This window comes from Nioella sp. MMSF_3534 (genome assembly GCF_030732985.1).
In the GTDB taxonomy this organism is placed as follows: domain Bacteria; phylum Pseudomonadota; class Alphaproteobacteria; order Rhodobacterales; family Rhodobacteraceae; genus Nioella.
Map to the genome: position 1 here is coordinate 1 of NZ_JASHJX010000003.1, position 55,176 is coordinate 55,176.

Genomic DNA, 55,176 nt, shown 5'->3' on the forward strand with positions numbered 1-55,176 from the left:
ACGCCTGAGGGCGCATCGCATGAAAAACCCCGCCGGATGAGGGCGGGGTTTCTTGTGTCTGCTCGATTGTTTGGGGATCAGCGAGAGGCGATCTGGATCGCGGGCCGTCCGATCGGGCCATCGGAATTCAGCAGGCCCGCATAGGTGCCGTCCATCAGCAGATCCTGCAAGTCGACGGCGCGGCCATTCACGAAAGCGGTGCGGCTGACCAGTCGGATGCCGTGACTGTAATCGGCATATTCGGCGCCATGCACGGTAGACAGCGGCTGGATCGGGTTGCCGCCGGGGCGGTGCCAGCCATAGATCGCCACGCGGCCCGGCGCGCTGGACAGGCGGTTGGTCAGCACGAGGTCCTTCTTGTGACCCGACACCAGCATCCCAAGCCGACCGCCCGCATTCTGGCGCTGGCCTTCCACGGTGGCGTTGTGGCGCATGAAATAGGTGGTCGAGGACATCTGCGAGCCCGGCGTCATCGGCGAGGGCGACAGGCGCAGGTCGGCCTGCGCATAGATCGCGTCCACCATGCGGGTGGTGGGCAGCATCATGTTGAACTCTTCCGCGATGCGCGCGGCGGCGGTCAGGCCAAGCGGCACGCGAACAAAGTCGCTGTCGCTGCCGACAGCCAGATAGTCAGGCGTCACGCAGATGGTGACCTGGGCGCTGCGGCCATTGGGCAGGACACCGGTGAAGGTGACGGGGGCCAGATCGCGCAGGAAGGCGGGGACATTGCCGCGCAGCACTTCGCGGGCAATCGCCGCGTCGCGGGTGGTGCCAGAGACGTTTTCAAGCGAGGCGATGAAGGCCTGTCCGCCGGCAGCACTGCCCGCCCGGCGCGGAATCTCGCGCGACAGGCGGCGGGTGCAGGCATTGGCGCTGCGGTCGAAGGCGGGGCCAAGCGCGGTGGGTTCGTCCGGGGTCAGCGCGGCGAGGGTCACGGTCTCGGTCGGATCGGTCGCGCGGGCCACAAAGGTCGGGCTTGGCGTTACATCCAGATCGGCGGGGCGCGCCGCAGGGCGCGGGCTGATGCTGGTGGCAAGCGGGGAGGCAACGGCCAGTTCGATGACGGGTTCCTCAGGAGCCGGATCGAAGGGGCGTTGTTCCGGGCGCAGCGAGGCCACGTTGGCGGGGTCGGTGAAACTGCGGGCAGCGGCGGCCAGCGCCACGATATGGGCGGGGCGCGGCACGGCCTCGACCGGCGGGCGGCCCGCGATGATGGTGGGGACGGGGTCCTGCGGGCGCGGCTCGATCACCGGATCGGCCAACACGTAGTCGCGGCCGGGTGCCATCGGCGGCAGCGCGGTCGGCATCAACCGTTCCGGTCCCTGATCGGCCCCGGCGATGGAGGCCCCCATGGTGTCGGTCACAGGCAGAGCGCCGAGGCTTGCCTGCGGGATCTCCACGCGCGCCGGTTCCACGCCCAAAGTGGCGAGCCGGACCGCAGGTGCGATCTTGGTGACCGTGAGTGTCAGGATCGTCGCGCAGACAAGCGCAGAGGCCGCAAGCGTCGCAATGACGGCTGCGGGCGATTCCATGAACTCGGGTTTTCTGTCAACGGCCCGCTGTCCCAGCAGGTCAAAATATCTGTCCCTCATGGCAAAAGGGATACACTCACCCCCTTAACGAAACAAGAATGCCAGAGTGAATAAGGCAGGCCCGCCACATTTGCGGCGGAAATCTGCCGTTTTGCTGCGGGTGCGAGCGAATTTCTGCGCGTGCGAAATGGGCCGGTGATTGCCGTTCAGATGCTGGTCTTCTTGAAAACCATCTCGGGCACTGCGCAGATGATCGACATCACGAGCCACCAGATCGGCCGTACATATATGATATTACGTTGTTTTTTTACGGCCTTTACAATGGCGCCGGCGACTTCGTCGGGCTCTGCCGTCAGCTTTGCGGGAAGGTCCAGATGGGCGGTCATGGCGGTGTTCACGAAGCCCGGTTTCACCGTCACCACATGCACGTTTTTCTGGGCCAGCCGGTTGCGAAGCCCCGACAGGAAGGCGGTGAAGCCCGCCTTGGCCGATCCGTAGACATAGTTCGATGCGCGCCCACGGTCACCCGCGACGGAACTGATTCCCACCAATGTGCCCGAACCCCGGTTAACAAACCGTTCCGCCAGCACCCCGAAGAGGATCGCGGGGCCTTCGAAATTCGACCGCAGAACCGCAACTGCCCTGGCCGGGTCCTTCTCGTTCTCTTCCTGCTCACCCATTGTGCCCACAGCGCAAATGGCGATGCCGGGCAGGGCGGGCAGACCGTCGATGAACGCCGCGTGCCCCGCCACATCCAGCGCGTTGAATTCATGCAAGGTGACCTCGACCGAATAGCGGGTTTCGAGATCGGCCTTGTCCGGGCCAAGGCTGTCGGCATCGCGGGCGGCCAACTGAATGGGGTGACCAAGCGCGGCAAAAGCGCGGGCGGTGGCGCGGGCCATATCGGACCGGGCGCCGAGGATCAGGACGGGCAAATTCACAGGTGAAGCCTTTCGGATTGGGCCGAGGCAAAGGCATCGGCAAGGCCGTTTTCCCTGCGCCATTGTGCAAATGCTGCGGCGCGGGGGTCGGCGGTGGTAAAGGTGTCAGCAGGAACGCGGCTGTCCTTGGCGAGGTAGAAGCGCCCGCCGTGATCCAGCGTGATCGCGTCCAGTTCCGGCATCAGGGCGATGGCGCGGGCATGGCGCGGGAAGTCGAGCGCCAGCGTGTAGCCCTCCATCGGGAAGGAAAAGGGGCTGTCCTGCGGGCCGAAGCGTTTCAGGACCGACAGGAAGGACGCTTGCCCGGACTCGGAAATCGCCGACATGAGCCGGTGCAGCCCCTCGCGGGCGCTGTCCTGCGGCAGCACGCACTGGAACTGCATGAACCCCTTGCGGCCATAAAGCCGGTTCCACTTCAGGATCGCGTCGAGCGGGTAGAAATACCCGTCCCAATCGACGATCTGCTGGCCCTCCTGCCGCGATCCGTTCCAGAAATAGAGCGCGTTGAAGGCCCGCACAGAAAGCGGATTGAGCGCAAAGCCCGGCGCGTTCATCGGGAAGGTCTTCTTGCGGCGTCGGGGGGCTTTGAACGGCGTGGCGCGGTAGCGCGGGGGCACCTCGCCCGGTTCCGCATGTTCCCCCAGCATCACCAGCGACCGGCCAAGCGCCGCGCCCTTGGCGGCGCAGTCGATCCAGGCGACGGAATAGGTGGCGGCCATGCTGTCTTCAAATGCTGTGATCGCCTCATCAAGATTTGCCGCCGGGATCATCGTCTGACGGATCCAGCCGGATTTCACCGATCTTAGACGGATCGCACAGCGCAGGATAATGCCGGTCAGGCCCATGCCGCCGATGGTCCAGCCAAAAAGCTCGGCGTTTTCATCGTGCGAGCAGCGGGTCACCGCCCCGTCCGGCCCCATCAGGTCGATCCAGTCCACACAGGCGCGAAAGCTGCCCTCGACATGGTGGTTCTTGCCATGAACATCCGCCGCAATGGCGCCGCCCAGGGTGATCAGCTTGGTGCCCGGCGTGACCATGGGAAACCAGCCGCGCGGAAGGAAGCTGTCGATCACGTCAGAGAGCATCACACCCGCCTCTGCCACCAATTGCCCGGTGGCGGCGTTGAAAGACAGCATCCGGTCAAAGCCGCGCATGTCGAGCGTCCGGGCCGCGCCGATGGCGCTGTCGCCATAGGACCGCCCGTTGCCCCGCGCGACGGCGCGGCCCTCGGCGATCTGCGCGGCCACCTCTGCCTCCGTTCGCGGGGCGGTCAGTTGTGTCGTGCGTTTCGGAAAGTTGCCCCAACCGGAAAGCTGCATTACACCCCCTAAGCCTGCAACCGGTCGTCGGTGAAGACGAAGCGCCGGTCGAGCATGTATTTGGTCACGTAGCCCACCATAAGCCCCAGGATGGCCCCCAGTTCGCGCATCAGGTCGGTGCCCCAGATCAGCCAGAAGGCGGTTTCGGACCCCCAGAAGATACAGGTCGTGACCAGCCCCATGGCGGTATAGAGCGCGAATTTGCGGCTATGGGCTTTTACTCCGGTGGACTGGTCGAAGAAGATCCAGCGCTTGTCGAGCACGTATTTCACCACCAGCCCGACCAGCGTTCCCGCGGCGACGGCCATGGCGAACACGGGCCCGCTGTCACCGAAGGACAGAACGATCCGCTGCGTGCCCAGATTGGTCACGGTTGCGATCACGGCAAAAAGGCCGTAGCGCAGGGCCAGGGTGGTCGGGCTCATAGGAACAGCGCCCCCGCCGCCAGCGCCAGCATGGCCAGGAATGTCGCCTGGCTGGTGCGGTCCGTTACCGCGAAGACCATGGGGTCATCATCCATCTTGCCCCTGTGGGTGACGAACACCATTCGCGTGACCCAGAAGAGCAGCAGCCCGCACACCCCCCACAAATAGGTGGGCGACATGTAGTTTTCCCGGATATCGGGCGTGTTGATATAAAGTGCCAGAACCAGCACCGACAAAAGGCCCGAGCTGGTGGCGATCTGGGTGATGATCGGCAGATCCTCCAGCCCATAGCCCCGGCCCGCGGCCTTTTCCTGCCCGGTCGATTTCAGATGCACCAGTTCCGCCTGCCGTTTGACGGCAGCGAGCGAGAAGAAGAAGAACATCGAAAAGGCCAGCAGCCACAGGGAAAGCGGAATGCCGGTGGCGACGCCGCCTGCCACGATGCGCAACGTATAAAGGCCCGCCAGTACGCAGATATCGACGATCACCTTGCGTTTGAGCCAGAGCGAATAGCTCATCGTCATCAGGAAGTAGAAGGCAATCACACCCAGGAAGGTCGCACTCAATGTCGCGGCGGTGCCAAGACCCAACAGCAGTAAGACGGGGAACAGCACAGTCCCGTGTGGCACCTGCAACCGGCCAGAGGCCATCGGGCGGCGACGCTTCCGGGCATGCGCCCGGTCCGGGCCAAGGTCCAGCAGGTCGTTCAGCACATAGCCGGAAGAGGCCACAAACCCGAAAGCGACGAAGGCCAGCAGGCATTGCAGAAAGCTTGCCAGCCCAAGCGACTGGCTGGCCATGACCGGAATGAAGACAAGAACGTTCTTCAGCCACTGATGCAGGCGCATGGCCTTGAGGATCGGGATGATAAAGGGCTCGGGCGGGCTCAGATGGGTGACATCGGCGTTCACCTCGGCCACCTTGGCGCGGAAACCGCCCGTCGCGCCCACTGTCACGGCGGCCTTGGCGCGCGACCAGACTTTCAAATCCGCATGACTGTCGCCGACATAGATATATCCGCCGGGGCCATAGTGGTTGTCCAGGAACTCGGCCTTGCGCTCGGCCTTCAGGTTGTTGCCCGGCTCGGTCCCGAAGACCTCGTCAAAAAGGCCCAGATGCGCGGCGATCTTGTCAGCGAGGATCTGGTCGGAGGCCGTCACCAGCGCAGTCTTTCCCCCCTCGGCCCGCCACGCTTCGATATGGGCGATGACCTCGGCATTATAGGGCAGGCGGGCGATGTCAGGGCTTGCGGTTTCGGCCAGCGCGCGTTTCAGCTCGGGGATGCCTTGCGACAGGGCGCTGGCGGCGATCAGCGGAGTACGCCAGTTGCGCGCGGCACTGGCCCAGAAACATTCGAACAGCATGTCGGACCGCAAAAGGGTCCCGTCCAGGTCGACGACCAGAACGCTGTCTTTGGTGCCGGAATCGCGCATCTTCCCGTTCATCTTCCCGGCTTGGGGCCTGCCTTTAAGTCCCCGTGCCGTGCTGCTCTGCGTTTCGTTGAATTTTATAAGGCTTGCAAAAGCTTGCATAGGGTTAAGGCATTGGCCAGCCGTTTCTGTGGTTTTCTTTGGAAAGCTTGGGGCAAGACGGTCGACAGCCGGGGGGCGAATTGGCTAGGGTTTGACCTGTATTTCAATCATAAACCGGTCTGCTGCCATGAAAATTCCGTTTTTGTCTTCGCTGCCCGGGGTTGCCATGACCCTGGCACTGTCTGTCAGCCCGCTGGCGCTTGCCGCTCAAACTGCGCCGGAAAATGCCGCCGCGCTGTGCGCCGAGACGGCTGGAGTGCCAAATGCCGGGGTGCCGGTCAGCCCTGAAGCACAGGACGTGCTGGAGGCCGCCCTGGCCGAAGCCACGCCTCATTGCGAGCAGGCACTGTCCGAAGGCAGCGAGGATCCGGTCGTTTTGTTCCATATCGGCGCGATCCGGCAGGCCGATGGCGATCATGAAGAGGCGGTTGCAGCCTTTGAAGCCGCCGCCGCCGCCGGTCTGGCCGCCGCGAATACCAAGCTTGGCGACTATCATCTCTTCGGGATCGGCCCGTTGCGGCGCGATGCCGATACGGCGGCGGAATATTTCGCTGCTGCCGCCGAAGGGGGCGATCCGGCGGGACAAATGACACTTGGCCTCTTGCACCGGATCGGGGCAGGTGTGCCCCGCGATACGGGCCGTATGGTGGAACTGATGCGCACCGCGGCGGATGGGGGCTATCACTTCGCCCAGTACCGGCTTGGCCAGACCTATCTGACCGGCGACGGCATTCCGGGCGGCGAGGATGCCTCGCTTGGCATCCCCGACAGGGACGAGGCAGCGCGTTACCTGTCCATGGCCGCCGAGCAGGGCAATATCGAGGCGGTGCTGGATCTGGCGCGGATCTATTCCGAGCTTGACGGTCCCGGCACCGGCGACGCAGACCAGCAATTCCGCTGGACTGAACGCGCGGTCGAAGCCGGTCTGCCCGATGCCATCGCGGCGCTTGGCTTCCTCTATGAACGCGGGCGCGGGGTCGAGGCCGACCCGGAACAGGCGGCGGCGCTATACGTACAGGCGCTGGAAACCGGCGATGTGGACATGGACGATCTGCGCGGGCGGATCGGCGGCTATGAACCGCCCTGGGACCGGGCCACTGCCATTGCCTTCCAGGTGATCCTGCAGGAACGCGGTCTGTATCGGGGCGCGCTGGATGGCATCATCGGCCCGATGTCGCGGGCCGCTGCGGCTGCATTGGACGACTAGCGGCTGATCTCGACGCTTTGACGCAATTCACCGCTCTCCCGGTCGAAAATCAGGATGCGGTCGTCATCTGTCACGACGGCAAACCAGCCCTCGCCCATGGTGATGGCACTGGCTCTGACACCCTCGGGCAACGTCACCTGATCGGGCAGGGTCACACCATCGCCGCCCGGGAAACGGGTGACAAAGGTGATCACGACCGCTATCAGCCCGACAATCATCACCACCGTCAGGACCGTCACGAGGATGCGCAGCACCCTCAGGTTCAGCGGGTCCTTGTCGTCTTCTGTCATCGGAGCGTCCTGCATGTCCGGCCTTTCGTCCAAGATCGTCTCGGTCCGTATCGGCCCGGACCCTGCGCCGCGCCTTGATAAGGCACTGGCCCGCGATGTGCCAGAGGACGCGTCGCTCAGCCGGTCGCGGCTGGCGAAACTGATTGCGGACGGCATGGTGCGGGTGAATGGCACGGTGGTGACGGATGCGAAGGCGAAGCTGGTCGAGGATGATCTGGTCGAGATCACGGTCGAAGAGGCCGCCGATGTGGCGACTATGCCAGAGGATATCCCGCTGGAGATACTCTATGAGGACGACGATCTGATCGTGGTGAACAAGCCTGTTGGCATGGTGGTCCATCCCGCCCCCGGTACGCCATCGGGCACGCTGGTTAATGCTCTGTTGCATCATTTCGGCGGCAACCTCTCTGGCGTGGGCGGCGAAAAGCGGCCCGGTATCGTGCACCGGATCGACAAGGACACGTCGGGCCTGCTGGTCGTGGCGAAATCCGACCGCGCCCATCACGGGCTGGCGGCGCAATTCGAGAAACACACGGTCGACCGGCATTATCTGGCGATCTGCCACGGGGAACCTGACGCGTCCGACCCCCGACTGCGCGGCGTGCGGGGCACCAGTTTCGAGCCGGGTGGTATCCTGAAGATCACCACGCAACTCGCCCGCCACAAGACCGACAGGCAACGGCAGGCGGTGCTGTTTTCCGGTGGCCGCCACGCGGTGACGCGGGCGCGGGTCGAGGAAGGGTTCGGCGCTGTGGCTCTGATCAACTGCTGGCTGGAAACCGGCCGCACCCACCAGATTCGCGTGCATCTTGCCCATGCCGGCCACGCCCTGATCGGGGACCAGACCTATGGCGGGCGGCGCAAGGTGGCCCCGAAGGTGATGGGCGAGGCGCTGGCAGCAGAGCTGAACAGCTTTCCCCGACAGGCCCTGCACGCCGCAACGCTTGGCTTTGTGCATCCGGTCAGCGGGGAATACCTCAGCTTCGAGGCACCACTGCCAGAGGATATGGCGACAATCCTCGAGAAATGCCGCGAAACTGCCGGTTAAACTGTGCGCAATTGCACGTGAGATCACTGTAACATGCATTGCGGTGCGTGATCGTGGTGCGATATGGTCTTCAAGAAATCAATGGCGGGCCTCTTGAAACGGTCCGTTAACGCTCCCATCTCTAGCTAAGTTAATCAGATTTACATCTGAGGATGTCGAACAGGGGATCCGAAAACGTGAGCAGCTATGCAAATCTCCCGGCGCCGTCGCCGGAACAGGGCCTGAACCGCTACCTGCAGGAAATCCGCAAGTTTCCGATGCTGGAGCCGGAGCAGGAATACATGCTGGCAAAACGGTGGGTGGACCACGAAGACACCGAGGCCGCCCATCAGATGGTGACGTCGCATCTGCGGCTCGCCGCCAAGATCGCCATGGGCTATCGCGGCTATGGTCTGCCGCAGGCCGAGGTGATTTCCGAGGCGAATGTGGGCCTTATGCAGGCCGTAAAGCGGTTTGACCCCGAAAAGGGCTTCCGCCTGGCGACCTATGCCATGTGGTGGATTCGCGCCTCGATCCAGGAATATATCCTGCGGTCCTGGTCGCTGGTGAAGCTTGGTACGACGAGCGCCCAGAAGAAGCTGTTCTTCAACCTGCGCAAGGCCAAGGCCCGCATCGGCGCGCTGGAAGATGGCGACCTGCGGCCCGAAAACGTGGCGCAGATCGCCCATGACCTTGGCGTGACCGAAGACGAAGTGGTGTCGATGAACCGGCGCCTGTCGGGGGGCGATGCCTCGCTCAATGCCATGATCGGCACCGAGGGCGACAGCGCGACCCAGTGGCAGGACTGGCTGGAGGACGAAGACGCCGACCAGGCCGGTGACTATGCCGAACGTGATGAGATGCAGCATCGCCTTGCCCTGATGGAAGAGGCGATGGAGGTCCTGAACGAACGCGAGCGGGATATCCTGACGCAACGCCGCCTGCAGGACCAGCCGGTGACGCTGGAGGATCTGTCGGGTGTCTACGATGTCAGCCGCGAGCGCATTCGTCAGATCGAAGTGCGCGCGTTCGAGAAACTGCAAAAGCGCATGCGTGAACTGGCGCGCGAACAGGGTGTCTTGCCCGCCGCGTAAGCGACATTCCAGGTGACTCATGACGGCCCGCCTTTTCGGCGGGCCTTTTTTGTGGTCTTGTTCGCGCTAACAAGGAGACAACCGATATGACCGATCCGATCCGTTGGGGCGTGCTTGGCGCCGCGAATTTCGCCCGGACCACCATGGCGCCTGCCATCCACGATGCCGAAAACGCGGTTCTGGCCGCGCTGGCGACGTCGAGCCCGGACAAGGCTGCGAGTTTTGCAGCACTGGCACCGGGGTTGCGGGTGCATGACAGCTATGAGGCATTGCTGGCCGACCCCGAGATTGACGCGGTTTATGTCCCGCTGCCCAATGCCCTGCATGTGGACTGGACCGAAAAGGCCGCCCGCGCGGGAAAGCATGTGCTGACGGAAAAGCCCATTGCGATGAAGCTGGATGAAATCGACCGCCTGATCGCGCTGCGCGAGCAAACCGGTCTGCTGATCGCCGAGGCCTATATGATCCCCCACCACCCGCAATGGCAGATGGTGCGCGATATGGTGCAGGGCGGCGAGATCGGGGACCTTCTGCATATCGACGGGTATTTCACCTTCCGCCTGACCGATACCGGCAATATCCGCATGCGCCCTGAAACCGGCGGCGGCGTGACCCGCGATATCGGGGTCTATACGCTCGGATCGGCCCGGCTGGTCACGGGGGCGGAGCCGGAAAACGTGCAATCCCGCTTCGGCTGGCAGAACGGTGTCGATGTGTCGGCCCGGATCTGGGCCTATTTCGGCGGTGCGACCTGTTCGATCTACATGAGCATGGAGGCCCCCAATCGGCAGGTGGTCACCTATCACGGCACCGGTGGGTTTATTGAGCTTGTGGCTCCGTTCAATCCTGTCGTGCATCGGGAAGCCTCGGTCCGCGTCGTGCGTGCGGACGGAGAGGAGCGCCTGCATCGTTTCCCAACGGCACGTCAGTATGTGAACCAGGTGGAAGCCTTCGGGCGCACGATCCTAGAGGGCGCAGCCTACCCGGTTCCGCTGGAGTTTTCGCGGGGCACACAAGCCGCACTAGAGGCTGCTTTTGCTGGTGAGATGGCGTAGGATCTCGACCTCCGCGATGGTTGTTTTGGACTCAAACGAAATTTCCCCCTAGTCTTTTGGCGAATTCAGACCACTTTGGGGGAGTTCGTTTTGTCTGAACCGATTCAATCCATAACCATTGTCGGCGGCGGTACAGCGGGTTGGATGGCCGCGCTGATCCTGCAAAGCAATTTCGGCGACCTGACCCGGCCCGACGCGAAGATGAGGATCACCCTGATCGAGTCGCCCAATGTCCCGACCGTGGGCGTGGGCGAAGCGACCGTCCCCAACATGCTGCGTACCCTGCGCATGGCGGGCATTTCAGAACAGGATTTCTTCAAGACCTGCAATGCGTCCTTCAAGCTCGGGGTGCTGTTCGCGAACTGGAATGTCGACCGGAACGGCAAGCAGATCGACTACGTCAATCCCTTTGCCCATCCGCAGGCGATCGCGGGGGTCGATCTTGCCGATTACTATCTGACATATGGCGCGGGCAATCGGGATTTCATTCAGTGCTTCTCGCCCTCCGTCGCGCTTGGCCAGGCATTCAAAGGCCCGCGCCCCCTGGGCGAGAAGCCCTATGCAATGCCGGTCGGGCACGCCTATCACCTTGATGCCGGGCGCTTCGCCAATATGATCCGCGACCTCTGCAAGTCCCGCGGTGTGCAGCATATCGAGGAGGATGTGGTGCATGTGGAACAGGATGAAAACGGCTATGTCAGCGCGCTGCAACTGGCCGAGACCGGGCGGCACGAGACCGAGCTTGTGATCGACTGCACCGGCTTCAAGGGGCTGATCATCAACGAGGTGATGAAAGAGCCCTTCATCTCCTATTCGAACTTCCTCGCCAATGACCGGGCGATGGCGGTACAGATCCCGCATCCAGACCCGACCAAGATCCCGTCGCTGACGCGCAGCTATGCGCTTGGCGCCGGGTGGGTCTGGCGGGTGCCGCTCTATAACCGGATCGGGACGGGTTATGTCTATTCCTCGGCGCATCGCACCGATGAAGAGGCGCGGGACGAGTTCATCGCGCATCTGGGCGACACCTGGAACGGGGTGGAGCCGCGCGTGATCCCGATGCGGGTCGGGCGCAACCGCAATGCCTGGGTCAAGAACGTGGTGGCCGTGGGCCTGTCGGGCGGCTTTATCGAACCGCTGGAATCAACCGCCATTCACATGATCGACATGTCGATCCGCTGGCTGGCGAGCTACTTCCCCGACAAAAGCTACCCGGACCCCCTGCGGGATCGCTACAACAAGCTGACCAGCAAGCTCTATGATGAGGTGCGCGACTTCATCTGCCTGCACTACGCGCTCGGGAACCGGACCGACAGCCAGTACTGGATCGACGCGCGCGAAGAGTTGGAGGTGCCCGACCGGCTGGCCGAGAACCTGGAGCTTTGGCGCCATGCCGTGCCCGGGCCGCTCGACCTGGAAACCGAGGTTCTGTTCAGCTACGCGACCTATCAGGCGGTTCTGCTCGGCAAGCAGGTCTACAACACCGATTACCCGGCGCCGTCGTTCCGCAGGAATGGAAACTTGCCGGCCAATTTGTGGCAGGGCTATCTGCAAAAGGCCGAGGCGACCTTCGGGCAGGTCGTGACCAAGATGGCGGACCATCACACGCTGATCCGGGAATTGCGTGGCGAGCTGCCAAAGCCGAAACCGGCCCCGCAGTTTGTGCTGAACCAGCCGACCGTCGGCCTTCCCGGTGCGCCGCCGCCGCGCGTGCCGATTGGCAACCCAAAGCCGGCACCCGCCCCGGCCCGGGCCGCGAAAGAGGACGAGGATGGATCGGTCAGCCTGCTCTAGCGGCACATGGGCGGTCTCTGATATCCTCTGCCTGTCTCAGTCAGGAATGGACCAAGGTCATGGCCGGAGGATGGGCGCGCGACGGCGCGGTGTCGGAACAGATCGAAGCCTCGATCGAGGATGAACTGAAACGCATGCAGGCCCGCGCGCAACCGCAGGGCGAAAGCCTGATCTATTGTGCGGAATGCGAAGAAGAAATCCCGGAGAAGCGTCGCATGGCCATTCCGGGCGTCAAGCTCTGCATCGACTGTCAGCAGGAGCGGGACGGGGCCTATAGGGCGCGCGGCGGGATCAACCGGCGGGGATCGAAAGACAGCCAGTTGAAATAGGCGGTGGAAGGATCTTGGAAGATCCTTAAAAAAGTTCTTGCAAGAATTTTCCCGCCGCCCGGCCCACCCGTTTGCGATCGGTGTAGACGGGCGCGGCAGCTGCACGGACAGGGGCTGGCTCGGTCTCGAATGTGCAGGGCATCCCTACCGGCGGTGCGTCAGCGCCTGCCAGAGCGGCTTGATATCAAGTGCCGCCACCGCAATCCCAAGCGGGATCATCCAGAACCCGAGCACCGGCAGGAAGCCGAACACGCCCCCGACGATCAGCAGCAGACCAAGCACCAACCGCAACCCAGGCGGCACATTGGCGCGGATCCAGACCAGCCCCCGCTTCATCCGCATACGGATCGCAGCCCATTTGTCCTTTGCGGTCATGACAGATCTAGGCGCAGGATGTTCTGCGGTCCCGCGCGGCCCTTGAGGTAGAGCCCGCCCGAATCCGTCCAGCCGCCGGCAAGATAGGCGTCATAGGCACGTGCGTTCCGGCAATTCACGGTCAGGTAATAGAGCCGTTGCCCCGGATAGCGCGCGCTCAGATAGGCAGGCAGAGCCGCCAGCAGCGCGCGTCCCAATCCCCGGCCCTGATACTGCGCGCCGATCAGCAGCCCGCGCAGCCCCCAGCCATGGGGCTCGGCGAAGTCGTGACTTGGCGCATAGTCCCGGTCGATCTTGAAAAAGCCGACCACCTCTGCCCCTTCCCGCGCCACATGAAAATCACGACAGGGCAGGGCGTCAGTCACCATCTCGTCGATGGTCCCCACGAAATCCTCCTGTCCGGGACCGAGGGTAAGGTGAAGAACCTCTTCCACCCGGTCCCGCGGCAGGTCGGCGATGGTGATCACCCCTCCATCGCCTCCAGTTCGTCGATGAAGCCTTCGATCATGGACAGGCCCTTGTCCCAGAACGCCGGGTCGCTGGCATCGAGCCCGAAGGGCGCCAGCAGCTCCTTGTGATGCTTCGATCCGCCCGCCTTCAGCATGTCGAAATACTTTTCCTGGAAGTCGTCGCCGCCTTCCTCGTAAACCGCGTAAAGCGCGTTCACCAGGCCATCGCCGAAGGCATAGGCATAGACGTAGAAGGGCGAATGCACGAAATGGGGGATATAGGCCCAGAAGGTCTCATACCCCTCCATGAAGTTGAAGACCGGCCCGAGGCTTTCGGCCTGCACGCTCATCCACAACGCGTTGATGTCGTCGGGGGTCAACTCGCCCTCGGCGCGGGCGGCGTGCAGTTTGCACTCGAAATCGTAAAACGCGATCTGGCGCACGACCGTGTTGATCATGTCCTCGACCTTGCCCGCCAGCATCACCTTGCGCTCGGCATCCGATTTGGCCTGCCCCAGCATTTTGCGGAAGGTCAGCATCTCGCCAAAGACGGACGCGGTTTCCGCCAGCGTCAGCGGGGTGGAGGACAGCAGTTCCCCCTGACCGGCGGCCAACCGCTGATGCACGCCATGGCCAAGCTCGTGCGCAAGCGTCATCACATCGCGGGGTTTGCCGAGGTAGTTCAGCATCACGTAAGGGTGGGCGTCGGCCACGGTCGGGTGGGCGAAGGCGCCAGGCGCTTTGCCTTCTTTCACGGCGGCATCAATCCAGCCATCGGTGAAGAAAGGTTCGGCCAGCTCCGCCATGCGCGGATCGAAATCGGCATATGCCTCGGACACGACCTTGCGCGCGTCGTCCCAATGGACCAGCCGGTCATCTTCCATCGGCAGAGGCGCGTTGCGGTCCCAGACTTCCAGCGTGTCGAGGCCGAGCCACTTGGCCTTCAGCGCATAATAGCGATGCGACAGGCGCGGGTAGGCGGCAACCACGGCGTTTCGCAACGCCTCCACCACCTCGGGTTCCACATGGTTGGCCAGGTGTCGGCCCATCTGGGGCGAGGGCAGATTGCGCCAGCGGTCCTCGATTTCCTTTTCCTTGGCCAGCGTGTTGTGGACGCGGGCAAAGAGCCCGATCCGTTCACCAAAGGTTGCGGCCAGCGCCCGCGCGCCCGCCTCCCGCTTGTCGCGGTTCTGGTCGGTCAGCAGGTTCAGCGTGGCCTCGATGCCAAGCTCCTCGCCGTCGACCTCGAAACTCAGCCCTGCGATGGTCTCGTCAAACAGCTTGTTCCACGCGGCCGCCCCTACCATCGACTGATCGTGCAGGAATTTCTCCAGTTCGTCCGACAGCTGGTAAGGCTTCATCGCGCGCATCCGGTCGAAGATCGGGCGGTAGCGAGCCAGATCGGCATTGGCGGCCATCAGGCCCTCGAAATGCGCATCCTCCAGCCGGTTGAACTCCAGCCCCCAGAATACCAGCGAGGTGGTTGCGATCGTAATCGCCTCCTGCATGTTCGACATGAACTGCGCGCGTTCCGGATCGGTCGTATGCTGGTAATAGCGCAGCCCCGCGAAGGACATGAGCCGCCCGGCAATCAGGTCGATCTTTTCATAGCGTTGTACGGCCTCCAGCATCTGGTCAGCAGACAGATCGGCCAGCTTACCCTCGTAATCCGCAGCAAAAGCGGCGCATTCCCCGGCCAGCCAGTCCTTGTCTCGTGCAATTTCGGGTGCGTCGGTGGCGGGGTAGAGGTCGCTCAGGTCCCATTCCGGCAGATCGCCCAGATTCTCGGCTCCTCCGGCGGCATTGGCGTCGCGGACGGGCAGGGGCATCGGGATGGTGGAGAACTGCATTGGAAACCTCTCTTGCATTGCACGGGCTACAGATAGGCAGCCCCATGGGGAAAGTGCAATGGAGGCCGCGCATCGGGTGGGGAATTTGCCGCTTACAGGTCGACCGGGTCGTCCACCGGATCGAGCTCTTCGCCGGTTTCAGGGTCCAGTGGCACGCGGCGGCGGATGATGATGTCGCCATTGGGCAGCCGTTCGGGCAGCTCATACATGGCCACGTCGTCAATCAGCGCGCCAAGCTCTGCGATCATGGGCAGCAGGTGCTCGTCCACGAAGGGCCGCATCTCCTCGGCCAGCCCTTCGAGGATCAGGCGAGAGCCTTCCGATAACAGACCCCAGCCTTCGCGAAGGTTGCTGTCTTCATCGCTGTCCTGAGCGGCGGCGGGGCTCGCAAGCGATACGAGCAAAGCGAGGGTGATAGCGTGTTTCATGACCCACAAGATATGCGCGTTTTGGCCGGTTTTGAAGGGGTCAGCCACCGACCGGACCGGGGAATGGGCCGTTCAGTTCCATGGTAACCGGGAAATGGTCCGACGCAGTCAACAACGCCCGTTGCAGGGTTTCATCCCGCCAGCAGGCCGGGTCTTCGAAGGGATGCCAGATGCGCCAGCCATTGCAGAAGGGGCGCAGCACCGGGCTGACCATGATGTAATCCAGCAGCGCCGTCAGGTAGCGGTCCTCGTCGCGGATGTAAAAGCGCGCGGTGGTGGGCTGCGCCCCAAATCGCGATTGCAGCGCCTGTTCCGCGTGCGGATCGAACAGCTGGTCCTGCGGGTCCAGATCGGTGCCCAGGACAATCTCCAGCCCCGACCGGCCAAACAGACGCTCAAACTCATCCAGCCCGGGACCGTCGTTGAAATCGCCTGCGACGATCAGCGGATCGCCCATGTCGAGGTGATGGTCCACCCTTTCGCGCAGCCAGATGCATTGCGCCAGTTGCTTGCGCCTGTTGGCGATAGCCAGCCGCATCATCTCATCGCGGTTCCGCGCGCCGTGGGGCGCCTTGGACTTGGCGTGCACCCCGATCAGCCGGAACGTGCCTTCGTCGCTGTCGATCAGCGCCTCCAGCGGCGGTTTGGAGAAGGTCACCAGATCCTCGGTGGCGTCGATATCCAGGTCGATGCGGTAGGTTCCGTCAAAGCGGGGGGCGACGCGAGAGCCTTTCTTGCCCGTTTCTTCACCGATCGGATCATGGACGGCGCTCAGGGCATCAGGATCGTAAAGCAGCATGATTTCCTGCTGCGTATGGTTCTCGAACCCGATCAGCGCCTTGCGCGCGCGGATGTCAGCGTAGGCGGCGAAGTTCTCAAGGGCGAGGCTGCCATTGCGCTGGCGCGAGCTGTCGGGCGCTTCGACGACCAGAACGGCATCGGCATCCAGACGTTTGAACACGAAGGCCAGGGCGGCAAGCTGCTCGCCCCGCGTCACATCCTGACGGCCGGACCACTGTCCGTCTTCCAGCAATTTCCCCTCGTCATCGAAGAGATTGGAGAACCATTCCACGTTATAGGTGGCGATGCGCATCGGCGTCAGGTCCCGTGGTGGGATTCGATCTCTTCCCAGGCCCTGTTGATGGCAATCAGCCGGGTCTGGGCCAGTTGCACGGCCTCTTCCGGCACCCCGCGCGCCATCATCCGGTCGGGATGGGTTTCGACCACCAGCCGCCGCCAGACCTTGCGAATCTCTGCCAGCGACATGGCCGGGTCTACCCCCAGAACCGTGTAGGGGTCGGGGTCGGCATCTGGCACGTTGCGGGCACGCAGGGCGGCGAAGTCGCGCTTGGACATGCCGAAGATCTCGGCCACCCTTTCAAGGAAAGCATCCTCGGCGGGGTGATATTCGCCATCGGCCACGGCGATATGAAACAACCCGTCGAGAAGGTCCATCAGAACCGCGCTATCTGCCTCGAACATGGTGGCGATCTTGCGGGCGTAGTCCTCGAACCCGGCCACATCCTCTCGTGCCAGATTAAACACGCGCGCTGCCGATCTTTCATCGGCCTGCGGAATGGCGAAGACCTCGCGGAAAGCGGTCACCTCGTTGCGGGTGACCAGGCCATCGGCCTTTGCCATCTTCGCGCCGAGGGCAATCACGGCAATCGCGAAGCCGACGGTCAGTTCCGGCGGTTTGCGCAGCTTGTCGAACATGGCGCCAAGCCCTTCACCGGAGGCAAGGGCTGCAAGCGCGTCACTGATACGGGACCATAGGGACATGGGGGCTTTTACCCCGACGGGCCGGGAATGTCAGAGGAATTTCTGCATCAGCACAAGATCGTGCCATCGGTCGAATTTTCGTCCCACCTGCGGCAGCCGGGCGGTGTGCGCATAGCCAAGCGCTGCGTGGAAGGCGAGACCGGCACTGTTCTCACCCGAGATGCCCGCAAAAAGCGAATGCACCCCGGCCTTGCGGGCATGGTCCTCCAAAGCGGCCATAAGATCGCGCCCCAGCCCCCGGCCCTGGGCCGAGGGCGTGATATGGACGGAATGTTCCATCGTATGGACGTATCCCGACCCGCCCCGGAACTGGAAATAGGTGGCAAATCCCACAACGGTGCCCGCGTCTTCGGCCACCCAATAGGGCTGTGAAGCCATGGCTCCGGCAATTGCCGAGGGTTGCTTTTCTTCAGTGGTAAAGGTGGCCACCGTATCGCGAATGATATGGTTCCAGATCGCCGCTATGGCTGGCGCGTCAGCAGGTCGGGCGGTGCGGATCACAGGCGGATGGTTCCCTTTGGACCGGTCAACTCAACCGAAAGTGCCGGGGAGGCGCCGTTCAGGATCGTCAGACGCGGGTCTGTGATCATCGGGGCGAGCTCAGCGCGCAAAGCTGCGGCCTCGGGGTGGGTCAGGAAAATCCCGGTCATGCGAATCCCGTGATCGGGCAGGCGCGGGGCCGGATGGGCGCTGCCCTGCCATTCGATCATCGCGGGAAAGCAGTTGCTGAAGGGCAGCTTGCCATCGGTCGGCACCGCCATGCGCCATTTCAGGTCACCCCGTTCCAGATCCCACGGAATGCCCGCGCCCGCAGACGCAGCGGCCAGCGCGGCCTCCAGATCGGGGCAGCGGCAAATCCAGTTGGTCATTCGGGGCGTGCCCGCGAAATTGTCGATGTCGAACCAGCGCGGCTGGTCAGGGCCGGGGGCGGCGGGGTTGATCGCGATGACCTCCAGATATTCCTCCGGCCCGAGCGAGAGCAGCCGGTTATGCGTGCCCATGGCGGCGTGTTCGCCCCCCGGTGCAAGCTCCACCCCCAAAGCGGCCTCGACATGGGCAACGCCTTCGGCAAGGCTGTCGCAGGAAATGGCCAGATGGTCGAATGTCAGCATGAGTTTTTCCGTCCAGCGCCTATTTTGCGACACAGGAAACCCCGCCTGTGGGCGAAGTGCAAGAGAAACACCGCGATGGACCTGTCCGCCCAGAAAACCGCCCTCCGCAAGAAAGCCTTCACAGCCCGCGCCGAAGCCTTCGAGCGCGCCTCGGTCTCTGACGCCAATGCCGCGCTGCTGGCCGAAATCGGCCCGGTCGAGGGCAAGGTGATCGCCGCCTATATGGCGATGCGGACCGAGCTGGACCCGACGCCTGCCATGCGCGCGCTGGCCGAGGCGAACCGGATCTGCGTGCCGGTGATCGAGGCCAAGGCACAACCGCTGAAGTTCCGCGAATGGCGGCCCGGCTGCCAGATGGTCGATGGCCCCTTCGGGGCGCGGGTGCCGGAAGGCGGCGACTGGCTGGAACCCGAGATCGTCATCGCGCCGCTGGTGGCTTTTGACAGGGGTTGCAACCGGTTGGGCTATGGCGGCGGGTTCTATGACCGGACGCTGGAACAGCTGCGCGCCAAGCGTCCCACACGGGCCATCGGCTTCGCCTATGCAGCGCAAGAGCTGGAGGGGCTGGTGGTGGAACCCACGGATCAGTTGCTTGATGCGGTGGTGACCGAGACGGGCGTGTTCCGGCCGTGACAGGGGATGCGCGGCCCCCCGTCCCGCGCTAGGCTGCGCGCAAACGGAGGGCAACGATGGCCAATCACGACTACACCGCGCGGATCGTCTGGACGGGGAACCGGGGGCAGGGGACAGCCAGCTATCGCGGCTACGACCGGACGTGGAATGTCGAGACGCCGGGCAAGCCGGTGATCCCCTGTTCCAACGATCCGCTGCTTGGCGGCGACTCGACCCTGCACAGCCCCGAGGATATGCTGATCGCGGCCCTTTCGGCCTGTCACATGCTGTGGTTCCTGCATCTGGCCAGCGATGCCGGGATCGTGGTGGAAGGCTATGAGGACGACCCGCTGGCCAAGGGCGAAAGCCTGCCCTCTGGCGCGGGTCGGTTCCTGTCGGCCACATTGCGGCCCCGGATCACGCTGGCGCCGGGGTCGGACCCTGATGTGGCGGACCAGATACACGCCCGGATTCACAAGGTCTGCTACATCGCCCGATCGGTCAATTTCCCCGTCACCTATGACGCGAGCTACACCGTTCGGCCCTCGCCCTGAGAGGTAACCGCACCCGACCTCTTGCCGCCTCGGGCCGAACCGCCTAAGCCTTGGGCATGAGATTGCTTTTCCTTGGCGATATAATGGGGCGTGCGGGGCGCGCGGCCGTTGCGACCACCCTTCCCCGGCTGAAAACCGACTGGCGGCTCGACTTCGTCGTGGTCAATGGCGAGAACGCGACCTCGGGCCATGGCCTGTCGCAAAGCCATGCGGAAACCATGCTGGCCGCCGGTGTCGATTGCCTGACCCTGGGCGATCACGCTTTCGATCAGCGCGACATGCTGCAATTCATCGACAGGGAACCGCGCATCGTGCGGCCGATGAACTACGCCAAGACCGCGCCGGGCCGGGGCTTTCAGCTGTTCGAGGCCAGGGGCGGGCGCAAGGTGCTGGTGATGCAGGCGCTTGGACAGGTCTTTATGAAGCGGCCCTTCTCGGACCCGTTCTCGGCGGTGGAGGGCATCCTGCGCAGCCATCCCCTCGGCGGGCTGGCCAGTGCCATTATCGTCGATATTCATTGCGAGGCGACATCAGAGAAGATGGCTGTCGGTCATTTCTGCGACGGGCGTGCGAGCCTTGTGGTCGGCACCCACACCCATGTGCCCACGGGCGACGCACAGATCCTGCCGGGCGGCACCGCCTTCATGACCGATGCGGGCATGTGCGGCGACTACAACAGTGTCATCGGCATGGAAAAGACCGAGCCCCTGCGCCGCTTCATCACCGGCATGCCGAAGGACCGGTTCACGCCGGCAGCGGGCGAGGCGACCCTGTCGGGTGTCTTCGTCGAAACCGATGACAAGACTGGTAAGGCGCTGCGCGTGGCCCCGATCCGCATTGGTGGGCGATTGCAACAGGCGGGGCCGGATGGCGCGCTCTGAAAAACTGTGGCTGGTGGCGGTGCTGCTGGTTTGCTCGCTCGGCTGGGGCATTTCCATCCCCATGAGCAAGATCGCGGTCAGCGAAGGCTATCGCCATATCGGCATCATCTTCTGGCAGTTCGTGCTTGGGGCGGTGGTTCTGGGCGGTATCAACCGGGCCATGGGCCGGGGATTGCCAACCGATCCGCGCGCCTTGCGGTTTTACCTGATCATCGCGCTTATCGGCACGCTTCTGCCCAATACCGCCAGTTACACGGCGGCCATTCATCTGCCCGGTGGCATCCTTGCGCTGTGCATTGCCATGGTGCCGATGCTGGCCTTCCCGATCGCTCTGGCCTGGGGCAATGACCGGTTTTCGCCTGCGCGGCTTGTGGGCCTCTGCCTTGGCCTTGCCGCCATAGCGATGATCATGCTGCCGGACACCAGCCTGCCCGACCCTGCCATGTTGGTCTGGGTGCCCGTGGGGTTGATTGCCCCGGCCTTCTACGCCTTCGAAGGCAACTATGTCGCCCGCCACCAGCCCGCGGATCTGGATGCAGTGCAGGCGCTTTTGGGTGCGTCGCTTGTGGGAATCGTGATCTCTCTGCCCATTGCGCTTGTGTCGGGGGAATGGATTTCCCCGCTGCCGCCCTATGGGTTGCCCGATCTGGCGGTGGTGATTTCGTCCGTCGCCCATGCGCTCAGCTATGCGGGATATGTCTGGCTGGTGGGGCGGGGCGGGCCGGTCTTTGCTGTGCAGATCTCCTACCTCGTGACCGGGTTCAGCGTTGGCTGGTCGTGGCTGTTGCTTGGCGAAACCTATTCGCCTTGGGTCTGGGGCGCCTTCGCGCTGATGTTGATGGGGGTGGCCTTGGTGCAGCCGCGTGCGAATGAAGCCCTTGCCGTTCCTCTGCCCGTCAACAATGATGGCCCCTGATCAATCGGGACGGGATCGCCGATGCTTGCTGAGTTCCTATCGCCAACCATGCAAGGGGTTCTGACCCTGGGCGTCGTGGCCGTGATGTTCATTCTGTTCGTGCGAGAGACCTTCCCGGCAGAGGTTGTCGCCATCGCGGGGGCCGCCGCGCTGCTGGCCGCCGGGTTCCTGCCCTATTCCGACGCCCTGTCTGTCCTGTCGAACCCCGCGCCTTGGACAATCGCCGCAATGTTCATCGTGATGGGGGCCTTGGTGCGCACCGGGGCGCTGGCCAGTTTCACGCATCTGGCAGAGGCCAAGGCCAAGACCCAGCCCAAGACGGCGCTGGCGGCTTTGCTCGGCTTCGTGGTCATCGCCTCGGCCTTCGTGTCGAACACGCCCGTGGTCGTGGTCATGATCCCCGTTTTTGTTCAAATCGCCCGGTCGCTCGGTCGTCCCGCGTCGAAACTGCTGATCCCGCTCTCTTACGGCGCGATCATGGGGGGTACGCTGACGCTGATCGGGACCTCTACGAACCTGCTGGTAGATGGTGTCGCCCGCGCGCAGGGGCTGGACCCGTTTTCGATTTTCGAGGTCACGCCCGTGGGCATCGTCGTGGTGATCTGGGGAATGCTCTACATGTCCCTGATCGGCCCGCGCTTGCTGCCCGACCGCAGTTCGATGGCCGACATGCTGACGGGGCGCAAGAAGATGAAGTTCTTCACCGAAGTGGCCCTGCCAGAGGACAGCGCCCTTATCGGCCAGAACGTGAACGAGGTAGACCTGTTCAAACGCGAGGGCGTGCGGCTCATTGACGTTCTGCGCGGCGATGCCTCGCTCCGCCGCAATATGGCGGGCGTTGTGCTGGAGGCCGGGGACCGGGTGGTTCTGCGCACCGATATGGCCGAGGTTCTGGGGCTTCAGCAAAGCAAGGACCTGCGCACGGTGGACAAGCTGTCATCGGTGCAGACCACGACGGTCGAGGTGCTGATCTCCCCCGGCTGCCGCATGGTGGGCCGTTCGCTTGGCTCGCTGCGTCTGCGGCGGCGCTACGGTGTCTATCCGCTGGCCGTGCATCGGCGGAACCAGAATATCGGGCGGCAGCTGGATGAGCTGATCGTGCAGGTGGGCGATACGCTGCTGCTGGAAGGTGACCCCGCCGACATCCAGCGCCTTGCCGCCGATATGGACCTTGTCGACATCACCGCCCCCACCGAACGCGCCTATCGCCGCCGCCACGCGCCGATTGCCTTTGCCGCCATGGTGGGGATCGTGGCCTTCGCGGGGCTTGGCGTGGCCCCCATCTTCCTGCTGTCGGTGCTGGCCGTGGCTGTGGTGCTGATCACCCGCTGCATCGACGCGGAAGAGGCGTTTTCCTTCGTCGACGGGCGTCTGTTGGCGCTGATCTTCGCCATGCTCGCCATCGGGGCCGCTTTGGAACACACCGGCGCGGTGGAGCTGATCGTGACCACGCTGGCCCCATGGCTTGGCAACCTGCCGCCCTTCGTGCTGGTCTGGGTGATCTACCTGATCACCTCGATCCTGACCGAGCTTGTATCGAACAATGCGGTGGCCGTGGTGATCACGCCCGTCGCCATCGGGCTTGGCACTGCCATCGGGGTCGATCCGCGCCCTCTGGTCATCGCGGTGATGATCGCGGCCTCGGCCAGTTTCGCCACGCCGATTGGCTACCAGACCAACATGCTGGTCTATGGCCCCGGCGGCTATCGCTTCACCGATTTCATGAAGATAGGCATCCCGCTGAACCTGAGCCTTGGCATTGTCGTCAGCCTCGTCATCCCGCTGATCTGGGCATTGTGAGGGCACTGCGATGAGCGACTACGCCAAGGGCCTGTGGCTCACCCTGACCGGTGTGCTGATCCTGTCGCCCGATGTGCTGCTGATCCGGCTGGCGGGGCTGCCGGAATGGACGCTGATGTTCTGGCGCGGGGCGGGTATGGGCGGTGTGATCGCGCTGTGGCTGCTGGTCACGCAGGGGCGCGGGGCGATTGCAGCATTCAAGGGTGTAGGTCTGGCCGGGCTGGCGATTGGCCTCAGCTACACCCTTGGAAATGTGAGCTTTCTCTACTCCGTTGGCCACAAACTCGCGGCCAACACGCTCTTCATCCTCGCCACGATGCCGGTGTTTTCCGCCCTCATCGCGCGGTTTGTCCTGGGCCAGCCGGTGCCGGGCCGGACTTGGGTTACTATCGCGGCGGTACTGTTCGGGATCGGGATTATCGCAATGGGCAGCGCCGGGGGTGGGCAGGGGGACCTGATGGGAGACCTCGCCGCCGTGGTCACGGCGCTCTCCTGGGCGGTGATCTTTGCCATCGCGGGGCAGAAGAAGACGCTGTCCATGGTGCCCGCCATGTCCATTGCCGGGTTCTTCGCCATGTTTGTTTCGCTGTTGCTTGCGCCCGGCCTGTCAATGTCCGCTGCGTCGGTGCCCTTCGTGGCCTTGATCGCGCTGATCGTTACGCCGGGAGCTACAGCGCTGCTCAGCCTTGGGCCGCGTTACCTGCCGCCTGCGGATGTGTCGCTGATCATGCTTTTGGAGGCCGTCTTTGGCCCGATCCTCGTCTGGCTGGTGCTGGCGGAGTTTCCCGGCCTCTGGACGCTGGCGGGGGGCGCCGTGGTTCTGGGCGCGCTGACGCTGAACAACCTCGCGGCGTTGCGGGTGCAGAACAGAGGGTAACAACTCAAGGCCCACTTTGCTCAGGGTCCCTTATTGTTGCAATCGTCAACCTTAGTTTCTCAGTAGCGGAAAGAGTAGCTTCATGACCCTTCCGATGAGCGTAGTGCAGAGTTTGGAGTGTCGTTGAATGCGGCAAGGCCCTTCGAATTTCTTTCTTAAAAGCGTGGGTCTTGGTTCCCGAAAGAATGACCACATTCGGTTCTAACGCAACTAGTGCGCGAAGTGTGTGCCGTTCGAAACAGCTTCGTAGCATAGATCGTGGATACTCGTTCTGTTCCGATGCACACCATGCGATATTCATCAAAGCGACACCGTCAATGTCGATATTCGAAAGTCGCAGGAACTTCATCAGGCGGCCATTCCCCCATTTGGGAATGTCTGAGCGTTGATGCTGCATGATCTGATCCAGCATGTCCTCCCCTGTTTCATATCGATGCAACAGATTGCGCAGGGATTCGTCTGCTCCGTCTTGACGGCCTCCACCGCTGCCCGGGTTTAGCAACATAAAGACTATTCGAGGTGACGTCGCTGCATATCCTGAGCCAATCCAACGTGGCTGCGCCTTGTCCACTAGCGGTCGCTTCAATCCGCCACCTTCAAAGCATTTGTTGCACTGAACCGCTTCCTGGCAGATGTGGCGGAATCCCTGCGGGTAACAGCTAGCGTTTTCCATTGGTCCCCTCTCCTTGAGAAGCTCTTTCGTGACATGTCGAGGCGCGCTCAACTATTTCAGAGCGGCCAGACCAGCAGGATCGTGGGGATCGAGACGCCGATCACGATGATCTCCAAGGGCAGGCCCATGCGCCAGTAATCGCCGAAGCCGTAGCCGCCGGGGCCGAGCACCAGTGTGTTGTTCTTGTGCCCGATGGGGGTGAGGAAGGCCGCCGAGGCTGCCACGGCGACCGCCATCAGGAACGGGTCGGGGTTGACCTCCAGCGCCTCTGCCATGCGGATGCCGACGGGGGCCGCGACGATGGCCGTGGCCGTGTTGTTCAGAACGTCGCTCAACGTCATGGTGACGACCATGAGCAGCGTCAGCGTTCCCCATGCGGGCCAGCCCGCGCTGATCGAGACAAGCCCCTGCGCCAGCAGTTCCGTCCCGCCGGAGGCCTCCAACGCCGCGCCGAGCGGGATCATCGAGCCGAGCAGTACCACCACCGGCCATTCGATATGGTCGTAGATTTCCGCCAGCGGCAGGATCTTGAACAGCACATAGGCCACGACCACCATCCCAAGCGCAATCGGCAGGTAGACCAACCCGAGCGACGCCGCGATCACGGCCCCCGCGAAGAATCCGATGGCGGCCCAGGTCTTGCTGTCTCGCGTCACGGCCAGGCCCCGGTCGGCCAGCACCAGCCCGCCGAGCCAGTCCACCACATCCTCTCCCGTATCCGACGGCGTCAGCAAAAGCAGGATGTCGCCCGGTTGAATGACCGTCTGGCGCAGCCGCTTGGTCATGCGTTGACCCTTGCGCGAGATGCCCATCAGCACGGTGCGCTTGCGCCAGCCCAAGCCAATCGCCTGCGCGGTTCGGCCCGCAATGCGGCTGCTGTCGGTCACGACCATCTCGATCAGGCTGACGCCTTCGCCCACGGCGTCCTCGATCGGATGCCCCTCTGGCGCGAAGTCGAGCTTCAGCGCGGTGCGGAATTCATCGAGCGCTTCGGGCACCGCCTCCAGCACCAGGATATCGCCCGCCTGAAGCACCAGGTTACGCCCCATGCCGAAGCGCCGCTTACCATCGCGCACAAGGCCCAGGATCGCCACATCGGCCTTTTCCGCAGGTTCCAGCAGGTCGCGCAGGCGGGTGCCGACGATCTTGTTCTCCTCGGGGATGGTCAGCTCGGAAATATAGGGCTCCAGCTCTCCGAGCGCGTCGCCACCAACGCCGGAATCGCGGATCGGGATGAAGCGCCAGCCGATGAACGCCACAAAGGCGAGGCCCGCAATGGCAGCCGCGCCGCCCACGGGGGCGAAGTCGAACATGCCGAAAGACTCGCCTAGCGATTCCTCCCGGATCGCGGCGATGATGATGTTGGGGGGTGTGCCGATCAGCGTGGCCATGCCGCCCAGGATCGTCGCGAAAGACAGCGGCATCAGCGACAGGCCGGGGCTGCGGCCCGCCTTGCGGGCGGTGGCGATATCGACCGGCATCAGCAGCGCCAGCGCCGCCACGTTGTTCATGAAGGCCGACAGCACGCCCCCCACGCCCCCCATGATCGCGATATGGGCGCCGAGCGAGCGGCTGGCATCCACCAGCGTGCGGGTGATCAGGAAGACCGCCCCGGACCGCACAAGCCCGGCAGAGACGACCAGCACCAGCGCCACGACCAGCGTGGCCGGGTGGCCAAAGCCTGCAAACGCCTCGCTTGCCGGGACCAGCCCCAGGACAACCGCCACCATCAGCGCCCCGAAGGCCACGAGGTCATAGCGGAAGCGGCCCCACAGAAGCAGGCCGAAGACGATACCGAAAAGCGAAAACAGAAGGATCTGGTCAGTGGTCATGGCGCAGTCTTAGCGCGCCATGACCGGGGCGTCACGGGGTCAGATGAACTCTGCCGTCGGGCCGGGGCGGGCATTGGCGACAGCCAGCGCATCGCTGAGCTCGATGCTCTTGTCGAAGAGCGCCCGCCCAATGATCGCGCCCGAGATATGAGGCACGTATTTCAACCGTGCGATATCGTCCAAGCTGCGCGACAGGCCACGGGCGATGACGGGCGCGCGCGCGCCGTCGGCCAGTTGCGAGATCACCCCGAGCGAGCCGTCGCTGTCCTCGATATCAGAATCGATATCGGTGACGATGAAGGCGGCCAGCGGATCGTCATCGAAGGCGGACATGAAGTCGGCGGGGGTGATCGCAGCCGTGTCGCGCCAGCCATTGGTCATCAGCTGACCCTGGAACACATCGACGGCCACAACGATCTGGTCGGGGAAACGCTTGGCGGCCTGCTTGACGATATCGGGGTTCTGCGCGGCAAGCGAGCTGACGACGATGCGGCCCGCGCCCTTGTCGATCCATTTGGCGATGGACTCGAGGCTGCGGAAGCCGCCGCCCAGTTGCACGGGAATGCCGGAATGAAGAATGATCTCTTCGATGATGCTGGCATTGCCATCACCGCCGATGACCCAATCGAGATCGGTCACATGCATCCATTCCGCCCCGTCGGCGGCAAAGCCCTTGGCCTTGGCGATCGGGTCGACATGCCAGATCTGCGGTTCTTCGATGCGGCCACGATGCAAGGACACGCAGCGGCCGTTTTGCAGTTCGATTGTGGGGTAGATCATCATGGGTCAGGTCCTCCCGGTGGGTCTGGGCAACACATAGCCGACTCGGGTGCTGGACGTGGTGTTTGAAAACGGCATTCGCGCGATCCATGGCGTCGCGAAACCCTGCTTGCGTGTCCCCTCTGGCTTGCAGTAGAACCGCGCCGATCAAGTATTTCAGGAGAAGCGTGATGGCAGGCCATTCAAAATGGGCGAACATCCAGCATCGCAAGGGCCGTCAGGATGCGTTGCGGTCCAAGCTGTTTTCCAAGCTGGCCAAGGAAATCACCGTGGCCGCCAAGATGGGCGACCCCGACCCGGACAAGAACCCGCGCCTGCGGCTGGCGGTGAAAGAGGCCAAGTCGCAATCCGTGCCCAAGGACGTGATCCAGCGCGCGATTGACAAATCCCAGGCCGCGGGCGGGGATGATTACGAGGAAATCCGCTACGAGGGCTATGGCCCCGGTGGCGTTGCGGTGATCGTCGAGGCAATGACCGACAACCGCAACCGCACCGCCTCCACCGTGCGCTCGACCTTCGGCAAGCATGGCGGGAACCTGGGTGAAACCGGCTCCGTGTCCTTCATGTTCGAACGCAAGGGCGAGATCATCTATCCTCTGTCCGCCGGCGATGAAGACGCGGTTATGGAGGCCGCGATCGAAGCGGGGGCCGAGAACGTGGAGACCAACGAGGAAAACCACGTGATCACCTGCGCCGATACCGATCTGAACGAGGTCTCGACCGCGCTGGAGGAAACCTTGGGTGAATCGGAGACCGCCAAGCTGATCTGGCAACCCACCACCACGACCGAGCTCGATCTCGACGGCGCGCAGAAGCTGATGAAGCTGATCGAGATCCTGGAAGACGATGACGACATCCAGCGCGTCACCGCGAATTTCGAGATCTCCGACGCGGTGATGGAACAGCTGGCGGGCTAGAAAAACAGGGGGGCGCCTCCCGTACACCCCCCGTACACGAGGCGTGCATACAAAATCCGAAAAGCCCGGGCCACGCGCCCGGGCTTTGCTCTGTCGGTGGAAGGCCGTTCGAACGGCCTTGGAAGCGCCTTGCAAGGCGCTTGGCGCGCCCAGTGAATACGCTTCGCGCTACTCTGCCGGAACTGCTGATGGGCGGCGGTTTATCGTGGCCAGCCAGCGGCGATAGGTTTTCAGGGGGCGCTCGAACAGGGCGGCAAAGCCGAAGCACACGGCCAGTGTGATCCCGAGCAGCCACAGGTCATATAGCGGTAGGCTCTCGGGCAGGCTTGCGTCCAGCAGCTGCAAAGTCGGGTAATGCATCACGTAGAGTGAGAAGCTGCCGCCCGCCAGCCAGCGGATCGCCTTTGCCAGTCGTTCGGACTCGCGCCAGTTGCTTGCGGCCATAAGGGGGGCAACCCCGATCAGGTGCAGCGCCATAAGGATTGCCAGCAGACTGTTCCACAGGACCTCGTCGGAATAGAGAAGGACGGCATTGTAATCGGCGGGCGCAAAGACCCGTGCGGTCAACGCGGCGAGCGCATCGGCCACGCCCGCCCATTTGAGGGCCACCATGGCCAGGGGCGCCCCGATGGCGAGGGTCCAGGCCACGGGCCGAGACAGCGACGCGGCCCCGGGGTCTGACACGCGTCGCCAGACCAGTACGCCAAGCAGCCAGGCGGGCATCAGCGCCAAAATCGGCACGCCCGCCAGAAATGCGACCACCGCGATCAGCACCAGTCGCCGCGCGCCCGACAAGAACACGGCAAAGCCGAAGATCATGTAGTAAGCGACCTCGTAGGACAGTGACCAGATCGGGCCGTTCGAGCCGAGACGTACCGGATCCATCACGCCGAGCCATTGCGGGGTGAGGGTCAGACCACGGAACAGAAACTCCGACCAGCTGAGGTGCTGGTAGTAGCCAAGGGGATAGGCGTCCATCGTGATCCGCGTGCCGATGGCATCGAAGAGCAGCGTAAGGATCAGTGCCGGCACCATCACCGTAAAGATCCGCGTGGCGCGGTTATAGCTGTAGGTCCGCAGATCGCCGTCGCGCTCGGCGGCGAAGGCGATGACCAGACCGGAAATGACGAAGAACACGACCACGGCATCCGAGGCGATGTTCCAGTCCCGCAAGAAGTAGTAGTCGCCACCGGTAAAGCGGATATGGGCCATATGCCCGAACAGAACCGCAAAGGCCGCAAGCGCCCGGATCGTATCGAGCCAGAGGGAGAAGCCACGGGTCATGCGCCTTACTCCGCCGGGTGCTGCGACGGCGCGGGGTCGGCGGGCGCGTCGGGTTTGGCCCCGAACCGCTCCCTCAATGCCTGCCAGCTTTCCACGAAGGGCAGCACCATGGCCGCGCGCAGGGTGGGGTGGGGCTGGTCCTTGAGGTTGCCCTGCCGGTCGGCAACGCCATAGGTCAGATCCTCGTAGCTTTCGGGAATGTAGAGCGTGCCGAACATCCAGTCCCACAGGGCAAAGATCGAGCCGTAATTCTTGTTGAAATGTTTCTTCGCCGCCGAATGGTGGATCTGGTGTTGCGCGGGCGAGATCAGGATATGCTCCATCACCCGGCCATAGCTGACCCAGATATGGCTGTGACGGAAGTTCGATCCGAGCGCGTTGAACGCCACGTAGAACACATTCGCCCCGCCAATCGTCACAAGATTTGCCTGACCGACAAGCGCATAGAGCGCGAGGCCCTGCACGACGCCGACGATGACGCTGGCCATGATGTTGCGGATCAGCACCTCGACCGGGTGGACGCGGGCGACGGTGACGGGCGTCAGCACGTCGGCGGAATGGTGCACCGCGTGGAAGGGCCAGAGCGATTGCCATTCATGGCAGATGCGGTGCGTCCAGTATTTGGAGAAATCGTTCACCACCACGATGATGAGGGTCAGCAGCGCGGTGCGCCCGATGGTCACCGGCGGCAGGGCGTAGCCTTCACCGGAAAATGCCGCCAGCGTCACCACGACCTTGAAGGCCACGAAGGGAATGAAGACCACGGCCCCGAAGAACCCCACAGCACCGAGGATGTGATTGGCAAGGAACAGCTTGATGTCCACCCAGTTCGATTTGTGGGTATAGACCGCTTTGGGCACCAGCCAGGACAGGAATGGCGCGGGCCGTCCGCGCGCCAGCCAGATGATGAAGGCCAGTGCGATCGTCGGCGCGATATAGATCAGCGCGAAGCGGATGCCGGGGTCGATGGGTGCCCGGAAGACAGCCGTCACAATATCGGTAAACCAGTCCATTTTTTCTTGCCTTGCCCATTGGTCTTTGGATCACGCTAAAAGAGAAAAATGGCGACAACGCGGCACCAATCGGAAGAATCAGGGCTGATTGTTCAGGATTGCGCCGAGATAAGCAGCGTCGCAGCATGCTGTTTCAGGGCGCGGGTCAGGTCGCGCAGGGCCGGGGTGGCCTGACGGCTGACCTGCCAGAACAGGGGCGTGGAAAACCGGCGGCCGGGGATCAGCTCTACAAGGTCGCCACTGTCAAGAAACGGCTGGAACAGCGCCACCGGGTTTGCCCCCCAGCCAAGACCAAGCCGGATCGCCTCGGTGATGCCATGGGTGGTTGGCAGGTAATGCGTGGGCACGGCAAGCCGCGTGCCCGCCACGTCATCGGCCCAGTCCCGTTGCAGCCGGTCCTTGCGATTGAAGGTCAGACATGGGGCGTCCGAGAGCGCCTTCGCCGTGACTCCATCCGCAAACCATTGGGCCGCGAAGCTGGGTGTGCAGGTGACCGCATAGTCAAGTGCGCCGAGCGGATGCATGTCACACCCCGAAATGGCCCGTCCATGCGAGGTGATGGCCCCCGTGACCTCGCCCGCGCGTATCAGGTCCGCCGAATGGTCCTGGTCGTCGACGGTGATATCGAACAGAAAACCTTTCGCCGCGGCCAGAGCGGGCAGAGCCCAGGTGGCGAGGCTGTCGGCATTCACGGCGATCCGCAGGGGGCGGTCGGGGTCGGGGCCAAACCCTGCCAGATCCTGTACGAGTGTCTTTTCCAGCAGGCCCACCTCTTCCGCATGGCGCAGCAGGCGCGCACCGGCCTCGGTCGCCGTGCAGGGGCGTCCGCGGCGTATGAGGATGGTGCCGACCCGGTCCTCCAGCTGCTTGATGCGCTGCGTGATGGCCGGTTGGGTCAGGCCGAGCTGTCGTGCTGCCCCGGCGAAACTGCCGGTGTTCAGGATGGCCGCAAGGGCCTTGAGGGCATCGTAGTCGAGAATCATAAGTAACGTTTATCACGCAGTAGAATAAGTAAGTCGAATTTATTGATTGAACGCGCTAGCAGGGGGCGTCATCAAAGGGGATTTCCATGTTTCACGCCGCGTCTGCCGGGTTCTATCTGGGCTTCAGCCTGATCCTTGCCATCGGGGCGCAGAACGCTTTCGTCCTGCGACAAGGGCTTCGCAGGGCCCATGTGTTGCCAGTGGTGCTGACCTGCGCGATATCAGACGCGGTGCTGATCGCGCTTGGCGTTGGCGGGTTTTCCGTCATGATTGACCTGATACCCTGGATCGCACCCGCCCTGCGTTTTGGCGGGGCAGCGTTCCTGATCTGGTACGGCGCGCGCAGTTTCCATGCTATGTGGCGCGGGGGCGAAGCGTTGCGAGCGGCGGACACCGGCGCGGGGTCTCTGCGTGGGGCGCTGCTGACCTGCCTGGCGCTGACATGGCTCAATCCGCATGTCTATCTGGATACGGTCCTGCTGATCGGGTCCATCGCCACCCAATATGACGAGAATGCCCGTTGGTTCGGTGCAGGGGCGGTCACCTCCAGCTTTGTCTTTTTCTTCTCGCTCGGTTTTGGGGCGCGGCTGTTGGCGCCGGTCTTTGCCCGTCCGCGGGCGTGGCAGGTGCTGGATGGGGTCATCGGGCTGGTGATGTGGGCGATTGCGGCAAAGCTATTGCTGGGGACGTGACGTATCGCCTTGCTGTTCCCGGCGCTTTGAGGTTCCTTGCTGCACATGGCAAGCAATTCATCCCCCATGCGCCCGCCCGGCCAGAACCCCGCAATGGGGGTGTTCTGGATGGTGGTGACGGGGGCCTGTTTCGTGGCCGTGACAGCTGTGGTGAAGATCATCGGCTCAACCGTGCCGCCTGCGCAATCGGCCTTCCTGCGCTACGCGCTCGGGCTGGTTTTCGTGCTGCCGATGATCCGGCCGATCCTGAATGCGCAGCTGTCGCGCCGGGCAATCAAGCTGTTTGCCCTGCGCGGTTTCGTCCATACGTTTGGCGTGATCAGCTGGTTCTACGCGATGACCCAGATCTCGATCGCCGAGGTCACGGCGATGAACTATCTCAACCCGATCTACGTGACGATCCTTGCGGCCATCTTCCTGGGCGAGCGTCTGGCGATGCGGCGGATCATGGCGGTGGTCGTGGCCTTCTGCGGGGCGTTGATCATCCTGCGCCCCGGCTTTCGGGAAATCAGCCCGGGCCATATCGCGATGCTGTTCACGGCAGCGGCGTTTTCCGTCGGCTATCTGGTGGCCAAGATCATGGCGGATGAAACCTCGCCCGCCGTGGTGGTGGGGATGCTGTCCTTGACGGTGACGGTCGGGCTTGCCCCCTTTGCCTGGGCGGTCTGGGTGCCGCCGACATGGGAACAGATTGGCTGGCTGTTCCTCGTCGCCTGTTTCGCCACGGCGGGGCATTTCACCATGACCATGGCCTTCAAGGCCGCGCCATTGACGGTGACGCAGCCAGTGACCTTCCTGCAATTGATCTGGGCCACGCTGCTTGGCGCGGTCGCCTTCGGCGAGCCCGCCGATATCTTCGTGATCATCGGAGGCGCGATGATCATTGCGGCGATCAGCTATATCACCCTGCGCGAAGCGATGCTGCGCCGCAAACAGGTGACGCCAGCGGTTGCGCAGACCAAGCTGTAGAGGTCGGCGTTCGTTTGTTGCCACCCGAATAGGCATCAGGTGCAGAACTTGCCTAGCGGCGATCCAACGCGGTGCAGGCGATGGTTCCGGCGTGTCGCGTGCGCTTGTCGCCGCGCCGGGCGGGCGTATTCCTGATCCCGTGGAGGATCACGAATGGCTTTGGAAGCGATCTTGTTTGGTGGGATCGGTGCGATCTCGGAATGTGCCGATCTGGACCGGGCGGCATGGAATGGCGCGTTTCGCGCGCAAGGGCTGGACTGGGACTGGAGCTGGGACATGTACCAGCGGTTGCTGGCCACCCGTGACGACCGTTCACCCGTGGCGCGCTACGCGGTTCAGCAGGGGTGCGCGGTGGATGTCGCCGCTGTGGAACGCACCCAATCGCATCTCTTCGCGGCGATGCTGGCCGAGGGGTTGCCACTGCGCCCGGGCGTGGCGGCGGTGATCATGGCAGCGGCGGGACGCGGGCTCAAACTGGGGCTGGTCAGCCGCTCCGCGACGGAACCGGTTCGGGCCATGCTGAAGGCGACGGCACGGGCGCGCGGCGGCGTCGGGTTCGACGTGGCGATCCTGCGCGACGACCTGCTCCACCTGCCGCCGCATCCCGAGGCCTATCAGCTCGCGTTGGCGCAGGTCGGCGTGTTGCCCTCTGCCGCCCTTGCCGTGGTCGACAGCGCCGCGGCACTGCAAGCCGCAGCCGCTGCGGGGATCGGCACTTTGGGCTTTCCCGGTGCCCTTGCGCGGTCTGGCGGGCTCGGCGTGCCGGGGCAGGGCGGCGAGGTGGCGGTGCTGTCCATGGCCGAGGTCGATGCCGCGTGGCGGCGCAGCCTGCGGCAGGCGGCGGAGTAAGCCTTTTTTCCGAATCCGCCGCCGCGATTGACCTCGGTCAAAGTCGGGCTTTCGTGCGCCCTGCTATCCATGCTGACGGAACACGACAATAAGAGGAGCGCGACATGTCCCATACCCCCCATGAACTGGCCGAGGAATTTCCCGACAAGGTCGAGAAGATCCACGAGCTGAAGACCTCGAACGCCCATTTCGCCAAGCTGATGGACGAGTATCACGAGGTGAACCGCGCCGTGCATCGCGCCGAGACCGGGATCGAGCCGAAAGAGGAACTGGCCGAGGTCGAGATGCGCAAGAAACGCATGCATTTGAAGGATGAGATCGCGTCGATGCTGGCCAAGGCCTGAGCAGCTTTAGCTCTCGGATTGAACGCGGTCGGGGCTATGCCTCGGCCGCGTCTTCATGTCCGGTGCGGCCTTCCACATGGGCCTGGAAGCGTTCGAAGAACTGGTCGGCCATCTTGCGCGCGAACCCGTCGATCAGGCGCGAGCCAAGCTGTGCGATCTTGCCGCCCACCTTGGCCTCGACATCGTAGAACAACTCCGTGCCGCCCTCTGCATCCTCCAGCCGCACCTTGGCCTCGCCCTTGGCAAAGCCCGCGACGCCGCCCTTGCCTTCGCCCGAGATCGTGTAGCTTTCGTTCTCGACGACATCCGACAGGGTCACCTCGCCCTTGAAGGTGGCCTTCACCGGCCCGACCTTCTGCTTGACGGTGGCGGCAAAACCCTCCTCGGTGGACCCCGTCAGTTCCTCACAGCCCGGAATGCATTCCTTCAGAACCTCGGCAGAGTTCAAAGCCGCCCAGACCGTCGCCCGATCCGCCGCGATCACCCGGCTTGAATGCATTTCCATGGTGGTCCTCCCGATTGCGTGTCGTGACAATTTGGCCGGGGTCGGCGGCCTGCGTCAACGTCCGATCTCATAGGGCAGCGTGCCGCGCTGATCCGGGTCGATGCGCAATTGGCGTTCCAAGGGCGGCACGGATCGCTGATGGCAATTCGTCCGTTCGCAGATGCGGCAGGAAATGCCAATCGGTTGATAGGCACTGGCGGTTCCGATATCCATGCCGTCTGCATAGACCACGGCGCTGGCATGCTGCACCTCGCAACCCAGCCCGATAGCAAACCGCCTTGTGGGGGCGTGGAACGATCCGCCCGATTTCGACACGTCGCGCGCGAGGCACAGATAGCGTACCCCGTCGGGGGTTTCGGCCAATTGACGCAGGAAGCGGCCCGGCGTCTCGAACGCCTGATGCACGTTCCACAGCGGGCAGGCGCCGCCGAAGCGGGCGAATTGCAGCCGGGTGGCGCTGTGTCGCTTGGTGATCGTGCCCGCCTGGTCGACGCGCACGAAGAAGAAGGGAATGCCCTTGGCTCCGGGGCGTTGCATCGTGGACAGGCGATGCGCAACCTGCTCGATCGAGGCCCCGAAGCGCACGGCCAGTTCCTCTAGGTCGTGGCGGGTTTCGCCCGCGGCCTCCATGAAGCGCCCGTAGGGCATCAGCACAGCGCCTGCGAAGTAGTTGGCCATACCCACCTTGGCGATGGAGCGGGCGGTGTCGGTCTGGAACCGGGCGAGGTCGAGCGTCGCCTCCAGCAGTCGGCCCTGCGCGATCAGGGCGTATTGATGCAAGAGCTGGAAGCGCTGCGTTTCGGGGGCGGTGCGCGGCGACAGCGTCAGTTCTTTCCGGGCCGGGTCATAGCGGCGAATACCGGCGTCGTCGGCGTAGCGCACGGCAATCCCCTGATCGTCGAACGCCGCGCGGATATGGGCATCCAGATCGCTGCCCGCCTTTTCCGCAAACCGTTCAGCGGCGTGGTCCACCGCGTCGATATAGTTGTCGCAATAGTGGAAGAAATCGCGCACCTCTTCCCACGGGCTGGCGGCGACGCGGGCGCCTTCGCGGCCAAGCGCTTCGTCCAGCGAGGCCAGCCGTTCGTGGGTTTGCCGGTAGGCGCGGTGCAGGTCGAGGAAGGCGCGGGCCAATGCGGGGGCGTTGGAGGCGGTCAGGCGCAGGTCGGGCAGCGGCGGCGCGGCCTCTGTAAAGACCGGGTCGGCCAGTGCTTCACGCATGTCCGACACCAGCCGTTCGGTGTCGCCCGAGGCCAGTTCGGTCACGTCATAGCCGAACTCCTGCACCAGCCCGAGCATCACCGTGGACGACACGGGCCGGTTGTTGTTTTCCATCTGGTTGAGATAGGGCAGCGAGACGCCGAGCTTGCTGGCGAATTCCTTTTGCGTCAGGCCCATGCGTCCACGCAGTTCCCGCAGCTTGGCCCCGGCATAGAGTTTCTGGATCGCCATGTTCGCCCCTTGGTTTGCAAAGTTACTATGGGCTTTGCAAACCCGTGCCGCAAGGGGTCAGCCCGCGCCGACAAATCGTTCGCGGCGGATCGTGTAGACAATGGCAGCGATGGACAGGGCCGAGCTGCCAAGCATAATGGCGACAAGCGGCATCGCGGTTGCGCTGCCGGCAAGCGACGACCCGGCCAGATCCGCCAGCAATGCGCCCCCGGCGAGCATCACGGCTCCACCGACGCCCGAGGCCGATCCGGCCAGGTGTGGGCGCACGGACAGCATGCCGGAATTGCCGTTGGCCATGGTCATGCCATTGCCAAGACCCACAAGGGTGACGGAGCCAAAGAAGGTCTGTGCAGAACTCAGCCCCATGAAATGCAGGGTAACGGGGATGAGCAGCCCCGCCGTGGAGATCGTGGTGCCGTAGAGGATCATACGATTGATGCCCAACCGCACCGAAAGGCGTGCCGCAACGAAGTTTCCGCAGAAATAGCCAAGCGCCGGGGCGCCGAAATAGAACCCGACCTGCGACGGGGTGAGATGGTAGATCTCTGATCCCACATAGGGCGCGCCGCCCAGATAGGCGAAGAAGGCACCGGAGGCGAAGGTCGTGGCCCCGCAATAGCCCCAGAAGCGGCGCGAGGTGAACAGCTCGGGGTATTCGCGAATCTGCTCGCGGAAGCTACCGGTGCTGGCGCGCGCTGTCTCGCCCAGGTCAAACCAGGTCAGCGCCAGAACCGCCAACCCGGTTGCCAATAGCAACACGAAATTCGCCTGCCAGCCGAAGGTCTCTCCCAATATGCCGCCCACCACGGGCCCGATCATCGGCACCAGCGCCATGCCCATGGTCACGTAGCCGATCATCGCCGCGGCCTGCGGGCCCGGTACGATATCGCGCACCACGGCACGGCCAAGCACAAGCCCGGCAACGACAACGGCCTGCGCCATTCGGAACGCCAGAAAGATCTCGGCCGTGGGCGCGAAGATGCAGCCGATGGTGGCGAGGGAAAACAGGATGAAGCTGCCAAGCAGCACCGGCCTGCGCCCGAACCTGTCCGAAATCGGACCGATCCCCAGTTGCAGGATCGCATTGATCAACAGGTAGAGCGTGACCGAGCGCTGCATCAGCGCATAGTCGGCCTGAAAATACTCTGCCATCTGCGGCAGGGTCGGCAGGAAGATATTCATCGACATCGCGCCAAGCGCCGTCGCCGCGATCAGGGTCGAGATGTGAGGGGGCGTGGACCGGTCTAGGTACCGGACCTCGGGGACTGAACTCATTGGTTTACTTAACGCCGCAATGATCCTCTTGTCCATGTGCGTTCTCGCACATTGTTCACGATCATTTGCTAGTTAGCATTTGCAAATTTGGCAAATTCACCAAATTTGCAAATATGCCGGATTCAACTGGCTTTTCCCCGGAGACTCGCTAGGTTCCCCTCGAATTCGCAAAGCCGGACGGGTCGCTCCCGCTCCGCTACGGGAGGAAGGGGACCCCATGAAAGACATCCTGCAGGAATTGGAACATCGCCGGGAAGAGGCCCGGTTGGGTGGCGGCCAGACGCGCATCGACAGCCAGCACGCCAAGGGCAAGCTGACGGCGCGGGAACGGATCGACCTGCTGCTGGATGAGGACTCCTTCGAAGAGTTCGACATGTTCAAGACGCATCGCTGCACCGATTTCGGCATGGAGAAATCCAAGCCGCGCGGCGATGGCGTGGTGACCGGTTGGGGCACGATCAACGGCCGCATGGTCTATGTGTTCAGCCAGGATTTCACCGTCTTCGGCGGCTCGCTGTCCGAAACGCATGCCGAAAAGATCTGCAAGATCATGGATATGGCGATGCAGAACGGCGCGCCCGTGATCGGCATCAACGATTCAGGCGGGGCTCGTATCCAGGAAGGCGTGGCCTCTCTCGCCGGTTACGCGGAAGTCTTCCAGCGCAACATCATGGCCTCGGGCGTGGTGCCGCAGATTTCCGTCATCATGGGGCCCTGTGCCGGTGGCGCTGTCTATTCGCCCGCGATGACCGACTTCATCTTTATGGTGAAGGACAGCTCCTACATGTTCGTGACCGGCCCCGACGTGGTGAAAACGGTGACGAACGAGGTTGTGACCGCCGAGGAACTTGGCGGCGCATCGACCCATACCAAGAAATCCTCCGTCGCCGATGGCGCGTTTGAAAATGATGTGGAGGCGATGGCCGAGGTGCGCCGCCTGGTCGACTTCCTGCCGCTGAACAACCGCGAAAAGCCCCCGGTGCGCCCCTTCTTCGACGATGTGGCGCGGGTGGAAGACAGCCTCGACACCCTGATCCCCGACAATCCCAACAGCCCCTATGACATGAAGGAACTGATCCAGAAACTGGGGGATGAGGGCGACTTCTACGAAATCCAGGAAGATTACGCCAAGAACATCATCACCGGGTTCATGCGGCTGGAAGGCCAGACCGTGGGCGTGGTGGCGAACCAGCCGATGGTGCTGGCGGGATGTCTCGATATCGACAGCAGCCGCAAGGCCGCGCGCTTCGTGCGCTTCTGCGATGCGTTCGAGATCCCGATCCTGACGCTGGTGGATGTGCCCGGCTTCCTGCCCGGCACCAGCCAGGAATATGGCGGCGTCATCAAGCATGGCGCGAAGCTGCTCTTTGCCTATGGCGAAGCGACGGTGCCGAAAGTGACCGTGATCACCCGCAAGGCCTATGGCGGCGCCTATGACGTGATGGCGTCCAAGCATCTGCGCGGCGATTTCAACTACGCCTGGCCGACCGCGGAAATCGCGGTGATGGGCGCCAAGGGCGCGACCGAGATCATCCATCGCGCCGATCTGGGCGATGCCGAAAAGATCGCGGCCCATACGAAGGACTACGAAGACCGCTTCGCCAACCCCTTCGTGGCGGCGGAACGTGGGTTCATCGACGAGGTCATCCAACCCCGCAGCACCCGCAAGCGCATTTGCCGTGCCTTTGCCTCGCTGCGCGGCAAGAAACTTCAGAATCCGTGGAAGAAGCACGACAACATTCCCCTTTGAGCTTCTTTCTCGGGTCTATCCCCCACCCGTTGTCCGGCCGGCGGCACGGGCGGGGGAACCCCTAATTCAAGGAACCGATATGCGCAGGATCATGCACCGGATGTTGCAGCGAGAGGGTGGGCAATGACCGCCCGCCGCTGGCATATCCTGCGTGAGGGCGCATCGCTGACGCTGGCGCGGCACCTGCCCGCGCGGTTCGATATCGGTGTGGTGGCCGAATTTCCGAAGATGGGAAAGCTGCGTCTGGCGCAACAGGTCCGGCAGGACATGTGGCGCGCGTTGAGGGACGTGCGTGGCTTTTCCCCCGTGGTTCATGTGGAGGAGCAGGATCACGGGCTGAGGCTGCGCGCGGGTGGGCGGGTCGAGGGCCCCGCCCCCCGCGCGGGCCTCGAAACCCGGATCGCGGGCGTGCTGGCCTGCCCCCGCAACCGCGCCCGTTGGGCGGCCTTCGCAGGGCGTCGGGCATGAGGGCGCTGGCGGTGATCCTGGCGCTGACCGCGCTCGCAGGCTGCCGGGAAGAGGCGCTGGAGCTGCCCTCGGGCCTTGCCGTAGAGCTTGCGGGGACCGTGATGGAGTCGCAGCCCGATGGCGAAACCTGGCTGATCCTTCAGGTGCTGGCCCCATCTTTGGCTGGTCGGCGTATCGGGGCCGAAGAGATGGCCGAGGATACCGGCGTGATCTGCGACACATGGGGGCTTGCGGCGGCTGCCGAAGCCGACCAAACCCCCGACCAGATCGTGGTGCAGGTCATGAGCGAGAGGGTCGAACGTGGCCAGCCCGCCCCCGGCGTCACGCAGGTCTTTGCCGGATACCGCCTGCAAGACGGATCCTGCATCTGGGAGGATTTCTGATGACCCTACAACATGTTGCGAGACGTTCCTGCTGTGGATATCTTTCTGATGCAGCGCGGACACAGGACACATTCCTGCCATCATTTGGCTGCTTTTCCGCCCTCCTTTCGGGTATGATCAAATTTGGCCATGTGTGTACGGCCATTCCCGGGAACCCGGTCCGCCCCCAAGCGACCGGGACAAAAAACGATAGGAGAGCAGGATGTCCAACCGCATCAAAGCGCTTCTCGCTTTGGGCCTTCTTGTCGGCGCCGCAGCGTGTGCGCCGGCCCCAGAGCCGGAAGAAATCATCATCATCGACCCCGCGCCCATTCAGGCCGAGCCGGTGTATAGCAACAAATACGACTGACGCAGACCGGACCGGGCGGGGCATTCCCGTCCGGCCCTTCCGCGCCCCGGAAATCGGGGGGGCGTGGGCATGATCAAGCATCGTGGCTTTCCGGGCCGAATGCCCGGCACCGATTACCAGTTCACCATCCGGCGCGAGAACAAGAAGGGGGCGACGCCCCTGATTGCCCGCGAACGCTATGCCGACCGGCGCCCGGCCGACCGCCGCGCCGATGCGGCCTTTGTCGAGGCGCTGTGGCTCTATTTCGGCGATCAACCCTTCGAGCGCGGCAACCTGGATGCCGGGCGGCTGTCCTGGCTTTTGGGGCGCGAGGTGATTGCGCTGGATGATCCTTTCGATCCAGAGGATTACGAGGCGCTGTTGCAGCTTGACGTGGCCCGCGCGCGGGCCTCCTTCCCCGAGGCCTTTGACGGATCGGGCCATTGGGAGGGGTCGGCATGAACCTGCCTATGGCTTGCAGAATTGCGCAGAAACGCGCCCAAAAATCGGACCGCGTTTTTTCCGTCTCGCACCGCGAAAATCCTCGTGCAATCGTCACTTTGCCGGCCTTAGTCCCCAGCTTCAAACGGGCCGGTGGTAATGTGACGTGTTACCCTTCCCCTTCAGAGCGGCCCGTCGGCATTGACGGCGGGCCGTCTTTTTTCAAAGGTGGGTCACGCCACTCAAGAAAAGAACGGGAAGAGGCACGAGCAACATGCAGAAAATCAAACTTATTGCGGTGTGCGCGATCGCGGCAACGCTTCTGTCGGGCTGTTTTGCACGAACGGATCTCGATCGCGCGGCCGTCGGGGCCGCAGCGGGCGGCGTCGGTGCGGCGGTGCTTGGTGGCAGCGTGGCAACCGGCGCGGTTGTCGGCGCGGCTGCTGGCGCGCTTTGCGACGACGTCAATCTCTGCTGACACAACAGACATAACACCTGCGCATCTCGCGCAGATCGGCAATTCAATGGGACCATCCGGGGCTGACCGCCCGGGATGGTCCTTTTTCGTTTCCACGCCTGCCGTGACGGCCCCGGCGTAAGAGGAGGACAAGGGACCATGTTCAACAAGATCCTGATCGCGAACCGGGGCGAAATCGCCTGCCGCGTGATGAAAACAGCCAAGAAGATGGGGATCACGACGGTCGCCATTTATTCCGATGCCGACAAGCATGCGCTGCATGTGCAGATGGCGGACGAGGCTATACATATCGGACCTCCGCCGGCGAACCAGTCCTATATCGTCATCGACAAGGTGATGGAGGCGATCAAGGCCTCGGGCGCTGAAGCTGTTCATCCGGGCTATGGGTTCCTGTCTGAAAACAGCAAGTTCGCGGAAGCTCTTGAAGCGGCTGGCGTGGCGTTTGTTGGTCCGCCGGTCGGCGCGATCGAGGCCATGGGCGACAAGATCACCTCCAAGAAGATTGCACAGGACGCACAAGTATCCACAGTGCCCGGTTACATGGGCCTGATCGAGGATGCCGAGGAAGCGGTGAAGATTTCCAACGAGATCGGCTACCCCGTCATGATCAAGGCCAGCGCCGGGGGCGGTGGCAAGGGGATGCGGATCGCATGGAACGACGAGGAGGCGCGCGAAGGCTTCCAGTCGTCCAAGAACGAGGCGGCGAACAGCTTTGGCGATGACCGGATCTTCATCGAGAAATTCGTCACGCAGCCGCGTCATATCGAGATTCAGGTTCTCTGTGATGCGCATGGCAACGGGATTTACCTGGGCGAGCGCGAATGCTCGATCCAGCGGCGCAACCAGAAGGTGGTGGAAGAGGCGCCCTCGCCCTTCCTCGACGAGGCGACCCGCAAGGCCATGGGCGAACAGGCCGTCGCGCTGGCCAAGGCCGTGGGCTATGCGAGCGCGGGCACGGTGGAATTCATCGTGGATGGGCAGAAGAATTTCTACTTCCTCGAAATGAACACCCGCCTGCAGGTGGAACATCCGGTGACGGAACTGATCACTGGTGTGGACCTCGTGGAACAGATGATCCGCGTGGCCGCGGGTGAACCGCTGTCGATCACCCAGGACGATGTGACGCTGACCGGGTGGGCGATTGAAAACCGTCTTTATGCGGAAGACCCCTATCGCGGCTTCCTGCCCTCTATCGGTCGTCTGACCCGCTATCGCCCGCCGGCGGAAACCGCGTCGGGGCCGATGCTGGTGAACGGCAAATGGCAGGGCGATGCGCCGGAAGGGCCGACCGCTGTGCGCAACGATACCGGCGTCTACGAGGGCGGCGAGATCAGCATGTATTACGACCCGATGATTGCCAAGCTCTGCACCTGGGCGCCGACGCGGGCCGAGGCGATCGAGGCGATGCGGATTGCGCTCGACAGTTTCGAGGTGGAGGGCATCGGCCACAACCTGCCCTTCCTGTCGGCGGTGATGGATCACCCCAAATTCATCTCGGGCGACATGACCACCGCCTTCATTGCCGAGGAATATCCCGAGGGCTTTGAGGGCGTGACGCTGCCAGAGGAGGAGCTGCGCCGGGTTGCGGCCTCTGCCGCTGCCATGCACCGGGTGGCCGAGATCCGCCGTGCCCGCGTGTCTGGCCGGATGGACAACCATGAACGCCGCGTGGCGACCGATTGGGTCGTGGCGCTGCAGGGCGAAAGCTTCCCCGTGCATATCGACGCCGATCACGAAGGGTCGACCGTGACCTTCCCGGATGGGCAGGTGCTGCGGGTGGCCAGCGACTGGACGCCGGGCGACCAGCTGGCAGTGCTGGATGTGAACGGCAGCCCGCTGGTGCTGAAGGTGGGCAAGATCACCCAGGGCTTCCGTATCCGGACGCGCGGGGCCGATCTGGCCGTGAAGGTGCGCAGCCCGCGTCAGGCGGAACTGGCGGCGCTGATGCCCGAAAAGGTCGCGCCCGACACCTCGAAACTGCTGCTCTGCCCGATGCCGGGCCTCATCGTGAAGGTGAATGTCGAGGTCGGTCAGGAAGTGCAGGAGGGCCAGGCGCTGTGCACCGTTGAGGCGATGAAGATGGAGAACATCCTGCGGGCCGAGAAGAAAGGCATCGTGTCCAAGATCAACGCAGCGGCGGGCGACAGCCTTGCCGTTGATGACGTGATCATGGAATTCGAGTGATGACATCCCGCCCGCCATATGCCCCTGCCCGGATCTGGGTGGTGCACGGGCTCGGCTTTCTGGCCGGGCTCGGGGTGATGGCGGGTGTGTTCTGGCTGCTGCTGGCCGATTTCCTGGACGATCAGGTGAAGACCGGGCCTCTGGTGGCCGCGATGCTGCTGGCGATTGTCGCCGGTGCGGGCATTTGGGCCGGGGCGCTGAAGCTGTGGCTTGGGCGTCGGTGGTTGCTCTTGGCGGCCGTGGCCGCTTTGGCGCTGCTGCTGGCGGGAGGTGGCATGATGGGCGCGGTGATCGGGCTTCAGACCGATCCGGCAACCTCGGGGCTGGTGGCGCTTGGCGCGTTGTTCCTGGCTGGGGGCGTGATCCTGGGCGGCATGGGAGGCGAGGCATGACCAAAACGGCCTATTGCGACAGCCCCATCTCCTCGATCCGCATCGGCAGGTTGTCGATGGCGCGCATGATTTCGCGTACATCCCACGGGTTGGGCTTGCGCAAGGCGACATGCCCGTCGCGCTGGATGATCACCATCGAAAACCCACGCGGGCGCAGTGCCTGCCGGACCGGGCTTTCGGCGTCGGGGTCGGAATCAATGACCACCACGACATCACGCTCCAGCAAAGGGCCGGGCCGTTCCAGCAGCAGGTCGATCTGGTCCTGGAAGCGGGGGTCGCGGTCGGTATCGGCAAAGACCACGATGGGCCGCGAGACCCACATGAGCTCGTCCAGCGTGATACCGCTTTCAACCGCGTCGATGACTTGCAGCACCGGCACGGCAACTTCCGCCTCAACCGGGGCGTCGGCCTGTTGTGCAACGCCCGGCAGGGCGAGCGTCAGGGCCAGCAAAAGGAACAGGACTGCGCGCATGAAACCTCCGTATGTCAAAGATATAGGCGCGCGTTCCGTGAAAGCGAAGAGGCATAACCGCATGGGCGCAAGAAAGCGTCCCTGCATGGCGCGGGGCAGGGGCGATTGCCCCCCGGCGCGGGATTGAGAAGAGGACCGAGAAGATGAGCGACAAGACCCAAGCCTGGCAGGACATGGCCGCAAAGGAACTCCGGGGCCGTGCGCTGGATGATCTGACCTGGAACACGCTGGAAGGCATCGCCGTAAAACCCCTCTATACCGAGGAGGATACCGCCGATCTGCCGCATATGGGCAGCGTGCCGGGGCAGGAGCCGTTCACGCGCGGCGTCAAGGCCACCATGTATGCGGGCCGCCCCTGGACGATCCGGCAGTATGCGGGGTTCTCCACGGCTGAGGAGTCGAACGCCTTCTACCGCAAGGCGCTGGCTGCCGGGCAACAGGGCGTGTCGGTCGCCTTCGACCTGGCCACGCATCGCGGCTATGACAGCGACCACCCCCGCGTTGAGGGCGACGTGGGCAAGGCCGGTGTGGCCATCGACAGCGTCGAGGATATGAAGATCCTCTTCGATGGCATCCCGCTGGACAAGATTTCCGTGTCGATGACCATGAACGGCGCGGTGATCCCGATCCTCGCGAATTTCATCGTGACGGGGGAAGAACAGGGCCATGACAAGGCGTTGCTCGCAGGGACCATTCAGAACGACATTTTGAAGGAGTTCATGGTCCGCAACACCTATATCTATCCGCCTGAGCCGAGCATGCGGATCATCTCGGACATCATCGAATACACCTCGAACGAGATGCCGAAGTTCAACTCGATCTCTATCTCCGGCTACCACATGCAGGAGGCGGGCGCGAACCTGGTGCAGGAGCTGGCCTATACGCTGGCGGACGGGCGCGAATATGTGCGCGCCGCGATCAACGCGGGCATGGATGTGGACAAGTTCGCCGGGCGGCTGTCTTTCTTCTTTGCCATCGGCATGAACTTCTTCATGGAGGCCGCCAAGCTGCGCGCCGCGCGGCTCCTGTGGCACCGCATCATGGATGAATTCGGTGCGAAAAACCCCCGCTCCAAGATGCTGCGCACCCATTGCCAGACCTCTGGCGTGTCCTTGCAGGAACAGGACCCCTATAACAACGTGATCCGCACGGCGTATGAGGCGATGGCGGCGGCGCTTGGCGGCACGCAGTCGCTGCACACAAACGCGCTCGATGAGGCGATTGCCCTGCCGACCGAGTTTAGCGCGCGGATTGCCCGCAACACCCAGCTGATCCTTCAGGAAGAAACCGGCATCACCAACGTGGTCGATCCGCTGGCGGGCTCCTACTACGTCGAGGCGCTGACGGCGGAACTGGCAGACAAGGCTTGGGCGCTGATCGAGGAAGTCGAGGAAATGGGCGGCATGACCAAGGCCGTGGCCTCCGGCATGCCCAAGCTGCGCATCGAGGAAACGGCAGCGCGCAGGCAGGCGATGATTGACCGGGGCGACGAGGTGATCGTCGGCGTGAACAAGTACCGCAAGGATCACGAAGACCCGATCGACATTCTCGACGTGGACAATGTGAAAGTCCGCGACAGCCAGATTGCCCGACTGGAGAAGATCCGTACGTCGCGCGACGAAGCCGCTTGCCAGGGCGCGCTCGATGAACTCACCCGCCGCGCCGAAGAGGGCGGCAACCTGCTGGAGGCGGCCGTCGAAGCGGCCCGCGCCCGCGCATCTGTCGGAGAAATCAGCATGGCTATGGAAAAGCAGTTCGGCCGCCACCGGGCCGAGGTCAAGACGCTGGCCGGGGTCTATGGCGCGGCCTATGAGGGCGATGAAGGCTTTGCCGCGATCCAGGCGGATGTGGAAAAATTCGCCGAAGAGGAAGGCCGCCGCCCGCGCATGCTGGTCGTCAAGATGGGCCAGGACGGGCATGACCGGGGTGCCAAGGTCATCGCCACGGCCTTCGCCGATATCGGGTTCGATGTGGATGTCGGGCCCCTGTTCCAGACCCCGGAAGAGGCCGCGCAGGATGCCATCGACAATGACGTGCATATCATCGGCATCAGTTCCCAGGCGGCAGGGCACAAGACGCTGGCGCCCAAGCTGATCGAGGCGCTGAAGGCGGAAGGGGCCGGGGATATCATCGTCATCTGCGGCGGGGTCATCCCGCAGCAGGATTACGATTTCCTCTACAAGGCCGGGGTGAAGGCGATCTTCGGGCCGGGAACGAACATCCCCGAAGCGGCCAAGAAGATCCTCGACATCGTGCGCGAAACGCGCGGCTGATCCCTGAAACGAGACACTGAAAGGCCCCGTCCAAGGCGGGGTCTTTTTCCATGGGTACCCTTCTGCCAGCGGGGGCGGACCGGCCGGGGCACCCGTGACACGCAGCGCCCGAGGCTCAGCCAATCTCTCGCGTTCGTGCCATGATCAGCGAATTTGCCAGCTTCGGCTTGAAAACCCCGCCCGTCAGGGGCAGCTTGGGACAACTGACCGCCGTTCCTGGAAGGATGATCGCCCCATGGCCCTGCCCGTGAAACAGCAAGCGACCTATTGGGGAATCGCGGCGGCTGTCTTTCTGTTGCTCATGTGGTTTCTGGGGCAGGTGCTGTTGCCCTTCGTGGTGGGCGGGGCGATTGCCTATTGCCTCGATCCGCTGGCCGACCGGCTGGAAGATCGCGGCTTTTCAAGGGCCTGGGCAACGGTTGTGATCTTTGCCTTCTCGGTCTTGCTGTTCCTTCTGGCGCTGCTTCTGGTGCTGCCGATGCTGATCGGGCAGGTGATCGCCCTCGTGCAGGCCGCGCCCGAGCTTTACGAAACCGTGCGCGATGTGCTGGTGGAGCGGTTCCCGACGCTGATTCAGGAAGACAGTGCCGCGCGCCAGACCATCGCCGACGTGCTGGCCTCGGCCCGCAGCCAGATCGGCACCGTCGTCTCCTCGGTCCTGTCCTCGGCAGGCGCGGCCATCAACAGCGTCGTGGTTCTGGTGATCGCGCCGGTGGTGGCCTTCTACCTGCTGCTCGACTGGGACCGGATGATTGCTGGCATCGACGACCTGCTGCCCCGCGATCATGCGCCGGTGATCCGGCAATTGGCGTCCGAGATTGACCGGACGCTGGCCAGTTTCGTGCGCGGTCAGGGGACGGTGTGCCTGATCCTCGGCATCTTCTACGCCATCGCTTTGATGTCCGTGGGGCTGAACTTTGGCCTGATTGTCGGGCTGATCGCCGGGGCGCTGACCTTCATTCCTTACGTGGGCGCTTTGGTGGGCGGTGTGCTGGCCATCGGCCTCGCCCTGTTTCAGTACTGGGGGTACAGCGAAGTGGTGGATGGCGAGACCGTGCGCCACGCCACCGACTGGCTGCGGATCGGCATCGTCGCGGTGATCTTCGCCATAGGTCAGGTGGCAGAGGGCAATGTGCTGACCCCCAACCTTGTTGGCAGCTCGGTCGGGTTGCACCCGGTCTGGCTGCTTTTCGCGCTTGCCGCGTTCGGGTCCATCTTCGGCTTCGTCGGCATGCTGGTCGCGGTGCCCGTTGCCGCGATGATCGGGGTTCTGGTGCGCTACGGCATGGCGCAGTATCGAGAGGGGCGGCTTTACAAAGGTCTTGAAGGCCGCGCCGAAGACGACGACATGTAAGCCATGGCCGAACAGCTTCTTCTTGACCTTCCCGTGCGCACCGCCCTCGGGCGCGATGAATTCTATGTGTCCGATGCCAATGCCGCTGCCGTGGCCGGAATCGAAGCGTGGGAGAGCTGGCCGCATGGCAAAATGGTGCTGGTCGGGCCGGAGGCGTCGGGCAAAACCCATCTGGCGCATGTCTGGGCCGCAATGACGGGCGCGAGAGTGATCGACGCCGGGGCGCTGGCAGACCTGTCGCCCGAGCATGTTGGCACCGCGCTTGTGGTCGAGGATGCCGAAAGGATCACCGAAAACGCCGCCGAAACCGCGCTCTTTCACCTGCACAACGCGGTGCTCGGACAGGGCGGGCGGCTGTTGCTGACGGCACGGACGGACCCCGCGCGGTGGCCCGTCACCCTGCCGGACCTGAAAAGCCGCATGCAGCAGGCAGGCGTGCTGAAACTGCAAGGCCCCGACGATGCGCTGCTCTCTGCGGTCATGGTCAAGCTTGCGGCGGACCGTCAGCTTGCGCTCGGCCCCGAGCTGATATCCTATGCGGTTCTGCGGATGGAGCGGTCCTTCGTTGCGGCCCGACAGCTGGTCGAGGCCATCGACGCCCGCGCCCTGCGCGACAAGACGCGACCCACGAAGCCCATGATTGCCACGCTTCTCGCGGAGTTGGCGGAATGAGTGTCACGCGGGTGTCACACCTCAAGCCTATGGCAGCCACATGATCAACGCCGATTTCCTGCACGAACCCATCCCCGCCCCGGTCGACCTGCCCGAAGCGCAGCGCAGCGGACCGCAGCGGTTTTTCAACCGTGAACTCAGCTGGCTGGCCTTCAACTGGCGGGTGCTGGAAGAGGCGGAAAACCCCCGCGTACCGCTGCTGGAACGGGTGCGTTTCGTGTCGATCTCGGCGGCCAACCTGGACGAGTTCTACACGGTCCGTGTCGCGGGCCTGCGCGAGCTTGCGAATGAGGGCAACACGACGCCTTCCGATGATGGGCGATCCCCGACGGAACAGCTGCGCCTGATCAATGCGGATGCGCGCAAGCTGATGCAGTCTCAGCAGGCGGCGTGGAATGCGCTGAAATCCGAGATGGAGGCGGAGAAGATCACCGTCGTGACGCGCTCGGCCCTCAAATCCGCCGATAAGACCGCGCTTGACGATATCTTCCTGTCCAACGTCTTCCCGGTCCTGTCGCCGCTCGCCATCGACCCGGCCCATCCCTTCCCCTTCATCCCGAATGAAGGTGTGTCTTTGGCCCTGCAGATGAAGAGGGAACGCGACGGGCGCCCCTTGCAGGCGCTGTTGCCGATCCCCGGCCAGATCGACCGCTTCGTGCGCCTGCCCGCGCCGGAAGGTGCCGCGCGGTTCCTGCCGTTGGAGGAATTGCTGTTGCTGAAGATCGGCACGCTGTTCCCCGGCTACAAGCTGACCGGATCGTGCATGTTCCGGGTGCTGCGCGACAGCGATCTGGAAGTGGAGGAAGAGGCCGAAGACCTCGTGCGCGAGTTCGAGACCGCGCTGAAGCGTCGCCGCCGTGGCCATGTGGTGCGCCTGCAGGTGTCCGCCGGGGCACCACCCGCGCTGAAAGAGGAAATCTGTGAGCAGCTTGGCGTTATCGGCGACGAGGTGGTCGAGGTGCGCGGCATGATCGGCCTCGCGCGGCTCAAGGAGCTGGTACTTGATGAGCGACCCGATCTGCTTTGGCCCAGCTTCACCCCGCGGGTGCCCGAACGGGTGCAGGACCATGAGGGCGACATGTTCTCGGCCATCCGGCAAAAGGACATGCTGCTGCACCACCCCTATGAAACCTTCGACATGGTGATCCGGTTCCTGGCGCAGGCGGCGCGTGATCCCAACGTGGTGGCGATCAAGCAGACGCTTTACCGGACGTCCAACGAGTCCCCCATCGTCGATGCGCTGTGCGAAGCGGCGGAGAACGGCAAATCTGTCACCGCATTGGTGGAGCTGAAAGCCCGCTTCGACGAGGCCGCCAATATCCGCCAGTCGCGCAAGCTGGAACGGGCAGGCGCGCATGTGGTCTATGGCTTCATCAACTACAAGACCCACGCCAAGATCAGCGCCGTTGTCCGGCGTGAAGGCGACCGGCTGGTGACCTATACCCATTTCGGGACCGGGAATTACCACCCGATCACCGCGCGGATCTATACGGACCTGAGCCTCTTTACCTGTGACGACGCGCTTGGCCGCGATGCAACCAAGGTGTTCAACTATGTGGGCGGCTATGCGGAACCCGAGAAGCTGGACAATCTGCGCATCTCGCCGCTTAATCTCAAATCGACGATCATCGATAACCTGAAGGCCGAAGCGGACCATGCCCGCGGGGGCAAACCGGCAATGGTCTGGGCCAAGATGAACAGCCTGATCGAGCCTGATGTGATCGACGCGCTTTATGAGGCCAGCCAGGCGGGGGTGAAGATCGACCTTGTGATCCGGGGCATCTGCGGGTTGCGTCCGGGTGTGAAGGGGCTGTCGGAAAACATCCGCGTGAAATCGGTCGTGGGCCGGTTCCTGGAACACAGCCGGATCGTCTGTTTCGGCAATGGTCATGGACTGCCCGCCAAGAAGGCGCGGGTCTATATCAGTTCCGCCGACTGGATGGGGCGCAACCTCAACCGCCGGGTGGAAACGCTGGTGGAATGCACCAACCCCACGGTGAAAGCGCAGATCGTCAGCCAGATCATGGCGGCGAACCTGGCGGATGTGGCGCAAAGCTGGGTCTTGCAGGCAGATGGCAGTTTCGTGCGCCCTGACCTCGATCAGATCGACAAGCCCTTTTCCTGCCACCGGTTTTTCATGCAGAATCCGTCGCTTTCGGGACGCGGATCGGCGGGGGCGGCGGATGTGCCTGAATTGACGCATTCGCATGATTGACCAAAGCGCTTTTCCCGTGCCATGACCAAGCCATGATGGGACAAGCCGAATTGGCGGATCCGCGTATCGCAGGGTCCGGAACGGTGGCCGACGGGGGGCTTTTCGGGACGCCACTTTTCCAGGATCCGCACGCGCGGAACCTGGCGCGTGTGGGCGTGATCGACATTGGCTCGAACTCGGTCAGGATGGTGGTGTTTGACGGCGCGGCGCGCTCACCTGCCTATTTTTACAACGAGAAAATCCTCTGTGGCCTTGGGGCGGGCTTTGCCCAGACAGGGCGACTGTCGGAAACGGGCCGGCCCCGCGCATTGGCGGCGTTGAAACGCTTCGCGGCACTGGCCAAAGGGATGAACGTGACCTCACTGGTCACCGTCGCCACCGCCGCGATGCGAGAGGCCGAGGACGGCCCCGAGTTCAAGGCCGAGGCGGAACGTGAAACCGGCCTGACCATTCACGTGATCGACGGGCAGGAAGAGGCGCGGCTGTCCGCTCAGGGGGTGCTGCTTGGCTGGCCCGGCGCGTTCGGCATGATTTGCGATATCGGCGGTTCCTCCATGGAACTGGCGGAACTGCTTGGCGACGGGCAGGTCGGGGTGCGCGAAACCTCTGATCTGGGTCCGCTGAAGTTGCAGGGGATCAAGGGCGGCAAGAAGGCGATCAAGGCCCATATCAAGGATCGCATTGCCGTGCTGAGGGAACAGTTCACGGAACCAGCGGGGCGCCTCTTCCTTGTGGGCGGGTCGTGGCGGGCGATTGCCCGGATCGACATGGAGCGTCAGGGCTATCCGCTGAAGGTGCTGCATGAATACCGGATGTCGCGCAAGGATATCCGCGCCACGATTGCCTATATCCAGAAGGCGGATATGGAAGACCTGCGCGCCCGTACCGGCACCAGTGCCGAACGGATGGCGCTTGTGCCGCTGGCCTCGCTGGTGCTGAAAGAGCTGGTGCGCAGCTTCAAGCCCGATGAGGTGGCAATCTCGTCTTACGGTATCCGTGAAGGGCTGCTTTACGAGCAGATGTCGGACGAACAGCGCCAGCGTGATCCGCTGATCGAAGCCGCCTATCAGATGGAACTCGCCAATGCCCGGATGCCCGGTTTCGGACGGGCGCTCTACCGCTTCATTGAGCCGCTCTTCGGCAGTATTCGTCCCGAGATGAAACGCGTGATGCGGGCGGCGTGCCTGTTGCATGACGTCAGCTGGCGGGCGCATCCCGACTACCGCGCCGAGGTCTGTTTCGACAATGCCACGCGCGCCAACCTGGGCGGCCTGACCCATGAGGAACGGGTCTATCTGGGTCTTGCATTGCTGCACCGCTACAAGTCCAGCCGCAAGGACACCGGCTTTGATCCCTTGCTGGAGCTGTTGACAGAGAAGCAGGTCCAACAGGCCGAGATCATGGGCCGCGCCATGCGGTTCGGGGCGATGTTCACGCTGGAAAAGCCATTGGATCACGGCAAGCTCAAGCTCTACCCGAAAAAGGGCATTCTGGAGCTGACCCTGAAGACCGATACCGCCCGCGATCTCTTCGGTGAAGTGGCGCAGGCCCGGTTCAAGGCGCTTGCGGCTGCCATCGGGGCCGAGCCGGTGGTGAAGGGGCTGCGGTAAGACAATGTTCACCCTGCATGGTCAGGCGTACCGGTCATGATGTAAATCGTCCTGTGGTTGTGCTAGGGTCGGGTCACTTTTATTAGTTCTGACCCGAGGTGACACATGTCAGACCCATATTCAGACTTGGGATCACAGAATAAAAAGGTTCAGGCACAGATCGCAGATGCCTTGGACTCCCGCTGTCTCGACCCCAGCCAGGTTGCCATCCGTGCAGCCTATCTGAGCGGGCTACAGCTTCCCGCTGATGCATTGGCGGTAGAGTTCGGCTCTGGAACGGGCCATGTCACCAAGGATCTGCTGACCATGGCCGGGGCGGCCAGGGCAGTTGGAATCGAGCCTTCTCCGATCCTTGCACAGCGCGCCATTGAAAGATTTTCCGATGATGACCGTTTAAGCTTCGAGATTGGCGATGCGAAACGGACCGGGCTTCCGACGGGGTCGGTTGACCTCGTCCTGATGCACACGCTTCTGTGTCACGTCCCAGGTCCGGAAGATGTCCTGAAAGAAGCTTTCCGTGTACTGAAACCCGGGGGTGTTTTGGCAATCTGCGATGGAGACTACGACACGGCCACCGCCCAGATTGCCGATTTCGATCCGCTTGATCAGCTTGTCCGCTTCATGATCAACCAGAATGTCACGAACCTCTGGATCATGCGTCAGATCGGCGGAATGCTGACTGAATGCGGTTTCAACATGGGTGCGCGTCAGGGGCATGGCTATGTCGCTGATGGCGATGCGGCCTATTTCATGACCGTCATTGCACGCGGGGCAGAACGTATGGTGGAGACCGGGTTGCTGCTCTCCGAGACCGCTGAGGCGCTGAAGGCTGAAGCCGTGGCGCGCCTCAAAGAGAACCGTTTCTTCGGCTTCATGTCCTATGTCAGCCAGATCGCGACAAAGCCCGTCTAGTGTGGTGCCTCACACCCTGCGGCGCAGGAATTTCAGGGCCGACCAGTCCTGATCCACGGCGCAGACCTTCACATCGACCCATCCCGTCGGCAACATCACCTCGCGCAACCCGTCTTCAGTGAGGTCCCTGAACAGGGGCGAGGATTTCTTGGGCCAGCTGATCCAGAGCATCCCCTTCTCCGCCACCAGATCGAGCGCGGCGGGGCCCTGTGCATCCAGCGTTTCACGGTCGGAACAGAACAGGAGGACAATATCGGCCTTGTCCGGCGCACATAGCCTCTTAACTCCCTCGGCCCCGGTCAGCAGATCATCCAGATGCGCGGGCGGGTTCAGGGCGAGGTAGCTTAGCCCGGGTTTCAGGCCGAGCTTCTGATAAAGCGGTTTCCCGGAATAGCCTGTCGCTTTGCTCTTCGGATTGCGGGGCATGGGGACACTCCTGCCGTTTAGTTCACTCTCTTACAAACGCGACACAGATGCGCGCGTGCCGTTTGTCCTTAAAACCATCGGTCGACATGGCTCAGCGGGCGGATTCCGCCGCGATCCAGTCTCGAAAGGTCTTCACTCCCGGCGTGTTCCAGCGGTCTGCCGCGCCGATCAGCGCATAGCGGCCATGGGGCGTGGCGCAGGCCATGTCGGGGAAGGGCAGCAAAAGCGCACCGCGCTCCAGCTCTTCGCGGCAGAGGGAGAGATCGGCCATGACGACGCCGGCCCCCATCACCGCCGCCTTTGCCGCCATGTCGAGATTTGGGAAGGCTTCCCCCTGACCGGGATCGAGCCCGTCGACGCCGAAATGCTGGACCCAAGTGCGCCAGTCCTCTCGCGCCGCGCTTTCGTGCAATAATGTGAAACGCCCAAGATCGGCAGGGGAGGCAAGCGGAGGGCCATCCTCCAGCAGCGCGGGCGCGCAGGCAGGGGACAGGCGCATCGGGAACACCGGCTGGATCTGTATGTCCGGCGACCGACCCGGCCAGAATTCCAGCGAAACACCAAGATCATAGCGCGTCGCATCGAACCCGGATTGCCCGTAGAAGTCGGTTGTCAGGCGGACCGGGGTTTCGGGGTGCGCCTGCCGGAACTGCGCCAGTTTCGGGAAAAGCCAGCGGATCGACAGGGTGGGCGGGCAGATGATGCGCAGTGCTGTTGCCTGATCGGTCATCCGGTCGGTCTGTGCTGCGATCTTGCCGAACGCATCCGTCAGCACCGGCAGCAGGTCCCGGCCCGCCTCGGTCAGTGTCACGCCGTTATGGCCACGATGGAACAGCTGCACGTCCAGATGCTCCTCCAACAGTTTCACCTGCCGGCTGATGGCCCCGCGCGTGACGTGCAGCTCTTCGGCAGCGGCGATGTAGCCATCGTGCCGGGCCGCCGCCTCGAAGGCGCGCAGGGCGTTGAGAGGGGGGAGGCGCATAGGGTGCCTTTGGATCAGATTTACTCACTCATGATGCGAGGAATTGTGGTTTGCAGCAAGGCCAAAGTCCAACTTAATCTGGCATCA

General features: G+C 63.4%; 57 protein-coding genes. 31 read left to right on the forward strand and 26 right to left on the reverse strand.

Features of this window, described 5'->3' with window-relative positions; genetic code table 11:
- Positions 1-77 precede the first annotated feature (77 nt).
- From RBB16_RS01650 to RBB16_RS01670, 5 genes are all read right to left on the reverse strand, one after another.
- On the reverse strand, positions 78-1,532 hold the full coding sequence (locus RBB16_RS01650; RefSeq protein WP_306044478.1) for a hypothetical protein: 1,455 nt from the start codon (positions 1,530-1,532) through the stop codon (positions 78-80).
- A 206-nt stretch (positions 1,533-1,738) separates the two neighbouring features.
- Positions 1,739-2,473, reverse strand: coding sequence for an SDR family oxidoreductase (locus RBB16_RS01655; RefSeq protein ID WP_306044479.1), 735 nt, complete (start codon positions 2,471-2,473; stop codon positions 1,739-1,741).
- Positions 2,470-3,792 carry an FAD-binding oxidoreductase gene (locus tag RBB16_RS01660; protein ID WP_306044480.1) on the reverse strand — a complete coding sequence of 441 codons (1,323 nt, stop codon included), beginning with the start codon at positions 3,790-3,792 and terminating at the stop codon, positions 2,470-2,472. The genes RBB16_RS01655 and RBB16_RS01660 overlap by 4 nt, the downstream gene beginning before the upstream one ends.
- Before the next feature lie 8 nt (positions 3,793-3,800).
- Complete coding sequence (locus RBB16_RS01665) at positions 3,801-4,217, reverse strand: GtrA family protein (RefSeq protein ID WP_306044481.1); 417 nt, start codon at positions 4,215-4,217, stop codon at positions 3,801-3,803.
- Positions 4,214-5,650 carry a UbiA family prenyltransferase gene (locus tag RBB16_RS01670; RefSeq protein WP_306044482.1) on the reverse strand — a complete coding sequence of 479 codons (1,437 nt, stop codon included), beginning with the start codon at positions 5,648-5,650 and terminating at the stop codon, positions 4,214-4,216. The genes RBB16_RS01665 and RBB16_RS01670 overlap by 4 nt, the downstream gene beginning before the upstream one ends.
- Before the next feature lie 265 nt (positions 5,651-5,915).
- Here RBB16_RS01670 and RBB16_RS01675 point away from each other — a divergent pair, with 265 nt between their 5' ends.
- Positions 5,916-6,956, forward strand: a complete 1,041-nt coding sequence (locus RBB16_RS01675) for a tetratricopeptide repeat protein (RefSeq protein ID WP_306044483.1) — start codon at positions 5,916-5,918, stop codon at positions 6,954-6,956.
- Here the strand turns inward: RBB16_RS01675 and RBB16_RS01680 are convergent.
- Positions 6,953-7,246 carry a DUF6476 family protein gene (locus tag RBB16_RS01680; protein WP_306044484.1) on the reverse strand — a complete coding sequence of 98 codons (294 nt, stop codon included), beginning with the start codon at positions 7,244-7,246 and terminating at the stop codon, positions 6,953-6,955. The two genes, RBB16_RS01675 and RBB16_RS01680, sit on opposite strands and share 4 nt — an antisense overlap.
- Before the next feature lie 13 nt (positions 7,247-7,259).
- Here RBB16_RS01680 and RBB16_RS01685 point away from each other — a divergent pair, with 13 nt between their 5' ends.
- The 5 genes from RBB16_RS01685 to RBB16_RS01705 all read left to right on the forward strand — a co-directional run bounded on the left by RBB16_RS01685 (position 7,260) and on the right by RBB16_RS01705 (position 12,545).
- Entirely contained in the window at positions 7,260-8,294 is a 1,035-nt protein-coding gene (locus tag RBB16_RS01685) for an RluA family pseudouridine synthase (RefSeq protein WP_306044485.1), read from the forward strand.
- A 176-nt stretch (positions 8,295-8,470) separates the two neighbouring features.
- The gene (gene rpoH, locus RBB16_RS01690) at positions 8,471-9,367 is read left to right on the forward strand and encodes an RNA polymerase sigma factor RpoH (RefSeq protein ID WP_306044486.1); all 897 of its coding nucleotides are present in this window, start codon (positions 8,471-8,473) and stop codon (positions 9,365-9,367) included.
- An 86-nt stretch (positions 9,368-9,453) separates the two neighbouring features.
- Positions 9,454-10,422, forward strand: a complete 969-nt coding sequence (locus tag RBB16_RS01695; protein ID WP_306044488.1) for a Gfo/Idh/MocA family protein — start codon at positions 9,454-9,456, stop codon at positions 10,420-10,422.
- A 90-nt stretch (positions 10,423-10,512) separates the two neighbouring features.
- Complete coding sequence (locus RBB16_RS01700; RefSeq protein ID WP_306044489.1) at positions 10,513-12,216, forward strand: tryptophan 7-halogenase; 1,704 nt, start codon at positions 10,513-10,515, stop codon at positions 12,214-12,216.
- Between the two features lie 59 nt (positions 12,217-12,275).
- Positions 12,276-12,545 (forward strand): DksA/TraR family C4-type zinc finger protein, encoded by a 270-nt coding sequence (locus tag RBB16_RS01705; RefSeq protein ID WP_306044490.1) that lies wholly within the window; start codon positions 12,276-12,278, stop codon positions 12,543-12,545.
- Positions 12,546-12,689: 144 nt separating this feature from the next.
- Here RBB16_RS01705 and RBB16_RS01710 read toward each other — a convergent pair whose 3' ends face one another.
- The 8 genes from RBB16_RS01710 to RBB16_RS01745 form a co-directional block, all read right to left on the reverse strand.
- Positions 12,690-12,920, reverse strand: coding sequence for a hypothetical protein (locus RBB16_RS01710; protein ID WP_306044491.1), 231 nt, complete (start codon positions 12,918-12,920; stop codon positions 12,690-12,692).
- A complete protein-coding gene (locus RBB16_RS01715; RefSeq protein ID WP_306044492.1) occupies positions 12,917-13,387 on the reverse strand; it encodes a GNAT family N-acetyltransferase in 471 nt (156 codons plus the stop codon). The genes RBB16_RS01710 and RBB16_RS01715 overlap by 4 nt, the downstream gene beginning before the upstream one ends.
- On the reverse strand, positions 13,384-15,198 hold the full coding sequence (locus RBB16_RS01720; RefSeq protein WP_306044632.1) for a M3 family oligoendopeptidase: 1,815 nt from the start codon (positions 15,196-15,198) through the stop codon (positions 13,384-13,386). Before RBB16_RS01720 ends, RBB16_RS01715 begins: the two co-directional genes overlap by 4 nt.
- A 113-nt stretch (positions 15,199-15,311) precedes the next feature.
- Positions 15,312-15,647, reverse strand: coding sequence for an AAA+ family ATPase (locus RBB16_RS01725; RefSeq protein WP_306044493.1), 336 nt, complete (start codon positions 15,645-15,647; stop codon positions 15,312-15,314).
- Between the two features lie 40 nt (positions 15,648-15,687).
- Positions 15,688-16,740, reverse strand: a complete 1,053-nt coding sequence (locus tag RBB16_RS01730) for an endonuclease/exonuclease/phosphatase family protein (protein ID WP_306044494.1) — start codon at positions 16,738-16,740, stop codon at positions 15,688-15,690.
- Between the two features lie 5 nt (positions 16,741-16,745).
- Positions 16,746-17,429: a molecular chaperone DjiA gene (locus RBB16_RS01735; RefSeq protein ID WP_071688705.1), complete on the reverse strand. Its 684-nt coding sequence runs from the start codon at positions 17,427-17,429 to the stop codon at positions 16,746-16,748.
- Positions 17,430-17,459: 30 nt separating this feature from the next.
- On the reverse strand, positions 17,460-17,930 hold the full coding sequence (locus RBB16_RS01740) for a GNAT family N-acetyltransferase (RefSeq protein ID WP_306044495.1): 471 nt from the start codon (positions 17,928-17,930) through the stop codon (positions 17,460-17,462).
- Entirely contained in the window at positions 17,927-18,541 is a 615-nt protein-coding gene (locus RBB16_RS01745) for a VOC family protein (protein ID WP_306044496.1), read from the reverse strand. Before RBB16_RS01745 ends, RBB16_RS01740 begins: the two co-directional genes overlap by 4 nt.
- A 75-nt stretch (positions 18,542-18,616) precedes the next feature.
- On the opposite strand from RBB16_RS01745, the gene RBB16_RS01750 reads away from it, so the two are divergent.
- Genes RBB16_RS01750 through RBB16_RS01775 form a run of 6 tightly spaced genes read left to right on the forward strand, consistent with a single transcriptional unit; the run spans position 18,617 to position 24,181 of the window.
- Positions 18,617-19,174 (forward strand): 5-formyltetrahydrofolate cyclo-ligase, encoded by a 558-nt coding sequence (locus RBB16_RS01750; RefSeq protein ID WP_306044497.1) that lies wholly within the window; start codon positions 18,617-18,619, stop codon positions 19,172-19,174.
- A 56-nt stretch (positions 19,175-19,230) separates the two neighbouring features.
- Positions 19,231-19,707: an OsmC family protein gene (locus RBB16_RS01755; protein ID WP_306044498.1), complete on the forward strand. Its 477-nt coding sequence runs from the start codon at positions 19,231-19,233 to the stop codon at positions 19,705-19,707.
- 56 nt (positions 19,708-19,763) lie between these two features.
- The gene (locus RBB16_RS01760) at positions 19,764-20,588 is read left to right on the forward strand and encodes a TIGR00282 family metallophosphoesterase (RefSeq protein WP_306044499.1); all 825 of its coding nucleotides are present in this window, start codon (positions 19,764-19,766) and stop codon (positions 20,586-20,588) included.
- The gene (locus tag RBB16_RS01765) at positions 20,575-21,504 is read left to right on the forward strand and encodes a DMT family transporter (RefSeq protein ID WP_306044500.1); all 930 of its coding nucleotides are present in this window, start codon (positions 20,575-20,577) and stop codon (positions 21,502-21,504) included. Before RBB16_RS01760 ends, RBB16_RS01765 begins: the two co-directional genes overlap by 14 nt.
- Before the next feature lie 21 nt (positions 21,505-21,525).
- On the forward strand, positions 21,526-23,304 hold the full coding sequence (locus tag RBB16_RS01770) for an SLC13 family permease (protein WP_306044501.1): 1,779 nt from the start codon (positions 21,526-21,528) through the stop codon (positions 23,302-23,304).
- 10 nt (positions 23,305-23,314) lie between these two features.
- Complete coding sequence (locus RBB16_RS01775) at positions 23,315-24,181, forward strand: DMT family transporter (RefSeq protein WP_306044502.1); 867 nt, start codon at positions 23,315-23,317, stop codon at positions 24,179-24,181.
- 4 nt (positions 24,182-24,185) lie between these two features.
- Here RBB16_RS01775 and RBB16_RS01780 read toward each other — a convergent pair whose 3' ends face one another.
- Genes RBB16_RS01780 through RBB16_RS01790 form a run of 3 tightly spaced genes read right to left on the reverse strand, consistent with a single transcriptional unit; the run spans position 24,186 to position 27,469 of the window.
- Complete coding sequence (locus RBB16_RS01780; RefSeq protein ID WP_306044503.1) at positions 24,186-24,854, reverse strand: hypothetical protein; 669 nt, start codon at positions 24,852-24,854, stop codon at positions 24,186-24,188.
- A 56-nt stretch (positions 24,855-24,910) separates the two neighbouring features.
- Complete coding sequence (locus RBB16_RS01785; protein ID WP_306044504.1) at positions 24,911-26,686, reverse strand: SLC13 family permease; 1,776 nt, start codon at positions 26,684-26,686, stop codon at positions 24,911-24,913.
- Positions 26,687-26,725: 39 nt separating this feature from the next.
- Positions 26,726-27,469: a 1-(5-phosphoribosyl)-5-[(5-phosphoribosylamino)methylideneamino] imidazole-4-carboxamide isomerase gene (locus RBB16_RS01790; RefSeq protein ID WP_306044505.1), complete on the reverse strand. Its 744-nt coding sequence runs from the start codon at positions 27,467-27,469 to the stop codon at positions 26,726-26,728.
- Positions 27,470-27,636: 167 nt separating this feature from the next.
- Between RBB16_RS01790 and RBB16_RS01795 the strand changes: the two genes are divergently transcribed.
- Complete coding sequence (locus tag RBB16_RS01795) at positions 27,637-28,383, forward strand: YebC/PmpR family DNA-binding transcriptional regulator (protein WP_306044506.1); 747 nt, start codon at positions 27,637-27,639, stop codon at positions 28,381-28,383.
- A 168-nt stretch (positions 28,384-28,551) separates the two neighbouring features.
- On the opposite strand, the gene RBB16_RS01800 is transcribed toward RBB16_RS01795, so the two are convergent.
- The 3 genes from RBB16_RS01800 to RBB16_RS01810 all read right to left on the reverse strand — a co-directional run bounded on the left by RBB16_RS01800 (position 28,552) and on the right by RBB16_RS01810 (position 31,663).
- Positions 28,552-29,667 (reverse strand): acyltransferase, encoded by a 1,116-nt coding sequence (locus RBB16_RS01800; protein ID WP_306044507.1) that lies wholly within the window; start codon positions 29,665-29,667, stop codon positions 28,552-28,554.
- Between the two features lie 5 nt (positions 29,668-29,672).
- Positions 29,673-30,680, reverse strand: a complete 1,008-nt coding sequence (locus RBB16_RS01805) for a sterol desaturase family protein (protein WP_306044509.1) — start codon at positions 30,678-30,680, stop codon at positions 29,673-29,675.
- Between the two features lie 92 nt (positions 30,681-30,772).
- Positions 30,773-31,663 (reverse strand): LysR family transcriptional regulator ArgP, encoded by an 891-nt coding sequence (locus RBB16_RS01810; RefSeq protein WP_306044510.1) that lies wholly within the window; start codon positions 31,661-31,663, stop codon positions 30,773-30,775.
- 86 nt (positions 31,664-31,749) lie between these two features.
- Between RBB16_RS01810 and RBB16_RS01815 the strand changes: the two genes are divergently transcribed.
- The 4 genes from RBB16_RS01815 to RBB16_RS01830 all read left to right on the forward strand — a co-directional run bounded on the left by RBB16_RS01815 (position 31,750) and on the right by RBB16_RS01830 (position 34,517).
- The gene (locus tag RBB16_RS01815) at positions 31,750-32,355 is read left to right on the forward strand and encodes a LysE/ArgO family amino acid transporter (RefSeq protein WP_306044511.1); all 606 of its coding nucleotides are present in this window, start codon (positions 31,750-31,752) and stop codon (positions 32,353-32,355) included.
- A 45-nt stretch (positions 32,356-32,400) separates the two neighbouring features.
- A complete protein-coding gene (locus tag RBB16_RS01820) occupies positions 32,401-33,324 on the forward strand; it encodes a DMT family transporter (RefSeq protein WP_306044512.1) in 924 nt (307 codons plus the stop codon).
- Between the two features lie 153 nt (positions 33,325-33,477).
- Positions 33,478-34,173, forward strand: coding sequence for an HAD family hydrolase (locus RBB16_RS01825; RefSeq protein ID WP_306044513.1), 696 nt, complete (start codon positions 33,478-33,480; stop codon positions 34,171-34,173).
- Between the two features lie 104 nt (positions 34,174-34,277).
- Positions 34,278-34,517 (forward strand): YdcH family protein, encoded by a 240-nt coding sequence (locus tag RBB16_RS01830; protein WP_071688683.1) that lies wholly within the window; start codon positions 34,278-34,280, stop codon positions 34,515-34,517.
- A 34-nt stretch (positions 34,518-34,551) separates the two neighbouring features.
- On the opposite strand, the gene RBB16_RS01835 is transcribed toward RBB16_RS01830, so the two are convergent.
- The 3 genes from RBB16_RS01835 to RBB16_RS01845 are packed head-to-tail and all read right to left on the reverse strand — an operon-like array spanning position 34,552 to position 37,749.
- Positions 34,552-35,022 carry a carbon monoxide dehydrogenase subunit G gene (locus RBB16_RS01835; RefSeq protein ID WP_306044514.1) on the reverse strand — a complete coding sequence of 157 codons (471 nt, stop codon included), beginning with the start codon at positions 35,020-35,022 and terminating at the stop codon, positions 34,552-34,554.
- Positions 35,023-35,076: 54 nt separating this feature from the next.
- The gene (locus tag RBB16_RS01840; RefSeq protein ID WP_306044515.1) at positions 35,077-36,474 is read right to left on the reverse strand and encodes a short-chain fatty acyl-CoA regulator family protein; all 1,398 of its coding nucleotides are present in this window, start codon (positions 36,472-36,474) and stop codon (positions 35,077-35,079) included.
- 57 nt (positions 36,475-36,531) lie between these two features.
- On the reverse strand, positions 36,532-37,749 hold the full coding sequence (locus RBB16_RS01845; RefSeq protein WP_306044516.1) for a multidrug effflux MFS transporter: 1,218 nt from the start codon (positions 37,747-37,749) through the stop codon (positions 36,532-36,534).
- Positions 37,750-37,966: 217 nt separating this feature from the next.
- Here RBB16_RS01845 and RBB16_RS01850 point away from each other — a divergent pair, with 217 nt between their 5' ends.
- The 8 genes from RBB16_RS01850 to RBB16_RS01885 all read left to right on the forward strand — a co-directional run bounded on the left by RBB16_RS01850 (position 37,967) and on the right by RBB16_RS01885 (position 44,173).
- Positions 37,967-39,499: an acyl-CoA carboxylase subunit beta gene (locus RBB16_RS01850; protein WP_306044517.1), complete on the forward strand. Its 1,533-nt coding sequence runs from the start codon at positions 37,967-37,969 to the stop codon at positions 39,497-39,499.
- A 123-nt stretch (positions 39,500-39,622) separates the two neighbouring features.
- Positions 39,623-39,967, forward strand: a complete 345-nt coding sequence (locus RBB16_RS01855; RefSeq protein WP_306044518.1) for a hypothetical protein — start codon at positions 39,623-39,625, stop codon at positions 39,965-39,967.
- Positions 39,964-40,350 (forward strand): DUF6497 family protein, encoded by a 387-nt coding sequence (locus RBB16_RS01860; protein ID WP_306044519.1) that lies wholly within the window; start codon positions 39,964-39,966, stop codon positions 40,348-40,350. The genes RBB16_RS01855 and RBB16_RS01860 overlap by 4 nt, the downstream gene beginning before the upstream one ends.
- A gap of 202 nt (positions 40,351-40,552) precedes the next feature.
- Complete coding sequence (locus tag RBB16_RS01865) at positions 40,553-40,699, forward strand: hypothetical protein (RefSeq protein WP_169829058.1); 147 nt, start codon at positions 40,553-40,555, stop codon at positions 40,697-40,699.
- A gap of 69 nt (positions 40,700-40,768) precedes the next feature.
- Positions 40,769-41,140: a hypothetical protein gene (locus RBB16_RS01870; protein ID WP_306044520.1), complete on the forward strand. Its 372-nt coding sequence runs from the start codon at positions 40,769-40,771 to the stop codon at positions 41,138-41,140.
- Positions 41,141-41,393: 253 nt separating this feature from the next.
- Positions 41,394-41,597, forward strand: a complete 204-nt coding sequence (locus RBB16_RS01875) for a hypothetical protein (protein ID WP_071688675.1) — start codon at positions 41,394-41,396, stop codon at positions 41,595-41,597.
- A 138-nt stretch (positions 41,598-41,735) separates the two neighbouring features.
- Entirely contained in the window at positions 41,736-43,781 is a 2,046-nt protein-coding gene (locus RBB16_RS01880; RefSeq protein ID WP_306044521.1) for an acetyl/propionyl/methylcrotonyl-CoA carboxylase subunit alpha, read from the forward strand.
- The gene (locus RBB16_RS01885; RefSeq protein ID WP_306044522.1) at positions 43,781-44,173 is read left to right on the forward strand and encodes a hypothetical protein; all 393 of its coding nucleotides are present in this window, start codon (positions 43,781-43,783) and stop codon (positions 44,171-44,173) included. The genes RBB16_RS01880 and RBB16_RS01885 overlap by 1 nt, the downstream gene beginning before the upstream one ends.
- Positions 44,174-44,183: 10 nt before the next feature.
- Here RBB16_RS01885 and RBB16_RS01890 read toward each other — a convergent pair whose 3' ends face one another.
- Complete coding sequence (locus RBB16_RS01890) at positions 44,184-44,645, reverse strand: DUF4174 domain-containing protein (RefSeq protein ID WP_306044523.1); 462 nt, start codon at positions 44,643-44,645, stop codon at positions 44,184-44,186.
- Between the two features lie 143 nt (positions 44,646-44,788).
- Between RBB16_RS01890 and scpA the strand changes: the two genes are divergently transcribed.
- From scpA to RBB16_RS01920, 6 genes are all read left to right on the forward strand, one after another.
- Positions 44,789-46,918 (forward strand): methylmalonyl-CoA mutase, encoded by a 2,130-nt coding sequence (gene scpA / locus RBB16_RS01895; RefSeq protein WP_306044524.1) that lies wholly within the window; start codon positions 44,789-44,791, stop codon positions 46,916-46,918.
- A gap of 235 nt (positions 46,919-47,153) precedes the next feature.
- On the forward strand, positions 47,154-48,272 hold the full coding sequence (locus RBB16_RS01900) for an AI-2E family transporter (RefSeq protein ID WP_306044525.1): 1,119 nt from the start codon (positions 47,154-47,156) through the stop codon (positions 48,270-48,272).
- A 3-nt stretch (positions 48,273-48,275) separates the two neighbouring features.
- The gene (locus tag RBB16_RS01905) at positions 48,276-48,944 is read left to right on the forward strand and encodes a DnaA ATPase domain-containing protein (protein ID WP_306044526.1); all 669 of its coding nucleotides are present in this window, start codon (positions 48,276-48,278) and stop codon (positions 48,942-48,944) included.
- 40 nt (positions 48,945-48,984) lie between these two features.
- A complete protein-coding gene (locus tag RBB16_RS01910) occupies positions 48,985-51,159 on the forward strand; it encodes an RNA degradosome polyphosphate kinase (protein ID WP_306044527.1) in 2,175 nt (724 codons plus the stop codon).
- A 35-nt stretch (positions 51,160-51,194) separates the two neighbouring features.
- Positions 51,195-52,769 (forward strand): Ppx/GppA family phosphatase, encoded by a 1,575-nt coding sequence (locus RBB16_RS01915; RefSeq protein ID WP_306044633.1) that lies wholly within the window; start codon positions 51,195-51,197, stop codon positions 52,767-52,769.
- Positions 52,770-52,874: 105 nt separating this feature from the next.
- Positions 52,875-53,681: a methyltransferase domain-containing protein gene (locus RBB16_RS01920; RefSeq protein ID WP_306044528.1), complete on the forward strand. Its 807-nt coding sequence runs from the start codon at positions 52,875-52,877 to the stop codon at positions 53,679-53,681.
- Positions 53,682-53,690: 9 nt separating this feature from the next.
- Here the strand turns inward: RBB16_RS01920 and RBB16_RS01925 are convergent, their stop codons facing one another.
- Both RBB16_RS01925 and RBB16_RS01930 read right to left on the reverse strand, forming a co-directional pair.
- Positions 53,691-54,107, reverse strand: a complete 417-nt coding sequence (locus RBB16_RS01925) for a hypothetical protein (protein WP_306044529.1) — start codon at positions 54,105-54,107, stop codon at positions 53,691-53,693.
- A 91-nt stretch (positions 54,108-54,198) separates the two neighbouring features.
- Positions 54,199-55,089 carry a LysR substrate-binding domain-containing protein gene (locus RBB16_RS01930; protein ID WP_306044530.1) on the reverse strand — a complete coding sequence of 297 codons (891 nt, stop codon included), beginning with the start codon at positions 55,087-55,089 and terminating at the stop codon, positions 54,199-54,201.
- Positions 55,090-55,176: the final 87 nt, after the last annotated feature.

Excerpts from the sequence above, each read along its gene's own strand:
- RBB16_RS01770 (WP_306044501.1), top strand. The coding sequence starts at position 21,526 with ATGCTTGCTGAGTTCCTATCGCCAACCATGCAAGGGGTTCTGACCCTG.
- RBB16_RS01730 (WP_306044494.1), bottom strand. The coding sequence starts at position 16,740 with ATGCGCATCGCCACCTATAACGTGGAATGGTTCTCCAATCTCTTCGAT.
- RBB16_RS01705 (WP_306044490.1), top strand. The coding sequence starts at position 12,276 with ATGGCCGGAGGATGGGCGCGCGACGGCGCGGTGTCGGAACAGATCGAA.
- RBB16_RS01840 (WP_306044515.1), bottom strand. The coding sequence starts at position 36,474 with ATGGCGATCCAGAAACTCTATGCCGGGGCCAAGCTGCGGGAACTGCGT.
- RBB16_RS01815 (WP_306044511.1), top strand. The coding sequence starts at position 31,750 with ATGTTTCACGCCGCGTCTGCCGGGTTCTATCTGGGCTTCAGCCTGATC.
- RBB16_RS01850 (WP_306044517.1), top strand. The coding sequence starts at position 37,967 with ATGAAAGACATCCTGCAGGAATTGGAACATCGCCGGGAAGAGGCCCGG.
- RBB16_RS01910 (WP_306044527.1), top strand. The coding sequence starts at position 48,985 with ATGATCAACGCCGATTTCCTGCACGAACCCATCCCCGCCCCGGTCGAC.
- RBB16_RS01685 (WP_306044485.1), top strand. The coding sequence starts at position 7,260 with ATGTCCGGCCTTTCGTCCAAGATCGTCTCGGTCCGTATCGGCCCGGAC.
- RBB16_RS01790 (WP_306044505.1), bottom strand. The coding sequence starts at position 27,469 with ATGATGATCTACCCCACAATCGAACTGCAAAACGGCCGCTGCGTGTCC.
- RBB16_RS01785 (WP_306044504.1), bottom strand. The coding sequence starts at position 26,686 with ATGACCACTGACCAGATCCTTCTGTTTTCGCTTTTCGGTATCGTCTTC.
- RBB16_RS01870 (WP_306044520.1), top strand. The coding sequence starts at position 40,769 with ATGATCAAGCATCGTGGCTTTCCGGGCCGAATGCCCGGCACCGATTAC.
- RBB16_RS01855 (WP_306044518.1), top strand. The coding sequence starts at position 39,623 with ATGACCGCCCGCCGCTGGCATATCCTGCGTGAGGGCGCATCGCTGACG.
- RBB16_RS01665 (WP_306044481.1), bottom strand. The coding sequence starts at position 4,217 with ATGAGCCCGACCACCCTGGCCCTGCGCTACGGCCTTTTTGCCGTGATC.
- scpA (WP_306044524.1), top strand. The coding sequence starts at position 44,789 with ATGAGCGACAAGACCCAAGCCTGGCAGGACATGGCCGCAAAGGAACTC.
- RBB16_RS01780 (WP_306044503.1), bottom strand. The coding sequence starts at position 24,854 with ATGGAAAACGCTAGCTGTTACCCGCAGGGATTCCGCCACATCTGCCAG.
- RBB16_RS01880 (WP_306044521.1), top strand. The coding sequence starts at position 41,736 with ATGTTCAACAAGATCCTGATCGCGAACCGGGGCGAAATCGCCTGCCGC.
- RBB16_RS01930 (WP_306044530.1), bottom strand. The coding sequence starts at position 55,089 with ATGCGCCTCCCCCCTCTCAACGCCCTGCGCGCCTTCGAGGCGGCGGCC.
- RBB16_RS01800 (WP_306044507.1), bottom strand. The coding sequence starts at position 29,667 with ATGACCCGTGGCTTCTCCCTCTGGCTCGATACGATCCGGGCGCTTGCG.
- RBB16_RS01905 (WP_306044526.1), top strand. The coding sequence starts at position 48,276 with ATGGCCGAACAGCTTCTTCTTGACCTTCCCGTGCGCACCGCCCTCGGG.
- RBB16_RS01675 (WP_306044483.1), top strand. The coding sequence starts at position 5,916 with ATGACCCTGGCACTGTCTGTCAGCCCGCTGGCGCTTGCCGCTCAAACT.
- RBB16_RS01735 (WP_071688705.1), bottom strand. The coding sequence starts at position 17,429 with ATGTCCCTATGGTCCCGTATCAGTGACGCGCTTGCAGCCCTTGCCTCC.
- RBB16_RS01695 (WP_306044488.1), top strand. The coding sequence starts at position 9,454 with ATGACCGATCCGATCCGTTGGGGCGTGCTTGGCGCCGCGAATTTCGCC.
- RBB16_RS01845 (WP_306044516.1), bottom strand. The coding sequence starts at position 37,749 with ATGAGTTCAGTCCCCGAGGTCCGGTACCTAGACCGGTCCACGCCCCCT.
- RBB16_RS01710 (WP_306044491.1), bottom strand. The coding sequence starts at position 12,920 with ATGACCGCAAAGGACAAATGGGCTGCGATCCGTATGCGGATGAAGCGG.
- RBB16_RS01765 (WP_306044500.1), top strand. The coding sequence starts at position 20,575 with ATGGCGCGCTCTGAAAAACTGTGGCTGGTGGCGGTGCTGCTGGTTTGC.
- RBB16_RS01865 (WP_169829058.1), top strand. The coding sequence starts at position 40,553 with ATGTCCAACCGCATCAAAGCGCTTCTCGCTTTGGGCCTTCTTGTCGGC.
- RBB16_RS01650 (WP_306044478.1), bottom strand. The coding sequence starts at position 1,532 with ATGGAATCGCCCGCAGCCGTCATTGCGACGCTTGCGGCCTCTGCGCTT.
- RBB16_RS01760 (WP_306044499.1), top strand. The coding sequence starts at position 19,764 with ATGAGATTGCTTTTCCTTGGCGATATAATGGGGCGTGCGGGGCGCGCG.
- RBB16_RS01680 (WP_306044484.1), bottom strand. The coding sequence starts at position 7,246 with ATGACAGAAGACGACAAGGACCCGCTGAACCTGAGGGTGCTGCGCATC.
- RBB16_RS01745 (WP_306044496.1), bottom strand. The coding sequence starts at position 18,541 with ATGCTGACATTCGACCATCTGGCCATTTCCTGCGACAGCCTTGCCGAA.
- RBB16_RS01775 (WP_306044502.1), top strand. The coding sequence starts at position 23,315 with ATGAGCGACTACGCCAAGGGCCTGTGGCTCACCCTGACCGGTGTGCTG.
- RBB16_RS01810 (WP_306044510.1), bottom strand. The coding sequence starts at position 31,663 with ATGATTCTCGACTACGATGCCCTCAAGGCCCTTGCGGCCATCCTGAAC.
- RBB16_RS01915 (WP_306044633.1), top strand. The coding sequence starts at position 51,195 with ATGGGACAAGCCGAATTGGCGGATCCGCGTATCGCAGGGTCCGGAACG.
- RBB16_RS01660 (WP_306044480.1), bottom strand. The coding sequence starts at position 3,792 with ATGCAGCTTTCCGGTTGGGGCAACTTTCCGAAACGCACGACACAACTG.
- RBB16_RS01900 (WP_306044525.1), top strand. The coding sequence starts at position 47,154 with ATGGCCCTGCCCGTGAAACAGCAAGCGACCTATTGGGGAATCGCGGCG.
- RBB16_RS01725 (WP_306044493.1), bottom strand. The coding sequence starts at position 15,647 with ATGAAACACGCTATCACCCTCGCTTTGCTCGTATCGCTTGCGAGCCCC.
- RBB16_RS01825 (WP_306044513.1), top strand. The coding sequence starts at position 33,478 with ATGGCTTTGGAAGCGATCTTGTTTGGTGGGATCGGTGCGATCTCGGAA.
- RBB16_RS01830 (WP_071688683.1), top strand. The coding sequence starts at position 34,278 with ATGTCCCATACCCCCCATGAACTGGCCGAGGAATTTCCCGACAAGGTC.
- RBB16_RS01720 (WP_306044632.1), bottom strand. The coding sequence starts at position 15,198 with ATGCCCCTGCCCGTCCGCGACGCCAATGCCGCCGGAGGAGCCGAGAAT.
- RBB16_RS01860 (WP_306044519.1), top strand. The coding sequence starts at position 39,964 with ATGAGGGCGCTGGCGGTGATCCTGGCGCTGACCGCGCTCGCAGGCTGC.
- RBB16_RS01755 (WP_306044498.1), top strand. The coding sequence starts at position 19,231 with ATGGCCAATCACGACTACACCGCGCGGATCGTCTGGACGGGGAACCGG.
- RBB16_RS01805 (WP_306044509.1), bottom strand. The coding sequence starts at position 30,680 with ATGGACTGGTTTACCGATATTGTGACGGCTGTCTTCCGGGCACCCATC.
- RBB16_RS01885 (WP_306044522.1), top strand. The coding sequence starts at position 43,781 with ATGACATCCCGCCCGCCATATGCCCCTGCCCGGATCTGGGTGGTGCAC.
- RBB16_RS01920 (WP_306044528.1), top strand. The coding sequence starts at position 52,875 with ATGTCAGACCCATATTCAGACTTGGGATCACAGAATAAAAAGGTTCAG.
- RBB16_RS01875 (WP_071688675.1), top strand. The coding sequence starts at position 41,394 with ATGCAGAAAATCAAACTTATTGCGGTGTGCGCGATCGCGGCAACGCTT.
- RBB16_RS01750 (WP_306044497.1), top strand. The coding sequence starts at position 18,617 with ATGGACCTGTCCGCCCAGAAAACCGCCCTCCGCAAGAAAGCCTTCACA.
- RBB16_RS01925 (WP_306044529.1), bottom strand. The coding sequence starts at position 54,107 with ATGCCCCGCAATCCGAAGAGCAAAGCGACAGGCTATTCCGGGAAACCG.
- RBB16_RS01890 (WP_306044523.1), bottom strand. The coding sequence starts at position 44,645 with ATGCGCGCAGTCCTGTTCCTTTTGCTGGCCCTGACGCTCGCCCTGCCG.
- RBB16_RS01795 (WP_306044506.1), top strand. The coding sequence starts at position 27,637 with ATGGCAGGCCATTCAAAATGGGCGAACATCCAGCATCGCAAGGGCCGT.
- RBB16_RS01835 (WP_306044514.1), bottom strand. The coding sequence starts at position 35,022 with ATGGAAATGCATTCAAGCCGGGTGATCGCGGCGGATCGGGCGACGGTC.
- RBB16_RS01670 (WP_306044482.1), bottom strand. The coding sequence starts at position 5,650 with ATGCGCGATTCCGGCACCAAAGACAGCGTTCTGGTCGTCGACCTGGAC.
- RBB16_RS01820 (WP_306044512.1), top strand. The coding sequence starts at position 32,401 with ATGGCAAGCAATTCATCCCCCATGCGCCCGCCCGGCCAGAACCCCGCA.